The sequence below is a fragment of the Mesorhizobium sp. M4A.F.Ca.ET.022.05.2.1 genome, assembly GCF_003998845.1.
Taxonomy (GTDB): domain Bacteria; phylum Pseudomonadota; class Alphaproteobacteria; order Rhizobiales; family Rhizobiaceae; genus Mesorhizobium.
Genome location: NZ_RZOJ01000008.1, coordinates 1 through 48,765, shown reverse-complemented (window position 1 = coordinate 48,765; position 48,765 = coordinate 1). Strand labels below are relative to the sequence as shown.

39 protein-coding genes and 2 pseudogenes are annotated in these 48,765 nt (G+C 60.8%); 20 read left to right on the top strand and 21 right to left on the bottom strand.

The features are described from left to right. From EN745_RS02285 to argE, 4 genes are all read right to left on the bottom strand, one after another. The coding region (locus tag EN745_RS02285; RefSeq protein WP_145991970.1) for an aldehyde dehydrogenase family protein at positions 1–472 on the bottom strand (472 nt) is incomplete at its 3' end. Positions 473–615: 143 nt separating this feature from the next. Further along, positions 616–969, bottom strand: a complete 354-nt coding sequence (locus EN745_RS02280; protein WP_127420436.1) for a cupin domain-containing protein — start codon at positions 967–969, stop codon at positions 616–618. Positions 970–993: 24 nt separating this feature from the next. Continuing rightward, complete coding sequence (locus EN745_RS02275; RefSeq protein WP_126058844.1) at positions 994–1,917, bottom strand: glyoxylate/hydroxypyruvate reductase A; 924 nt, start codon at positions 1,915–1,917, stop codon at positions 994–996. 12 nt (positions 1,918–1,929) lie between these two features. Then, a complete protein-coding gene (gene argE / locus EN745_RS02270) occupies positions 1,930–3,054 on the bottom strand; it encodes an acetylornithine deacetylase (RefSeq protein WP_127420435.1) in 1,125 nt (374 codons plus the stop codon). A gap of 237 nt (positions 3,055–3,291) precedes the next feature. Here argE and EN745_RS02265 point away from each other — a divergent pair, with 237 nt between their 5' ends. Further along, positions 3,292–4,194 (top strand): GNAT family N-acetyltransferase, encoded by a 903-nt coding sequence (locus tag EN745_RS02265; protein WP_127420437.1) that lies wholly within the window; start codon positions 3,292–3,294, stop codon positions 4,192–4,194. Between the two features lie 852 nt (positions 4,195–5,046). Here EN745_RS02265 and EN745_RS35900 read toward each other — a convergent pair. The 4 genes from EN745_RS35900 to EN745_RS02245 all read right to left on the bottom strand — a co-directional run bounded on the left by EN745_RS35900 (position 5,047) and on the right by EN745_RS02245 (position 7,192). Further along, positions 5,047–5,220, bottom strand: a complete 174-nt coding sequence (locus tag EN745_RS35900; RefSeq protein WP_189347354.1) for a hypothetical protein — start codon at positions 5,218–5,220, stop codon at positions 5,047–5,049. 33 nt (positions 5,221–5,253) lie between these two features. After that, positions 5,254–6,195, bottom strand: coding sequence for a WD40 repeat domain-containing protein (locus EN745_RS02255; protein WP_210213724.1), 942 nt, complete (start codon positions 6,193–6,195; stop codon positions 5,254–5,256). A gap of 200 nt (positions 6,196–6,395) precedes the next feature. Further along, the gene (locus EN745_RS02250; protein WP_127420433.1) at positions 6,396–6,704 is read right to left on the bottom strand and encodes a hypothetical protein; all 309 of its coding nucleotides are present in this window, start codon (positions 6,702–6,704) and stop codon (positions 6,396–6,398) included. 11 nt (positions 6,705–6,715) lie between these two features. After that, positions 6,716–7,192: a hypothetical protein gene (locus tag EN745_RS02245; RefSeq protein WP_127420432.1), complete on the bottom strand. Its 477-nt coding sequence runs from the start codon at positions 7,190–7,192 to the stop codon at positions 6,716–6,718. Between the two features lie 549 nt (positions 7,193–7,741). Here EN745_RS02245 and EN745_RS02235 point away from each other — a divergent pair. The 10 genes and pseudogenes from EN745_RS02235 to EN745_RS02190 all read left to right on the top strand — a co-directional run bounded on the left by EN745_RS02235 (position 7,742) and on the right by EN745_RS02190 (position 17,671). Further along, positions 7,742–9,415, top strand: coding sequence for an aromatic/alkene/methane monooxygenase hydroxylase/oxygenase subunit alpha (locus EN745_RS02235; protein ID WP_210211267.1), 1,674 nt, complete (start codon positions 7,742–7,744; stop codon positions 9,413–9,415). A gap of 50 nt (positions 9,416–9,465) precedes the next feature. Further along, entirely contained in the window at positions 9,466–9,657 is a 192-nt protein-coding gene (locus EN745_RS02230) for a hypothetical protein (protein WP_127420431.1), read from the top strand. Continuing rightward, entirely contained in the window at positions 9,657–10,715 is a 1,059-nt protein-coding gene (locus EN745_RS02225; RefSeq protein ID WP_127420430.1) for a 2Fe-2S iron-sulfur cluster binding domain-containing protein, read from the top strand. Before EN745_RS02230 ends, EN745_RS02225 begins: the two co-directional genes overlap by 1 nt. Positions 10,716–10,767: 52 nt before the next feature. Next, positions 10,768–11,826, top strand: a complete 1,059-nt coding sequence (locus EN745_RS02220) for an aromatic/alkene monooxygenase hydroxylase subunit beta (protein WP_126058853.1) — start codon at positions 10,768–10,770, stop codon at positions 11,824–11,826. 17 nt (positions 11,827–11,843) lie between these two features. Further along, entirely contained in the window at positions 11,844–12,212 is a 369-nt protein-coding gene (locus EN745_RS02215; RefSeq protein WP_040968968.1) for an MmoB/DmpM family protein, read from the top strand. A gap of 85 nt (positions 12,213–12,297) precedes the next feature. After that, positions 12,298–13,320, top strand: a complete 1,023-nt coding sequence (locus tag EN745_RS02210; RefSeq protein WP_126058854.1) for an amidohydrolase family protein — start codon at positions 12,298–12,300, stop codon at positions 13,318–13,320. A gap of 5 nt (positions 13,321–13,325) precedes the next feature. After that, positions 13,326–14,123, top strand: a complete 798-nt coding sequence (locus tag EN745_RS02205; protein ID WP_126058855.1) for an iron-sulfur cluster assembly protein — start codon at positions 13,326–13,328, stop codon at positions 14,121–14,123. Positions 14,124–14,199: 76 nt separating this feature from the next. After that, the gene (locus EN745_RS02200) at positions 14,200–15,831 is read left to right on the top strand and encodes a molecular chaperone GroEL (RefSeq protein WP_127420429.1); all 1,632 of its coding nucleotides are present in this window, start codon (positions 14,200–14,202) and stop codon (positions 15,829–15,831) included. A gap of 38 nt (positions 15,832–15,869) precedes the next feature. Continuing rightward, positions 15,870–16,913 (top strand): NAD(P)-dependent alcohol dehydrogenase, encoded by a 1,044-nt coding sequence (locus EN745_RS02195; RefSeq protein WP_126058857.1) that lies wholly within the window; start codon positions 15,870–15,872, stop codon positions 16,911–16,913. A 70-nt stretch (positions 16,914–16,983) separates the two neighbouring features. Further along, positions 16,984–17,671, top strand: a pseudogene (locus EN745_RS02190) (aquaporin). An 81-nt stretch (positions 17,672–17,752) separates the two neighbouring features. Here EN745_RS02190 and EN745_RS02185 read toward each other — a convergent pair. The 7 genes from EN745_RS02185 to EN745_RS02155 form a co-directional block, all read right to left on the bottom strand. Next, positions 17,753–19,759, bottom strand: a complete 2,007-nt coding sequence (locus EN745_RS02185) for a sigma-54-dependent Fis family transcriptional regulator (RefSeq protein ID WP_245487602.1) — start codon at positions 19,757–19,759, stop codon at positions 17,753–17,755. Positions 19,760–19,903: 144 nt separating this feature from the next. After that, positions 19,904–20,377 (bottom strand): hypothetical protein, encoded by a 474-nt coding sequence (locus tag EN745_RS02180; protein ID WP_127420427.1) that lies wholly within the window; start codon positions 20,375–20,377, stop codon positions 19,904–19,906. A 175-nt stretch (positions 20,378–20,552) separates the two neighbouring features. Then, on the bottom strand, positions 20,553–21,977 hold the full coding sequence (locus EN745_RS02175; RefSeq protein WP_126058861.1) for an O-antigen ligase family protein: 1,425 nt from the start codon (positions 21,975–21,977) through the stop codon (positions 20,553–20,555). 175 nt (positions 21,978–22,152) lie between these two features. Continuing rightward, positions 22,153–24,123 (bottom strand): asparagine synthase (glutamine-hydrolyzing), encoded by a 1,971-nt coding sequence (gene asnB / locus EN745_RS02170; RefSeq protein ID WP_127420426.1) that lies wholly within the window; start codon positions 24,121–24,123, stop codon positions 22,153–22,155. 81 nt (positions 24,124–24,204) lie between these two features. Beyond that, positions 24,205–24,996, bottom strand: coding sequence for a class I SAM-dependent methyltransferase (locus EN745_RS02165; RefSeq protein WP_189362930.1), 792 nt, complete (start codon positions 24,994–24,996; stop codon positions 24,205–24,207). A 46-nt stretch (positions 24,997–25,042) separates the two neighbouring features. After that, positions 25,043–26,062: an NAD-dependent epimerase gene (locus EN745_RS02160; protein ID WP_126058864.1), complete on the bottom strand. Its 1,020-nt coding sequence runs from the start codon at positions 26,060–26,062 to the stop codon at positions 25,043–25,045. A 27-nt stretch (positions 26,063–26,089) separates the two neighbouring features. Further along, positions 26,090–27,370 (bottom strand): nucleotide sugar dehydrogenase, encoded by a 1,281-nt coding sequence (locus EN745_RS02155; RefSeq protein WP_126058865.1) that lies wholly within the window; start codon positions 27,368–27,370, stop codon positions 26,090–26,092. A gap of 245 nt (positions 27,371–27,615) precedes the next feature. Between EN745_RS02155 and EN745_RS02150 the strand changes: the two genes are divergently transcribed. Beyond that, positions 27,616–28,746: a glycosyltransferase family 4 protein gene (locus tag EN745_RS02150; protein ID WP_127420424.1), complete on the top strand. Its 1,131-nt coding sequence runs from the start codon at positions 27,616–27,618 to the stop codon at positions 28,744–28,746. A 141-nt stretch (positions 28,747–28,887) separates the two neighbouring features. On the opposite strand, the gene EN745_RS02145 is transcribed toward EN745_RS02150, so the two are convergent. Then, entirely contained in the window at positions 28,888–30,669 is a 1,782-nt protein-coding gene (locus tag EN745_RS02145; protein WP_245487601.1) for an ABC transporter ATP-binding protein, read from the bottom strand. A 177-nt stretch (positions 30,670–30,846) separates the two neighbouring features. On the opposite strand from EN745_RS02145, the gene EN745_RS02140 reads away from it, so the two are divergent. The 3 genes from EN745_RS02140 to EN745_RS02130 all read left to right on the top strand — a co-directional run bounded on the left by EN745_RS02140 (position 30,847) and on the right by EN745_RS02130 (position 34,690). Further along, entirely contained in the window at positions 30,847–31,713 is an 867-nt protein-coding gene (locus tag EN745_RS02140) for a hypothetical protein (protein ID WP_127405658.1), read from the top strand. A gap of 79 nt (positions 31,714–31,792) precedes the next feature. Further along, on the top strand, positions 31,793–33,019 hold the full coding sequence (locus tag EN745_RS02135) for a glycosyltransferase (protein ID WP_127420423.1): 1,227 nt from the start codon (positions 31,793–31,795) through the stop codon (positions 33,017–33,019). Beyond that, a complete protein-coding gene (locus tag EN745_RS02130; RefSeq protein WP_127420422.1) occupies positions 33,020–34,690 on the top strand; it encodes an O-antigen ligase family protein in 1,671 nt (556 codons plus the stop codon). Here EN745_RS02130 and EN745_RS02125 read toward each other — a convergent pair. Together EN745_RS02125 and EN745_RS02120 are read right to left on the bottom strand one after the other, a co-directional pair. Beyond that, positions 34,648–36,792: an acyltransferase family protein gene (locus tag EN745_RS02125; RefSeq protein ID WP_126058870.1), complete on the bottom strand. Its 2,145-nt coding sequence runs from the start codon at positions 36,790–36,792 to the stop codon at positions 34,648–34,650. The genes EN745_RS02130 and EN745_RS02125 overlap by 43 nt on opposite strands. A 4-nt stretch (positions 36,793–36,796) precedes the next feature. Next, complete coding sequence (locus EN745_RS02120) at positions 36,797–38,809, bottom strand: acyltransferase family protein (RefSeq protein WP_189362929.1); 2,013 nt, start codon at positions 38,807–38,809, stop codon at positions 36,797–36,799. Between the two features lie 412 nt (positions 38,810–39,221). On the opposite strand from EN745_RS02120, the gene EN745_RS02115 reads away from it, so the two are divergent. Together EN745_RS02115 and EN745_RS02110 are read left to right on the top strand one after the other, a co-directional pair. Continuing rightward, positions 39,222–40,235 carry an NAD-dependent epimerase/dehydratase family protein gene (locus EN745_RS02115; protein ID WP_189362928.1) on the top strand — a complete coding sequence of 338 codons (1,014 nt, stop codon included), beginning with the start codon at positions 39,222–39,224 and terminating at the stop codon, positions 40,233–40,235. Positions 40,236–40,405: 170 nt separating this feature from the next. Further along, positions 40,406–41,020, top strand: a complete 615-nt coding sequence (locus tag EN745_RS02110) for an MraY family glycosyltransferase (protein ID WP_245482315.1) — start codon at positions 40,406–40,408, stop codon at positions 41,018–41,020. Positions 41,021–41,354: 334 nt separating this feature from the next. Here EN745_RS02110 and EN745_RS02105 read toward each other — a convergent pair whose 3' ends face one another. From EN745_RS02105 to EN745_RS02095, 3 genes are all read right to left on the bottom strand, one after another. Next, a complete protein-coding gene (locus EN745_RS02105; RefSeq protein ID WP_127420419.1) occupies positions 41,355–42,800 on the bottom strand; it encodes an adenylate/guanylate cyclase domain-containing protein in 1,446 nt (481 codons plus the stop codon). 140 nt (positions 42,801–42,940) lie between these two features. Further along, entirely contained in the window at positions 42,941–45,166 is a 2,226-nt protein-coding gene (locus tag EN745_RS02100) for a mechanosensitive ion channel family protein (RefSeq protein WP_127420418.1), read from the bottom strand. A 525-nt stretch (positions 45,167–45,691) separates the two neighbouring features. Then, positions 45,692–45,877 (bottom strand): hypothetical protein, encoded by a 186-nt coding sequence (locus tag EN745_RS02095; protein WP_126058875.1) that lies wholly within the window; start codon positions 45,875–45,877, stop codon positions 45,692–45,694. A gap of 91 nt (positions 45,878–45,968) precedes the next feature. On the opposite strand from EN745_RS02095, the gene EN745_RS02090 reads away from it, so the two are divergent. From EN745_RS02090 to EN745_RS02080, 3 genes and pseudogenes are all read left to right on the top strand, one after another. Further along, positions 45,969–47,183, top strand: a complete 1,215-nt coding sequence (locus tag EN745_RS02090) for a glycosyltransferase family protein (RefSeq protein WP_126058876.1) — start codon at positions 45,969–45,971, stop codon at positions 47,181–47,183. Between the two features lies 1 nt (position 47,184). Continuing rightward, complete coding sequence (locus EN745_RS02085) at positions 47,185–48,429, top strand: glycosyltransferase (protein ID WP_127420417.1); 1,245 nt, start codon at positions 47,185–47,187, stop codon at positions 48,427–48,429. Next, positions 48,426–48,765: pseudogene (locus EN745_RS02080) on the top strand (glycosyl transferase); the annotation flags it as partial. The gene EN745_RS02085 and the pseudogene EN745_RS02080, both read left to right, overlap by 4 nt.

Below are 48,765 nucleotides of genomic sequence, written 5' to 3'. Positions count from 1 at the left end.
GGGTGATCGCGCCGACCACGCCATAGGGCTCGCTCATGATCATGCCGAGACTGGCGTCGTCGGTCGGCACGAGCTCGCTGCCTTCCTTGTCCGCGAACTCGGCAAAGAAGCGGATCTGCTCGGCCGTCACCGCGATGTCGCCGGCGATGAGCTGACCGACGGGACGGGTGGAGCACAGCGCTTCGATCCTCGCCAGCGTTGCGGCTTCGGCCTCGATCAGGTCGGCCCAGGCCTGGAGCGCCCTGGTACGCTCGCGCGGCCGGACGCCGCCCCAGTTGCTGGCCTTCAGCGCCGCCTTGGCGCTCTCCACCGCACGGTCGATCATGTCGGCGCCGGCCACGGGGCAGGCGGCATATTCCTTGCCGTCCGACGGCCGGCGCATCTCGATCGCGCCCTCGGCCGCGATCATTTCCCCGCCGACAAAATGGCCGACGGGAAGGGGAACCGTGTTCGGATCGAAGCTCAGGCTCATGGGCAACCACCTAGCGTTGGCCGCAGCCTAGCGCGGGCGGGCAAGCAGCATGCATCGTTCGGCGAACCGCTGCGGACGATTGTTGCGTGCCGGCCGCACGCGACGGCAAAATCTGTCGCTGCCCTTGAAACTGCGCCGACCGTTCAGCCGACCGTCACGTAGATCTTGCGCACCGTTTCGATCGTCTTCCAGACCCCGGTGAAGCCCGGCTTCATCACGAAGCTGTCGCCAGCCCGGTAGGTCACCGCCTGGCCGGCATCGGGGGTGATTTCGACGACGCCGGAGAGGATGTGGCAGAACTCGAATGTCTCGCCCTTGATCGAGCGCGTCTCGCCCGGTGTCGCCTCCCAGACGCCGGTATGGACCAAGTCGTCCTTCGCGGCATCCTGCGCCCAGGTCTTGAAGGCAGGGTCGCCGGCAATCAGCCGCTCCGGCAATGCCTTGGATTCGCGTGGCGAAAAGTTCGGATTGGTGTCGACGGATTTGAGCAGGGACAAAGCATGGCCTTTCGGTTTTGGACTTCAATAGCCGCGCGACCGCTCGACGAGCCCGATGGGATCGAGACCGGCGCGGTGGCGTCTGATGTTTTCGATGACGGCGCGGGCGGCGGTCGCCGGCTGGGTGACGCTGGCGATGTGCGGGGTCAGGATGATCTTCGGATGCGCCCAGAACGGATGGCCGGAGGGCAGTGGTTCGGGATCGGTGACGTCGATCATCGCCGCCGACAGATGGCCGCTGTCGAGCGCCGCGACAAGCGCTTCGTGGTCGAGCTGCGGCCCGCGGCCGGTGTGGACGAGCGCCGCGCCCTCGGGCAGTTTCGCGAACAAGTCGGCATTGAGGAAGCCACGTGTCTCCTCGGTCAGCGGCAGCAGGCCGACCAGAATGTCGCTGGCCGCAAGCATCTCCTGCAGCCCGGGCCGGCCATGATGGCAGGTCACGCCCTCGATCCGCTGCGGCGAGCGGCTCCAGCCAGCGAGCGGGAAGCCGAAAGGTTTTAGGCGATCAAGGACGGCCTGGCCGAGCTGCCCGAGGCCGAGCACGCCGATCCGGCGCAAGGCGGCCTGAAGCTGCGGTATGTCGCGCCATTCGCCAGCGCGTTGCTGTGCCAGATATCCAGGGAGGTTGCGGTGGAGCGCAAGCACGGCAAGCGTCACATATTCCTGCATCATGCGCACGATGCCTTCCTCGATCGTACGCACGATCTTCACCTGTTCCGGCACGGTATCGAGGCGGAACTGGTCGACGCCGGCGCCGATGGAAAACAGGATCTCCAGGTTCCTGTAGCGCGCGAGGTCTTCCGGCGCAGTCCAGGTGATGAGATAGCGTACGGCGTCGGGATCGACTGTTGCTGCATTCGTCGTGAAGGGGATGTCCGGCAGTTCCTCGGCGAAGGCCTCTGCGAAGACCGCGCCGCGGCGCGCATCGGAATTGAACAGGAAGGTCATCCCCGTTCCCCTTCAAGCCGCGCAGTGGGCGCCCAGCGCCTCGATCAATCGCTGGCAGGCGGCGAGCTCGCTGGCGAGGATGTATTCGTCGGGCTTGTGGGCGCGACCTATGTCGCCCGGGCCGCAGATGATCGCATCGAAGCCGGCGGCCTGGTAGAGTCCGGCCTCCGTGCCGTAGCTGACGGCGGCGAGCGGCGCTTCGCCGGTCAGCTCGGCCAACAGTGCCGCCAGGCTCGAGTCCTGCGGCAGCGACAGCGCCGGATAGGCGCTCATCGGCGTCCACTCGATCCGAAAGCCGTCGACCGCAAGGGCTTCGGCTCGCGCCCTGACCGGCGCGAGCAGGCTGGCCGGGTCGACGCCGGGTATGGCGCGGGCCTCCAGGTCCAGCGTGCAGGTGTCTGGAATGATGTTGACCGACTGCCCACCCGTCACCACGCCCGCCTGCAGCGAGGAATAGGGCGGCTCGAAGGCGGGGTCGAACGGACCGCACGTCAGCCGCTCGGCTTCGCTGACGGCCGCGCCCAGCGCAGCGGCCATGGCATGGATGGCGTTGAGCCCCAGATCAGGCCGCGATGAATGGCCGGACCGCCCGTTGACCGTCACCCGAGCCGCCGCCTTGCCCTTGTGGCCGCGCACGGCGCGCATGCCGCTCGGCTCGCCGACGATGACGCCGAGCGGTTTCGCGCAAAGTTCGGGAAGGCGCGCGATCAAATGCGGCACGCCGCGGCATCCGACCTCCTCGTCATAGGAAAAGGCGAGATGAATCGGTCTGGCCAGGCGCAGTTTCGTCAGTGCAGGCACAGCCGCGAGCACCGCTGCCAGAAACCCCTTCATGTCCGTGGTGCCGCGTCCATAGAACCGTTCGCCTTCTCGGCGCAGCGTGAAAGGAGCCGAGCTCCAATGTGGCTCGCCGGCGGGGACGACGTCCATGTGGCCGGACAGGATGAAGCCCGGCACATCGGCGGGGCCGATCGTTGCGAACAGGTTGAAACGATCGCCCTCAGGCCCTTGGAGCAGGCTGACTTGCGTTCCGTGCTGCGCGAGATGGGCCTCGATCCAGCCGGCGATGTCGCCATTCGGCTCGCCGGCGACCGATGGAAAGGCGACGAGACGGTCGAGGATGTCGAAGACGTCCATTCCAGCCCTTAAGACATTTCGGGTCGCCGGATCGGTGTGGGCGACCGTAAGCTGCTAGATTTCGGGAGAAGATGTGCGCGTTCTTTCGCGATTGCGTGCCGAAAGCGGAAGTGTTTCAGTTGAATCTAGCGTTGGCGCGCGGCTTTCGAGCAAATCCTACCGGTCTGCTTGTTTAGCGTTGGCGGAGAGAGGGTGACCATCGACGCGTCATCTCTAGTGCGGCAATCTTTCAGGGGCATGGCATTGAAGCCGTCCGGAAGCTTGAAAATCGATACCTTCTCGATGCGCATCGGCGACATCGAGGGCATCGAGCTCGATCGGTTGCACGGGCACTCCCTGTCCGTCGGATGGCCGCACCGGGCCGAAGACTGGCAGTTCCTGCGCGAATCGGGGCGCGGCTTCGTGGCGCTCGATGAGATCGGCCGCGTTCTCGGTTCGGCCATGTGGTTCGCGCACGGCACCGATTTCGCCACCGTGGGCATGGTCATCACCTCGCCGCGACTGCAGACGCTCGGCGCGGGACAATGGCTGATGAAGCGGGTCTTCGAAAAGGTCGCCGGGCGCGATCTGCGCCTCAATGCAACACGAGCGGCAAGACGGCTCTATCTTTCGCTCGATTTCCAGCCGGAGAAGACCGTCTACCAATGCCAGGGCATCGCCCGTGCGGAGACGATGGGTAGACTGGCGGAGACAAGGGGCGATATCCGGACTTTGGGCGAAGGCGACATTGCCGCGGCGATCACGCTCGATGCGGCGGGATTTGGCGTCAGGCGCGCGGCGCTGATCGCAAAGCTCTTCGCGCACTCGGCCGGCTATGGTCTTTTCAAGGGCGGCAGACTGAAAGCCTTCGCGCTATGTCGCCCGTTCGGGCGGGGCCATGTCGTGGGACCGGTCGTGGCGGAAAGCGACGTCGACGCCGTGGCCGTCGTCCGGCCGCACGTGGTCGACCATTCAGGATCTTTCCTCAGGATCGATACGCATATGGACAATGGCGACTTCGCTGCCTTCCTGTCGCACAGCGGCATGCCGGTCTTCGACACGGTGCTGACCATGTCGCTGGGCAAACGGCTCGCCGATTTTGCCGTCGCAGGCGCGGCTATGCCGAAGACCTATGCTCTGGCGAGCCAAACTCTCGGATAGTTCGGTGTTTTCGTCGGCAAAAAGGCGCCGGCCAGCATTCAACCATTGCAAGGTGCGATCTGAACGTTCCGAGCAACTGGTACAGCGACACTCCAGTTGGCGATGCGATTCTTCCCATCGTTTTCAACACATCCTCGCTCAGTAAGAGTCTCCCGGGGCTTTCATCCTGACATAAATGCGCCAACCGCCATGTTAGAGTCCCACGATCGAGGACAGCTGCTACGTGCTGTTCTGAAATGAGAGGAGCGTTTCCTACGTCCAGGATCAGCCGTCGCACCGTGCTCTTCCAGTCGGGCACCACCGTTGTCGCCTTGACCGCATCAGCCACGGCACTCGCCACCGAGGCACCGCGTCGAGAAGGAGAACCGTCGAACGAACTGCGAGCGTTGATCAACGCGCATAAGACGGCATACGAGCGTTCAACAAAGCCGTCCATGAAACGGGTAGCAACAGCCGCGACTACGATGAGGCCAGCCGAGAAGAGGAGAGGGCGCTGATCTCCATCTGCGCCTTTCCCGTGGCCACGCAAGGCGATCGCTTTGCCAAGGCACGATATCTTCTCGAGATCGAGGCGCGCGGCGAACTAGATTTGCCGGAGCACATGCAAGCTCTGCTCCACTCCACGATGTGGACGGTATGAGATCGCGGCATTATGGCGAGTGGTTCTCCATCTGATCGGCGGCATGGATGCGCAATGCTCTCTGACCTCTTGGGCAGCTTCGCGCCGCATGCCGGGACACTCAAGCAGCCGTGTTTCGTCTACCAAATGCGAACCTCTTTGGCTCCGAGTCCCAGGCGATTTGCACCTAGATGCGGTCGTTCAAGGCACGACGAGCGGACAGTCTCGTTGGTCTAGTTGGTCTTCAATTGACCAACACGGTTCTCGGCAATCCATCGGGCGGCGAGCACAAGGGCTCCCATGCTGAAGTCCTTGCCGTGCTTTGCCACCATTTCTTCCGACAAATTGGCGAGCCGTTCAAAGAATTCATCCTTGCTCCTGTCTTCGGGGGTGAGTTCGGTTTGCATTCTCTTCTCCTGTTGTTAGCGGCCTGCATTGGCCTATTTGAACATCTGCGCGGGAAAGGTGACGATCGCGACGGTACCATCGACGGCACCCACCGCCAGGTGGCGTCCGTCACCGGACCAGTCGAGCGCGGTTACTGCGCTGCCCATTGGCCTGACGAGGAGTTCGTCCCGCGCGCCGATCTGGGCGATGGTGATCCGGCCGTTGGCATAGCCGGCCGCAACCAGTCTCTTCTGCGGATGCGCGGCCATTGTCTCGACCGGCACCAGCCCGGCGCGACCTGTCTCCAGCGCGCCAGAGGTGTCTCCTTCAAGCGGCGGCGCAGTCATCGACCAACCGGCGATCCGGAAGGCGCCCGATGCAAACAGAGCGTTCTCTGGCAGGCTCCAGCACACTGTACGGACCGGCGTTGGAAATCCCGAGACGATCTCAGCCCGGCCATCAGTCATGCTGACCAGGGCAAAGCCTCCGGTTTCGAGCCCGCAGGCCAGCCAGGTGCCGTCGCCACTCCATCGGATCGATACCGGGCGCGACGAAAAGGCGAAATCACGTATCGCGGTGGCCTCGCTTTCGACCATCCAGATCGATAGCCGGTTGTCCAAGCTGCAGGCAAGGCGCCTTCCGCCTGGCGAAAAGGCCAGCGCATCGGCGGGCGGGGTCGCACCGTGGTGCAGCTTTGTTGCGGCGCTTCCGCCGCGCGACAGGAAGATGTCCTGCCCATTGCTGACAGCTGTCATGGCCGTCCGAGGGCTGTAATCGAAGGCGACGGCCGGTCCGTCAATCTTGACCAGCGTCTCCATCACAGTGCCGTCCGCTGCCAGATGCACCACTTTGCCGGCCGCCGTTCCGACCATGAAGCCGGACCCAAGGTAGCTTGCGAGCGGGACATCGCCTTCTCCCAGCGCGGCGGTAGTTATCAATGGTGCCGGTGCTCTTTCCCTGGGGCGGATCGTCGTTTGGCCAAGGTCGCCGCTCACCCTGATCCGCGATTCCGGCGGCTCCTGGTCCGCGACCGCAGCTATGGCAACCGTCCCATCAAGGCCGGTGAAGGCGACAGCCGAGGCATCGGCGCTGAAGCGCAGGTCGGCGACCGCCGACGGGCGGCGCCAGCTTCTGGCCAGCAGGTCGAACAAGGTCAGGTTCTGTATCGCGTGCTGGTTCATGGTCCTTCCCTTCGTCAGTTTCCGGTCTCCGCCAGGCAGCGGTCGACGTCGTCGATGTCGCCTTCGGTGGCGGCGATGCGCTCCTCGCACGTCGTGCATGCGTGTCTGAGTGCCGCGGCGCTCTCCTCGGCTTCATGCAAGTCTCGCACCAGTTGCACGTTTGGACCGCTTCGGCCGATCTCGAGCTCCAGGCGCAGCACGTCCATCTCGATACCGGAGAGTTTCTGGTTGAGCCGCTGCGCCTCCGAGGTCAGCGCCGAGACCGTGGCGACAAGATCGAGGCGGCGGGCGAGCAACGTGTCGCGTCTTTCGGTTTGGCCCATCGGATGCTCCTTCATTTTTCGTTTCCGCGCATCGGTCCTGGCGGTTGCTCGAACGCCGCCAGCAATCCGGGCAGTGTGCCGGCCTGCGACCGGAACTGCTTTTCGGCGGTCTCGATGTGGCTCTTCAGCTGATCCCAGATGTCGACGCTCATCACCGATGTTGTGTCGCCGGTGAGGCGCTCTATCTCCTCGACACGGAACTGGCGCGAGAGCGAAACGCCGGAAAACACGAAGTCGCGCAGCAGGATCGCGTGGTTCTCGATGAACAGATGGATCATCGGATGGGTTACCGCGGTGACGCCGCCGGCAGCAAGCTCGGCCCGGATGAAATCCTGAAAGTGGCTCTGGAGGCGAAATTGGCTCTCGCCCAGGAAGCGCATGACGAAGACCAGATCGCGAGGCATCAGCCTGACAAGATCGCCGGCGATGTCGTCTGGCTGTCGGGATATTGGCGATGGCAGGCCTTGGCTGTCCTTTTCATCAGGCATGGGCTCTCTCCAATGCTGAGCCGCATGGGCCGCCTCTTCAAAATAATAGAGACAGGATAGAATTGAATAGATGAAATCTGTTTTATGAATGCTGCGAGAGCTAAGTAAGCATTTCGCAAATGCGAATTGAGTATAAATATTACAGGCGTAATTTACATCTGTAAAATAACGTTACAGTTGGCTGCCGCGTTTCGCGGCGAAGTGAACGGCGATTGGTTTCGAACGGCCGGCGTTGGGCTTTTTTCAAAACTGGCACGGCGCTTGCTTTGTCATTTGCATAAGAAGCCCATCGCACTTTGCGGTGCCAAAAGAACGAAGGAACGGAGGAAGCAGGTCAGGTCCGCTTCGGTACGCCCATCGCAGCAGCGGTTGGCACCGGGCGCTGCCGATACCTCGGAAACCTTTGCCGCGATCCACTCGAACAGCCCGACGATGAGTCGCGCCTGAATGCGCAACCCTTTGTCGTGCCGTTCGCACTCTCACTGGCGGCGTTGTGTGCCGTCTCACGCCCGGATCAAGGGATCCGCGGCTCAAACCTGGTGGAGGCTTATGACGATGTCGTCTCTGACGCTCAACAAGATCACCTCGCAACGCGGCATTTCCGTAGGCGAGGCGACGAAGAAGATTTCCGACCTCGGTTGGAACCCGACCTATGTCCAGGAAGCGATGACGTTTCCGACCGACTACAAGATCGCCAAGGCGCCGCGCGATCCGATGAAGCAGGTGCTGCGCTCTTATTTCCCGATGCAGGAGGAGAAGGACAACCGCGTCTACGGCGCGCTCGACGCTGCCCTTCGCGGTGACATGTTCCGCAATGTCGAGCCGCGCTGGGTGGAATGGATGAAGCTCTTCCTCGCCATCATTCCCTTCCCGGAAATCTCCGCCGCCCGCTCGATGGCGATGGTGGCGCGGCTGGCGCCGGGCGAGGACCTCAGAACCGGCTTCACCATGCAGATGGTCGATGAGTTCCGTCACTCCACCATCCAGATGAATCTGAAGAAGTGGTACATGGAGAATTACATCGACCCGGCAGGCTTCGACATCACCGAAGAAGCCTTCGGCAAGTGTTACGCAACCACCATCGGCCGCCAGTTCGGCGAGGGCTTCATCACTGGCGACACGATGACGGCCGCCTGCATGTACCTGACCGTCGTGGCCGAGACGGCGTTTACCAACACCCTCTTCGTCGCGATGCCTTCCGAGGCCGCCCGCAACGGCGACTATGCGCTGCCGACCGTTTTCCTGTCGGTGCAGTCCGACGAGAGCCGGCACATCGGCAACGGCCATTCGCTGCTGATGGCCGCGCTGAAGGAGCCGGAGAACCATCTGCTGCTCGAGCGCGACCTGCGCTACGCCTTCTGGCAGAACCACGCCATCGTCGACGCCGCCATCGGCACCTTCATCGAATATGGCACAACCAACCGCGACAAGAACAAGGAGTCTTACGCGGAGATGTGGCATCGCTGGATCTATGAGGACTACTACCGCACCTACATGCTGCCGCTCGAGAAGTACGGCATCAAGGTCCACCACGACGACGTCCAGGCCGCCTGGGAGCGCATCACCAAGAAGAACTACGTCCACAAGGTCGGTCAGTTCTTCGCGGTCGGCTGGCCGGTCAACTTCTGGCGCATCGAGGCCCAGACCGACAAGGACTTCGAGTGGTTCGAGCACAAGTATCCGGGCTGGTATGCCGAGTTCGGCGACTTCTGGAAGTGGTACGCCAAGCTCAGCCGCAAGGGCGAAAAGGTGCTGCTGTTCAACAGCGACGTCGGCTACGTCTATCCGCACCGCTGCTGGTCGTGCCTGGTGCCTTGCCTCATCCGCGAGGACATCGTGGTCGACGAGATCGACGGGCAGCTGCACACCTTCGCCCACGAGCTCGACCGCTGGACTGCCGTCGAGGCCTTCGCCGACGAGTACCAGGGCCGTCCAACGCCCGCGATGGGCCGCTTCAGCGGCAAGCGCGAGTGGGAGACGCTCTATGACGGCTGGGATCTCGCCGACGCCATCAAGGACCTCAACTTCGTCCGCTCCGACGGCAAGACGCTGATCCCGCAGCCGCATCTGCGCTTCGAGGCCGACCAGCAGTGGACGCTCGACGACGTGCGCGGAAACGTCCTCGGCTCGCCGCTCAAGGCGCTTCGCGGCATGTCTGCGGCCGATCGGGAGAAGCACCTCGCCGAGTATCGGGCCGGCTTCACCATCACGCCGTTCAATTGACGGTCAGGCGGGCCGGTTGCCGCCGGCCCGCCCACCGCTTGGTGGTCAACATGACACGCGCCCGCTTCGCCCTGCCCATCGCCATCGCGGCCTGGGCTGCAATCGCCGCAACCGTCTTCACTGTCACCGGGACGCGTCCGCCCGCCGACGACTGGAGGAAGGTGACGGCTGGCTACAAGGGCTCGCTCGGCCAGAAACCAAGAGCACCAGTGAAGATACTCGCTATCGGGAGTCCAATCTAATGACTGACGCTCACACAGTGCGCCTGGAGCCGGTCGGCGTCGAATTCGAGGTCGAAAACGGCGAAACGATCCTGAACGCGGCATTCCGCCAGGGCATCGCGCTGCCGCATGGCTGCAAGGAAGGGCAATGCTCGGCCTGCAAATGCGTACTGCTCGAAGGCGAAGTCGACATGCTGAAATACTCGACCTTTGCCCTCAACGACATGGAGAAGGATAGCGGACACATCCTGTTGTGTCGGTCGATTGCCTATTCCGACATGCAGGTCGAGCTCCTCAACTACGACGAGGAGGTTCTGGCGAAATCAATCGCTGTGAAGACGTTCAAGGGCCGGATCTCGAAGTTCGAGCATCTGACCCACGACATCCGGGGCATCGAGATCGAACTCGGCTCGCCGATGAAATTCTGGGCTGGGCAATATGTCGACATCACGGTCACCACGCAAAAAGGGGAGACGATTACGCGCTCGTTCTCCATGGCAAATACGCCGGACCAAACCCAAAAACTCTCCTTCATCATCAAGAAATACCCCGAAGGAAAGTTTTCCGGGGAACTCGATTCCGGAGGCATCCGTGTCGGAGCCGAGGTCACCGTCGTCGGACCCTATGGAACCTGCTTCCGGCGGGAAGAACGGCAAGGTCCCCTGATCCTTGTCGGCGCCGGCTCCGGCATGTCGCCGGTCTGGTCGATCCTCAACGATCACCTGAAGAGCGGCGAGAAGCGGGACGTCTACTTCTTCTACGGCGCGCGCACGCCAAGCGACCTGTTCTATCTCGACAGGATCACCGAGCTCGCCGGAAGCCACCCGGAGCTGAATTTCATCCCGGTGCTCTCGCACGTCAACGGCGAGGCGTGGGACGGCGAGCGCGGCTTCGTGCACCAGAGCGTCGATGCCAAGCTCAAACAGCTGGCGGTCGACGGGCAGGGCGACGTCTACGCCTGCGGTCCGCCGCCCATGATCGATGCGCTGCAGCCGGTCCTGTTCATGAACGGGTTCGAGACCGAACGCATCTTCTTCGACCGGTTCACCACGTCGTCCAGCGCCACCCCGGCCCATTGAGGTGGGCCGGAGCCAGCGACACCAAAGCAACTGCAACAAGGGAGTGAAGACAATGGTAGCAACGTCGAGTTCAGTCGGATCGGGAGCCGCGGGAGCCGCGATCTTCGCCGATTCGGACAGCCGGAAATATCGGTACTTCGAGCCGAAGGGCCAGCGCGCCACCCATTACGAGGATGTCACGGTCGACGTGCAGCCCGACCCCGAGCGCTACCTGATCCAGGACTGGATCATCTCCTTCTCGAACGGCAAGGGCGCCTACGTCAAGGACAACACGGCTGCCAGGAGCTCGAACTGGCATGCCTTCCGGGCTCCCGATCAGGAGTGGGAGCGTACGCACTACCAGCGCCAGTCGAAGATCGAGACGATGGTGCAGAGCGTCATCACCAACGCCCGCCGCGCCGGCGCGCCGAAGACCTTCGACAAGGTCTGGTCGAAGCTGCTGCAGGCGCATCTCGGAGCCTGGAAGCATGCCGAGTTCGGCCTGGGCACATCGCTCATGCAGGCGCAGCGCTACGGCTACACGCAGATGATCAACAATGCGACGCTCACCAATTCCTCCTACAAGCTCCGGCTGGCCCAGGACATCACGCTCTATCTCGCCGAGATCGGCATGGACATCGCCGGATGGGACGACGAGCTCGGCAAGAAGCACTGGCTCGAGGACGGCGTGTGGCAGGGCACCCGCGAAGCGGTCGAGACCATCATGGGCATGGCCGACTATCTGGAGCAGTACTTCGCCATCAACATCGTCTTCGAGCCGCTGGTTGGCGAACTGTTCCGCTCCGGCTTCCTGATGCAGGCGGCGGCGGCCAACCACGACTTCATCACGCCGCCGGTGATCTCGGCGGCCGAAGCCGACTACGAGCGCAACCTCGCCAACACCATCGACCTGATCTACCTGCTCGCCAACGACGAGACGCACGGCGCGGCCAACAGGAAGCTGTTCCAGGGCTGGGTCAAGAAGCACGGCGCGCTCGCCGACAAGGCAGCCGCCGGCCTGCAGCCGATCTGGTCGATGCCGCATTCCAAGCCGGTTTCGTTCACCGACGTTCGCGCCCAGTCCGAGGAACGGATTGGCCGGATCCTCGGCGAACTCGGCCTCAAGCGCTGAATAGGGGAGAACACATCATGTCAGTAGCAGCACGCGACGCTTCGCAGTCTAACATCTTCAAATCGATGAAGGACATTACCTTCGAGCAGACGATCTCGCACCAGTGCGGCGTCACCATGAACGACTCGGTCGAGGCGCGCGCCATCGCCGAATTCATGGGCAAAAAGCCGGGAGTCATCGTTACCTACCAGCCAGCCATGATCCGCATCGACGGCAACGGCAAGCTGATCTTCAAGATGGACGAGATCAGCGAATATCTGGGTCGCGAGATGACCGCCGAAATCTTCGAGGTCAACACCTCCACCCACTACGGCCGCATGGTGCGCATCGACGACAACACGGTGATCCTGTTCGGGAACATGGACGAGGTCTTCGAATACATCTGAGCAACGATCCGGCGCGCCGCCCGGACGCGGCGCGCCGAAACCTTCAACACAACGCCCCACCAACACGACGACTGCGGAGGCAAGAATGTACAGGACACCTGAAGGCAAGGACATCTTCGTGGTCGATGGCCACACTCATTTTTGGGACGGCAGCCCGGAGAACCAGAGGAACATCCACGGCAAGCAGTTCATCGACTGCTTTTATGCCTATCACACAAACCTGAGCCCGAGGGAGCAACTTTGGCCGAAGGGCAAATTTGAGAAATACAGCGCCGACGATCTTTATCGCGACCTGTTCATCGACGGTCCGGATGACGTTGCGATCGTCCAGTCCACCTACCTGAAGGACTTCTACAAGAACGGTTTCAACACGATCGAGCGCAACGCCGAGGTCGCCAAGCGCTACCCGGACCGCTTCATCGTCAACGGCTCCTTCGATCCGCGCGATGGCGAGAAGGCGCTGGAATACATCCACTTCATGAAGGAGACCTACGACGTCAAGGGTGTGAAGATGTACACGGCCGAGTGGAACGGCGCCTCCAAGGGCTGGAAGCTCACCGATCCCGATGCCTACAAGTGCTTCGAGCTCTGCGAAAAGCTCGGCATCAAAAACATTCATGTCCACAAGGGCCCGACGATCATCCCGCTCAGCAAGGACGCGTTCGACGTTCACGACGTCGACCACGCGGCGACGGATTTCCAGGGCCTCAACTGGATCATCGAGCATTGCGGCCTGCCGCGCCTCGACGATTTCTGCTGGATCGCGACGCAGGAAACCAATGTCTATGGCGGCCTGGCGGTAGCGCTTCCCTTCATCCACTTGCGCCCGCGCTATTTCGGCGAGGTCATCGCCGAACTGCTGTTCTGGCTCGGGCCGGAGAAGCTCCTGTTCGGTTCCGACTACGCGATCTGGACGCCGCGCTGGCTGATCGAGAAACTCTGGGCCTACCAGATCCCGCAGGACATCGCTGCAGAACGCGGTGTACAACTGACCGACGAGATCAAGGAGAAGATCCTCGGCCTCAATGCCGCGCGCCTCTACAACATCGACATTGATGCGAAGAAGAAGGCGCTCGCAAGCTCGCCCTTCAGCATCGCGGCGGAGTAGGGGCCATGGCAACCGCCAGCGTTTCCGGCAGCCGCGAGGAGGAAGTCTGGCGGCGCCTTGGCGAGGTCAACGACCCGGAACTCGACGAAGCCATCACCGAGATGGGCTTCGTCGAGCGGGCCGAGATAACCAGTGACGGCACTGTGGAGGTCGACTTCCGCCTGCCGACCTACTGGTGCTCGCCCAATTTCGCCTTCCTCATGCTCGACGGTGTCCGCAAGGCGCTCGACCGGCTCTCCTGGTCGCCTGCCTATCGCGTGAAACTGCACGACCACATGTTCGCCGAAGAGGTCAACCGCGGCATCGAGGCGGGCAGGACTTTCGGCGACATCTTCGCCGAGCTTGCCGGGGACCAGGATATCGACGCCTTGCGCGAAACCTTCAGCATGAAGGCCTTCAAGCGGCGCCAGGAGGCGGTCTTGCGCGGTCTGCGGGAGCACGGCCTGACGGATCGCGAAATCCTCGGCATGGATCTGGCGGCATATGATGCCGCCAGCTTCGAGCCGGGCGAGGCGGCCGCGCAGAAGCCACGGTACCGGGCGGCTCTGCTCCAGCGGTTTGCTGACCGCTGTCCAGGCGATCCGGTCTTCGTGACGTGGGAGGGGCGACAAATCCCGCCCGTAGCGCTCAGCGCCCACCTCGCCGAGCTGCGCGGCGTGCGCGTCAACATGGAGTTCAACGGCGCGCTTTGCCGTGGACTGAAGCAGACAAGATACAAAGAACTGAGTGTGGTCGACGGCGAGCCGACGCTGGTCGACTTCATCATGGACCGCGTGCCGGCGCGAAGCGCGCCGGCCGTCTAGGCAACGTCGAAAGCAACGGCCTCCCTCGCACGAGGCCCCCAACCAACAAGCCGCCCGTAAGGCGGAAGGAGGAGTCATGCCTAAAATAATGCTTCACAATTCGCAGGCCCGCCGGGCCCTTGCCCGCGGCGTCTATAGGCTGGCGGCGGCCGTCGAACCTACGCTTGGCCCCAAAGGCATGAACGCCATGATCGACCGGCCGATCGGGACGCCGATGGTGACCCGCGACGGCGTCAGCATCGCCTCCGAGATCGAACTGCATGACCGTTTCGAGAACATGGGCGCGCAGGTCGTTCGTGAAGTGTCGATGCAGACCAACGAGGTCGCCGGCGACGGCACCACGACCGCCATCGTGCTCGCCAACGCGCTCATCCAGGGTGGCATCGAGGCGAATGAACGCGGCGCCAAATCGGTCGATCTCTGCAAGGGCATCGACCGCGCGGTGGCGGCGGTGGTTACTGCCCTCAAGGCCTCGGCCAAGCCCGCCAAGGGCAACGGCATCCTCGCCTCGGTCGCAAACATCGCCGCGACCGACGCCAGGCTTGGCGCGCTGGTGGCGGAAGCGCACGAGCGCGTCGGGGCGGAAGGCGTCATCACCACCGACTTCAGCGTGACCACCGAGACCACGCTTGACGTGGTCGAGGGCATGTCCTTCGACCGCGGCTACCTCTCGCATCACATGGTCACCGACCAGGAGAAGATGGAGGCCGTGCTCGAGCGGCCTCTGATCCTGATGACCGACCTCAAGATCAAGGACCCCAAGGCGCTCGAGACTGCCCGCCGCATCGCCGACGAGGCCGGGCGGCCGCTGCTGATCGTGTCGGAGGAAGTGTCGCCGGAGGTGGTGGTGACGCTGCTCGGCAAGCAGGGGTCCGGGAAATACCTCATCGTCCATCCGCCGGAATACGGCCATTGGCGCAAGGCGATGATGGAGGATCTGGCGATCATCACCGGCGGCAAGGTGATCGCGCGCGATCTCGGCGGCCGGCTGGAGGACATCACAGCCGAGGATCTCGGAACGGCCGAGCGGGTGAGGACCAGCGCGTCCTATACCTCGATCATTCGCGGCGGCGGCGACCATGCTGCGATCGCGTCGCGCCGCGCCCAGGTGCAGCGGCAGTACGAGGCCGCGCCGCCGAACATCGAGCAGGACAAGCTGCGCGAGCGCCTGGCCAAGCTTTCCGGCGGCACGGCCATCCTCTACGCCGGTGGCGTCACGCCCGTCGAGCAGAAGCGGACGATCCAGCTGATCGAGGATTCTCTCAATGCCGTGCGCGCCGCCTCCGAGGAGGGTGTCGTCGCCGGCGGCGGCTCGGCGCTGGCCCAGATCGCGCCCCTGCTCGACAAGGTGGCGGCCGAGGCGGAAGGCGACATCGCCGAAGGCGTGCACCTGGTGCGCTCGGTGTTGTCGCGTCCGCTGTGGCGCATTGCCGCCAATGCCGGCGCCGATCCCGAAACGGTGGTGGCCGAGGTCACCCGCGTCAATGGCGGTTATGGCTACAACGCATCGGCCGGCAGCTACCAGAACATGTTCGAGGCCGGGATTATCGATCCGGTGCGCGTCACCTACACCGCGCTCGCCAACGCCGCCTCCGTGGCGACGCTGATCCTCACCACCGAAACACTGATCGGCGATCTCGCCGAGGACGAGGACCCGACCGCCGGCCCGGCACGTGGCGGCGGTTCGGAAAAGCTTGGCCGCGCCTGACGCGCATTCCAACGGAACGATTTGGAAAGGACACGATGATGAAAGCCGCGAGACTCTACGAATACGACCCGCACATGAACGTGAAGCTCAAGATCGAGGACGTCGTCGCGCCGACGATCACGGCCCCTGACGAGGTGATCGTGCGGGTCGGTGCCGCCGGACTGTGCCGCACCGACCTCCACATCATCGAAGGGGTGTGGAAACCGACCATGGATCCTGACGGCAGCCTGCTGCCTTACATCATGGGCCATGAGAATGCCGGCTGGGTCGAGGAGGTCGGCAGCGGCGTCCGATCGGTCAAGCGCGGCGACGCCGTGATCTGCCATCCGTTCCGCTCCTGCGGCATCTGCCTCAACTGCCGGCATGGCGAAGACATGTATTGCGACAATGGGCAGTTCCCCGGCCTCGGCATGAATGGCGGCTTCGCCGAATATTTCATCACCAGCGAGCGCTCACTCATCAAACTCAACGCCAATGTCACGCCGATCGAGGTGGCGCCGCTGGCCGACGCCGGCATCACCGCCTACCGCGCCGCCAAACGGGCGGCGAAGCTGTTGCGGCCAGGAAGCTACTGTGTGCTGCTCGGCATCGGCGGGCTCGGCCACATCGCGTTACAGTCGCTGCACGCGATTTCGGGCTGCCGCATCATCGCCGTCGACCGCGAGCCGGCGGCGCGTGTGCTGGCCAAGGATCTTGGCGCCGACTTCGTCCTCGACGGCGGGCCGAACGTTGTCGAGGAGGTAAAGGCGATCACCGGCGGCGGCGCCCATGTCGTCATCGATTTCGTCGGTGAACTCGGCGTCGAGAACATCTGCTGGAAGATGGTGCGCAAGGGCGGCCAGCTCTTCGTCGTCGGCTACGGCGGCGCGGTCAACGTTCCGACCGCGCATCTGGTCATCGAGGAGATCAACATCGGCGGCAGCCTGGTCGGCAATTTCACCGAGCTCGTCGAACTGATGGAGCTCAACGCCGACGGCAAGGTGAAGATGCACTACACCGAGTACAACCTCGCCAGCATCAACACCGCGCTCGACGACTTCAAGAACCGGCGCTTCACCGGCCGCGGCGTCATCGTTCCCTGAACCACCTGGACCGGATCCACGCCAAACGACCGCGTCGGTTCCGATCCGTCATCTGCAAGGAGAGGAATTAATGAACAAGTGCGTCTGTGAATTCGTCGGCACCTTCGCGTTGGTCTTCGTCGGCTGCGCGACGGTTCTTCATGCGCTCCGAGGTCGGCCTGCTCGGAGTCGCCCTGGCATTCGGCCTGTCGGTGGTGGCGATGGCCTATTCGATCGGGCCGATTTCAGGCGCGCATCTCAATCCGGCGGTGAGCCTCGGCGTCTTCGTTTCCGGCCGGATGAAATCCAATGACCTTGTCGGCTATGTCGTCGCGCAATGTCTGGGAGCGATCGTCGCGTCGGCCGTGCTCTACGTGATCGTCCAGGGCAAGGGTGGCGGCTATGACGTCGCCGCGAATGGTTTTGCCCAGAACGGCTGGTCGGCCTATTCGGCGACTTCGGCGTTCCTGTTCGAAGCAGTCGCAACATTCCTGTTTGTGCTCGTCATTCTGCGTGCCACAGCCGAAGGCGGCGCGGGCGCTCTGGCAGGCCTGGCGATCGGACTGACGCTGGTCGTGATCCACCTCGCCGGCATTGCTGTGTCAGGATCCTCGGTCAATCCGGCCCGCTCGCTCGGGCCTGCTTTGTTCGCCGGTGGAACCGCGCTGTCGCAGCTCTGGCTCTATATTGTGGCCCCTTGTCTTGGCGCCGCCGCAGCCGGGCTGGCGGAGCGCGCTGGTGTGATCGGAGCCGGCGAAACGGTGTCGCAGCCGGCCTGACCGACTGCCGCCTGCGGCTCCCTTTTGGCTGAAATCCTCCCAAACCATGGCATGAATGGCATGGGTTCCCTTTTCCCCTCGTCAAACGAACTCGCGCCGGATGCCGTATTGCTCGAGCTTGCGATAGAGTGTTGGCCGCGAGATGCCGAGCCGCTGCGCGACCCGGCTAAGATTGCCATTCTCCACGGCAAGCGCATTTTTCAACGCCTGCCGTTCCGCCTCGGCGAGCGTGCCTTCAGGCACCTCCGGCGAGATGACCGCAGTGTCGCTCGACTTCGCGCTCTGTCCGGATGCGGGGGCCGTGATCTCCGCGGGCAGATCGTGAAGTCCAATATCTCGGCCGCGCGCCAGGACATGCAGACGTCCGACAAGGTTCTTCAGCTCGCGCACATTGCCCGGCCAACGATAGGCGAGCAGCGCGGCAAGCGCTTCGTGCGAGAATTCCAGCGGCTCCTCGCCTGAGGCTGCGGCGATCCTGCGGTTGAAATGCTCGACCAGCAGAAGCACATCCTCGCCGCGCTCACGCAGCGGCGGCACCGTGATCGAGACCGCGCCAATTCGGTAATAGAGATCACTGCGGAAGCGGCCCGCGGCGACTTCCTGCTTGAGATCGCGGTTGGTCGAGGCGACCAGCCGGACGTCCACAGGCCGGCCTCGGCTGTCGCCGATGCGGTTGACCACCCGCTCTTCCAGAACGCGCAGCAGGAATGGCTGGATCTCGAGCGGCATTTCGCCGATTTCGTCGAGGCTGAGCACGCCACCATTGGCAAGCTCGAAAACGCCGGGCTTGCCGTCGCGCGAGGCGCCGGTGAAGGCGCCGCCGACATGGCCGAACAGCTCGCTGCCGAACAATTCCTTTGTGATGGCGCCGCAATTCATCGCAATGAAAGGATCGTTTGCCGTGCGCCGGCTGCCGGCATGGACAAGCCGCGCAAACAGCTCCTTGCCAACGCCAGTCTCCCCTTCGACCAGCAGCGAGGCGACGCTGTTCGAGCGGGCAACGCGACAGGCGACATCGACGGCAGCAAGCAGCGCCTCGCTTTCGCCGACGATCATGGCGGCCGCGTCCTGAAGGTGCTTGTCCGCCTCCCGGTGGGTCACGCTGGAGACTGCAGGCGCCGACGGGAACACGAGCGCCGCGCCGCGCAGGTCGCCGTCGAGCTTGAGCGGCGTGATGTGGCAGGAACGCAGATGGGCCGGCAGCGCCCTGGCGATATCGGCCTCCGAGCCGGACGAAGGAAGGTTCATCAGCCAGCGCCCACGCCCAGCCTCCATCCGACCGTCCGTCATTTCAGTGGCTTCGCCATCGGGCACGTTGTTGCGGAAGATGGCGCGGCCACGATGATCGAGGATCACCAGCCCGTCTTTCCGGCGGTAGCTGGAAGCCGAGGAGATGAAAGCCTCGAGCAGGCGCGTTCGTTGCTCCGCCTGCTGCTCGGCCAATGCCTTTTCGATCTGCCGGGCCGTTGCGGCGACCAGAGCGGTGTTATGCGGCCGGAAGATCGGCGAATAGCCCGACAGGTCGACGACACCGATGATCTTGCCGTCCAGTGGATCGCGGATCGGCGCACCGGCGCAGGTCCAGGACTTGATGCCGGCGCAGAAATGCTCGGCAGCATGGACGAAAGTCGGCTCCCCGGTCCACAGTGCCGTACCTATGCCATTGGTTCCGACAGCGTCCTCGTTCCATTTGCCGCCGATGGCAAGGTGGATATCCATGCCGTTATGCAGTGTCTTCTTGTCGCCGATAGCGTCGATCAACACCCCGTCGCTGTCGGCAAGAACCAGCATAGCGCCTGTTCCCTCCAGCAACTGGCCGATGGAGGCGAAGGACCGACGCGCCGCCGCGAGCAGTTCGGCATTGGCCCGGGTCAGAAATTCGATCTCGTCGCGATCGCTGTTGAGCGGGGCTTCATGCCCTTGCGCATTGATGCCGCCGGTTGCGCTGCGATACCAGGAGTCGTGAATGAGCGAGCGGACGTGGCTTGGCTTGATTGGATCGCGGGCACATTTGGGTTCGTCGGCCAGAAAATCTTCCCAGGCGCGCATGGTGGCGCGCTCGTCATAATCGATGTTGCTCAGAACCATTTGCCTGCCGGCTGACGGCGCACGCGCCGGAAGAGCATCGATCTTCATCTGACTGGGACCCGGATCACGTTTCATTCAGTCATCACGGAACCTTTGAGACCATCGCTATGTGTTCTCGGCGATCCGGACGTCGCGTCCAATTGGTTAGCCGATGCCGAGCTTGGCGCCGATTTCGGCGGCAAGCTGTTCTTCGGAGTAAGCGCCGGTGAGGCGCCTCCCATCCATGTCGGCAAGCTTGGCAGCTACGGTTTCGTCGACCGGCGCGAAGTAGCCATTCTGTTTCGTCGCCAGCACGAAAATCTGTTCCCGGTCGCGATCGCGTACGTCGCCGATGTGATGGAGCTGGCGGCCCGTGTTTTGATCCTTCGAGACCACGCGACCGTTGATGCTGATATGGACAGACGGCCTGGCTTCCGACGCCGACACCGGGGCACCACCAACGTGGATGATAAGGCCCTCGACCTTTGGCAACTGGCGTGGCTTTTTGGAAGCTGAATAACCGCCGGCGCTGAGCTGGTCGGCAAGGCGGACGATGGTGGAGCGATTTTGCTCGATCAGTCGTTTGATCTGTACGTCCTCGCGCCGCGGGCCATCCCGCTTGGAGATGATCTCGACCATGAATCCTCCCAGATTCGTTGGCAGTGCTGTTAGGGCAATTCTTCTCCTTTGCAGCGAACCTTACACTGCCACAGTCGGGTTCGCCATTCATATTAGTTAGCGCCGAAATAGGTGTCGTTGGTGGCAGGTGGCTGCTACAAAGGGCTGGTACTCGTACGTCTGAGTAATGCCCGCGTCAGGCTGCCTTGGCTTGCCCGTTACCAGCCATACGACCCGGTCCAAATCCCTGCATAGCCAAACGCACCTGCGACGCTTCCAGGGAATCGAGCTCGGCATGGTCGAGGTCGTCGTGGCCGAGAACGTCCATTATCCGCCTGGTGGTCGGACCGGGGATGGCAATAGGAGCTTTTTTTATCGGTGGCACCGTGCGTCCGCTAGCCAGGTATGTTCCGGAAACCAGGAACACCATCAGCGTCGAATCGAGAATGTCATGGCCGACAAGGGTGCCGGTCAGGCCGCCAATGACATAGACGATGACGGTGACGACGATCATTGTCGCACCGAACCGCTCGACTGGATCGGCACTGAGGCGCAGGACCCTTGCTGCGTTCCAGACCGCCGCGCCGAAGATTGTCGCGAGAGCCAGAGCTCCAAGCAACCCGGCTTCGACAAGAGCGGTCAAAAAGCCGTTGTGAAAGTGGTTGAAACCTTGGTTCGTCCCAAATCGCTCCTTGAATCCCTCCTGGGTAAGCGTGCGACTGGCGGAAATGCCGTGGCCGAAAAATGGGGCTTCACGAAATGCATCGAGGCCTATGTCCCAGAGTCCAACCCGCAATCCGAGTGGAGTGGAATGATCGCCTCTGGTGGTGAGGGCCTGCCAGTCATCGAAGAGGAAATGAGTGCGATCCACGATGATCGGAAATGTAATTGCCGCCGTTAACAAGCTGGAAGCGCCTGCTACCACCAGCAACCGCCTCATATTCGCTCGAGTGAACCTCCGGCGATTGACCACAAGGATGGCGACAACGGCAACCAATAAGGCCACCCAAACCATACGCGAGCCCGAGTAGACAGTCGCCACGACCCCGGCGAGTGCGGCGACAGAGAGTGGCTTCCAGGCTTTCTCCATTCCCGACAGAGCGCCCGAAAGGCACATCATCACGGCGAGACAGGTGACAGTCGCAAAAACGATCGGATTTCCAGCCCCCCCTTCTGCCCTGAGCATCCCGATCCAGTAATATTGGACGATGGCGAGGACCAACGCACCGCTACAGGCCGCAGCGCTCGCAAGCACAGCAATGCGCGCAAGGCTGGCCTTGTCGATGATGCTCCAGGTCGAATAGGAGATCGGGAAGAACAGCAAGGTGACCAGCGGCAGGAAATACGCGACGTCAGCCCGCAGCGTACCGTTGACGATCGAGGCCAGAACCATAGCCGCGCAGTAGGCATAGATCGCAATGGTCATGGCAAGCATCGGCCGGTCGACATTGAAGCGCCGCCGTTTGGCTGCCAGCAGCAGCACCGACCAGAGTGCGCCGCCATGAAAGACGAAGCTCACCGCCGATCCCAGCACAGGTGGCGAAAAGAAACAGGCGATGGAGAAGTAGATGATGACCTGCGCGGGTGTGAGATGCCGCCGGAGCGATATGAACGGGTTCAATGCCTTGCTTCGCAATCTTCCAGATTGTGCACGGATCGTTCGAAGGTCCCCGCCATCCCTTTTCCCGAGCCGGTATAGCCGCTGGCTCCGGTATCCGATAGTGCAATACCGCCGCGCCCCGCAACCGGCTGTGAGGGCGGGCAGTCCTGACTGAAATTGTCGGCCACGCGCCACCTCAAGCCGCGACAGCCGTTGAGGCTCCCTGGTGTGCTTCCCGCCATGATTGGAACATCAGTACGTCCCAGAGCGGATACTGGTGGTTGCGCTGTCCAGAAAGGTGTTCGGACCAAGCGCGCCGAATCGCCTCCGGCCGGAAGAAGCCATCTTCGCGCAGCCGGCGCTCGTCGAGCAGCGCCTCGGCCCAATGGCGCAGCGCACCGCGCAGCCAGGTGTCGATCGGTACGCCAAAGCCCATCTTTGGGCGTTCGATGAGCCCGCGAGGGATATGCCTGTACAGGAGTTGCCTGAGTGGCCACTTCGTCTTGTTCTCGGCCCGCAGGATGGAGAGCGGCAACGAGAGCGCGAAGCCTACCAGGCGATGGTCGAGCAGCGGCACGCGGGTCTCGAGGCCGACAGCCATTGCCGCGCGGTCGACTTTCACCAGAATGTCGTCCGGCAGATAGCTCATCATGTCGAGATACATCATCCGCTCGACGCTGCCCGGTAAGGTCGGAAGTGCTTCCAATCCGGTCAGCATCGTGGGTGGCTCGACCGCATCGGGAATGATCTCGGACGGCTCCCAGTGCGAGCAGAGACGACGATAGACGTCGTTCATGGTTCGAAGCGAAAGAACCGACGCCGCCTTGTGGATCTTGTCGCCTACCCGCTCGCGCCGAAGGCGTCGCGGCAAGAGCGGCATGATCCCGTCTGCGACATTGTCATACAGTTCGGGGGACGGCAGTGTTGCCAGGCTGGCCGACACGCGACGCAGGCCGATCGGGATGCGGGAAAGCTTGTTCCAGAGCGCGTCAGCGAGCGCGTAGCGCGTGTAACCGGAAAACAACTCATCTCCGCCGTCGCCCGACAGCGCAACGGTGACACTGCCACGCGCCAGTCTGGAGACGAGGAAAGTCGGGATTTGCGACGAGTCCGAAAACGGCTCGCAATAGATGCCCGGCAGTTGCGGCACGACGTCGAGGGCGTCCCGGTCGCTCAAATATAGTTCCGTATGGTCTGTGCCGAGATGGCGCGCCACATGTTCGGCATGATCGGCTTCGTTATAGCCGGCTTCGGCGAATCCGATCGTGAACGTTCGCACAGGCCGCGAACTGATCGACTGCATGACCGCCACGATTGCGGAAGAATCTATGCCGCCGGAGAGGAAGGCGCCGAGCGGTACATCGGCTATCATCTGCCCTTCGAGTGCGCGGCGAAGATGGCGCTCGACTTCGTCGACCGCTTCCTGTGGGCTTCCTTGAAAAGGTTCACGGCGACCCTGTTCCGCGACCTCCCTCGCGTTCCAATAGCTCTCTACGCGTGGCTCGCGCACAGGATCGGAAAGAACGAGAAGGTGGCCAGGTCTTAATTTGCGGATGCCCTCATAGATGCTGTACGGCGCGGGAATGTAGTTGTGGCGCATCAATAGCGCCAGCGCATTCCGGTCGATCGCTGGGCGCCAGTCGGGAAGCAGATGAAACGCCTTGGGCTCGGAGGCGAAGGCAAACGCCTTACCAACACGGCCATAATACAGGGGCTTCTCCCCCAGGCGATCGCGCCCGAGAAGAAGGGTTCTCTCTTTCCGGTCCCACAGGCCGAACGCGAACATGCCTGTGGCCAACTCAAGAGCTTGTTTTAGCCCCAGTTCCTCGATCGCAGCCAGAAGGACCTCGGTATCGGAATGCCCGCGCCAGGCACGATCGCCATGTTCCCGATCGAGAAGCGTGCGCATCTCACCGTGATTGTAGAGTTCGCCGTTGAAGACGATGACGTAACGGCCGCCGTGCGAAGTCATGGGCTGGGCGCCAGCCGATGACAGATCTATGATTGCCAGCCGTCGTTGACTAAGCGCGACACCCGCCTCAGCATCAGTCCAGACGCCGTCGCCGTCCGGCCCTCGGTGCCGGATCATGTCGGCCATGCGACGTACAGTGGAGGCGCCGCTGCTCGTCGCGGCCACGCCACCCACAATGCCGACAATACCGCACATCCGGCGTCGTTGCTCCCATGATGGCCTGTCCCCCAGTCCTGTTCTCTATGCAAAATCAGAGAGAGGAAAATCGGGCGGCTATTAATCCGTTCGCACGAAACACCATTGACCGCAGCCGGTTCCGAAAAGGCCGATTCCTGGAGTGACGTTCAGGCGCTGCTTCGTGCGAAACCCAAGCTTTTCCACGGCCGTCTCCAGCTCGACAGCCGAGGTGGATTGATAGGGATACCCGCCAAGCCAGTCGTCGACATCCGCCAAGAACTCCATGCCCCGGCGTTGGCGATAGTTCTTTACGAAAGAGATCGCGTCCCGGTGCCGCAGCGTTCTTGCCAACATATAGGCGCAGACAAAAAGCGCCCTTACCGGAGGTCGCAGCCACTGATGGGAGGAGTAGAGCCTCTTTTCGACCGTCCACAGCCCGCACAGCGGCGTCTTCAGGTAGATCGCAATTCCCAATCGCCCCCCGCGACCAACGAGATCGGTCGCATTGCGGATCGCTGCCCACATATCGCCCGTATGGTGCAGGACACCCCACGAGTAGACAATGTCGAACGTCCCGGACGGGAGCGACACTTTATCGAGGATGTCGGCTCGCTCCACACTCCATTCCGCTCCCGACGCAAACCGGGAAAGAACGGCTTTGGTTGTTTCGACGCAGCGGACGTCGTAGTCGAGCGCCCGGACCTTCGCCGCGCCTAGCCGAAGGGCGGCCGCCGAATGCAGGCCCGATCCGCAGCCGATGTCCAGAAATGTCTTCCCGTCCAAATCGCCCACCAGACGGCGAAGATCCTCGCAAGCCCGGTCCAGGTGTTCGTCCTCGAAGCGCGCGGCGAGCTCGGACCAGTTGCGGCCGAAATCATAGCGCGCGTTCATTGGCTTCCCATCCGTCGTCCTTTTCTCAAAGACCAAGGGAATCGGATCATACTCGATAGAATTCCCGATACCATTCCACGAAACGCGGAACCCCGATTTCGACCGGAATCTTCGGCTTGAAGCCGGTCGCCTCTTCAAGTGAGCTGACATCTGCGAAAGTTGCCGGGACGTCACCCGGCTGGAGCGCCATGAGGTTGCGGTTTGCCTTCCGCCCGAGTGCGTCTTCCAGCACCTCGATCAAGCGGTTCAGCTGAACGGGCGAATTCCCGCCGATATTATGGATCCTGAAAGGCGCGCTGCTTGTCGCGGGGTCGGGGGCCGAACTTTTCCATTGCGGATTTGCTGTTGCGGGCTGCTGCATCACGCGGTCAATGCCCTCGACAATGTCGTCGATATAGGTGAAATCTCGCTGCATGTTGCCATAGTTGAAGACGTCGATCGGTTCGCCAGCGAGAATGGCCTTGGTGAAGATGAACAGGGCCATGTCTGGCCGTCCCCAGGGACCATAGACAGTGAAGAAGCGCAATCCTGTCGTCGGCAGGCCGAAAAGATGGCTGTAGGTATGCGCCATCAGTTCGTTGGCCTTCTTGCTTGCGGCATAAAGGCTCAGCGGATGGTCCGCTGGATCGTGAACGGAGAACGGCATCCGTGTGCTGCCGCCATAGATCGAACTGGAAGACGCATAAACCAGATGGCCGACCGAGGCACGTCGGCATCCCTCCAGGATGTTAAGGAAGCCGGTGAGATTGCTTTCCGCATAGGCGTGCGGATTGGTAAGCGAATAGCGAACGCCGGCTTGGGCTGCGAGATTGACCACGATCTCCGGAGTGACCGAGAGAAGAAGCGCAGAAATGCGATCTCGGTCGGTGAGGTCGATTTGATCGAAACGAAAATTCGGAAATTCTTTCAAGCGAGCGAGCCGGGCACGCTTCAGGTTGATGTCGTAATATTCATTCATGGAATCGAGGCCGACAACCTGCCGGCCATCAGCGAGAAGCCTCTGGCAGAGGTGGAATCCTATGAAGCCAGCCGCGCCGGTGATCAGAATCGGCCTGGTCGATGTCAATGTGTACTCCTAGGTTGCAGGCCGAGCTCACAGGCTCCAGTATTTTATCACTCCAGGAACTTCATTCGGCTTGATGGCCGACTTGACGTCGAACAGCGTTCCACCTGGCCTGATCATTTGGAAAATACGGGATTTCTCCCTCGATAGATAATGCTTGTGAGGAACCGCCAGAACAAGCGCCTGCAAATCGTTTATCTCGTCGAGTGGCAGGATTGTTTCACCATATTCGCGTCGAGCGGTTTCGGCATCGGCAAGAGGATCGTGGACCTTGGGGGCAATGCCGAACTGCCTCAGTTCCCTGACCATGTCGAAAACACGGCTGTTGCGCAAATCCGGAACATCCTCCTTGAAGGTCAGTCCGAGAATGCCAACGGAAGCTCCCTTCACGGGCATATCTGAACGGATCAGCTGTTTGACCACTTGTTGAGCAACGAAGGCTCCCATGCCGTCATTGATGCGGCGGCCGGCGAGGATGATCTGCGGATGGTAGCCCTCAGCCTCCGCCTTGGCGGTCAGATAGTACGGGTCGACACTTATGCAGTGGCCACCCACGAAGCCCGGCTTGAACGGAAGAAAGTTCCATTTCGTTGACGCGGCATCAAGGACGTCCTGCGTCCGAATATCAAGCCGCTCGAAGATCATTGCGAGTTCATTCATCAGCGCGATGTTGAGATCGCGCTGCGTATTTTCAATTACTTTCGCGGCCTCGGCCACCTTGATCGACGGGGCGCTGTAGACACCGGCATCGATGATCCGGCTGTAGACGCCCGCCACACGCTCCAGCGCTTCGGTATTCTCGCCAGAGACGACTTTGACGATTCGTCGCAGCGAGTGTTCGCGATCGCCGGGGTTGGCTCGTTCAGGTGAATAGCCCAGCGCGAAGTCGTGAGGATGCCGCAGACCGGAAATCTGCTCGATGATGGGTCCACAAAAATCTTCGGTAACGCCGGGATAGACCGTCGATTCGAAGACGACGACCGCGCCTTTGCTCACCACTTCCCCGACGAGTTCGGATGCCAGCTTCAGAGGAGCGAGATCGGGGGCACGATTGATGTCGATAGGGGTGGGCACGGCAACCACGAAGAAAGTAGCGCCTTTCAACATCTTCCGGTCGGTCGTAAATACGATCGACGATTCCTTGAGCTCCGTGGCGTCAACCTCTCCCGTACGATCGACGCCGTCGCGCAGCTCGTTGATTCGGCGCTCGCTGATATCGAAGGCGATCGTTGCCGGGAAAATCTTTCCAAACGCGACGGCTACTGGAAGGCCGACATAGCCTAGGCCGATTACAGCAATGCGTTCGGTCATCCGTGGATTTCCTCAGGTCGCTTATGACTCGAGGCGCTTGTATGGCAGGCGGTGGGTTAATTCAACGATGCGTCGTTGCGAAGGCGGAAGTCTCCACTCAAAAGAAGTCCGCCGCCGATGCCTGTACCACTCAACAACTCAGACCGACCGATACTGTGGATAACATGCCGCAGGGTTGGGTTTCGGGACCCGAGACCTTACAAGAGGCGGCTGGCCTGCTGCAATCAGCCTAAGATGTTGAACGCATGAACCGTATCGTCGTCATTGTGAGCGAGCCAAAGTCCCTTGCAACCACTCGAGGACATTTTCTCCTTGCGCTGCGTGTGGCCGGATACGAAGTTCATGCCGCGGCGCCGTTCGATGAGATGACCGTGCGATGGCTGACCGAAAACGGCATTCGTTTTCATCATCTGCCGATGGCGCGCGCGGCAGTCGGCCCGATCGGCGATGCGATTTTGGCGCTCCGTCTCTACAGAAAAATACGGGAACTCAGACCTCAGGTCGTGTTGACCTGCGCAATCAAGCCAATCGTTTATGGCATACCCGTAGCGTTGATTGCACGCGTCCCGCGTCGGCACGCGCTTATCACTGGCCTCGGCTATGCGTTCACGGACCGCCATAAATCGCTGCGCTGGAGGGTCATCAACGCCGCGGCTCGACTTCTTTATGCAGCAAGCCTGCGCGGCGCCACGACGGTGACGTTCCAGAACGAGGACGATCGAGATGATTTCCGTCGCCTGGGGCTCCTCGGGCGGACCCCAGCCAGTGTCGTCAACGGTTCAGGGGTCGACCTGGATCGTTTCAGGGTTGCGCCACTGCCGGAGGAGCCGCGATTTCTTATGATCGCCCGCCTGCTTCGCGACAAAGGCCTTGCCGAATACCTGGGTGCCGCGAAGCTGGTGAAGGCGGTCCGGCCGGAGGCTCGCTTCGACCTGGTCGGTGATACGGATCCAAATCCCGCGGGATTTCCGGTCTCGGAGGTTGAGGCAGCCGTCGCGGACGGAACGATCCGCTATCACAGGGGTGTCGAAGATGTCCGTAGGGTGATCGCCGACTCGCGCATTTACGTGCTTCCCTCCTATCGCGAGGGCACATCGCGCTCAGTTCTGGAAGCAATGGCAATGGGTCGTCCGGTGATAACGACGGATGCGCCCGGCTGTCGCGCGCCGATCGTCCCCGGGGTAAACGGCCTGTTGGTGCCGGTCGGTGCCACGACCTCCCTGGCCGAGGCCATGATCCGTCTGATCGACCACCCAGATGAGGCCAGATGCATGGCCAGGAACAGTCGGTCGATTGCCGAACAGCGCTATGATATTCAGAAAGTTACTGCTCATATGATGGAAATCATCGAAGCCGGGCAATGGGCCGCAGGATGACATCTGCAGAAATGCCAGCGTCGAACCGATATGACTTCGGAGCCTATTGGGCTTCATTCATCGACAAGTCCTACTCCGCGGAACGCCGCCAGGCGGCGGCCGGCAAGCTCCTGTCCTTCCTGGGCAAAGACCGAACGGAGACTAGGCGATATGCGGCTGGCCGTCTTCGATCGTTACGATCTCGTCGCAATTTTCGACCGTCGTGAGGCGATGCGCGATGATGAGGACTGTCAGATCAGCGGGCAAATCACCGATTGCCTCCATGACAGCTGCTTCGGTCTCATTGTCGAGCGCGCTTGTTGCTTCGTCAAAAACGAGCAAACTCGCCTGTTTATAGAATGCCCGCGCTATGCCTATTCGTTGGCGCTGGCCGCCGGACAATCGCACACCGCGTTCGCCGACCCGGGTTTCATAGCCCTTGGGCAAGTTTTCGATGAAGCCCGCCAAAGCTGCCTGCTGCGCTGCGTTGCGAACACGTTCAAGATCGATACCGGCGGGGTCGATGCCAAACGCTATATTCTCGGCGATCGAAGCGTCCGAAAGGAAGATACTCTGGGGGACATGGGCAATCTGCCTCTGCCAGGCACGTCTAGTGCCTCCATCAAGGGGCTTCCCGTCGATCTCGATAACTCCACTTGTCGGCTCGAGTAGGCCCATCACGAGATCGACTGTCGTGCTCTTCCCGCTCCCTGTCTTGCCTACAAATCCGATCTTTGCGCCCTTCACGATGGTGAGATTGAACCGTTCGATAACCGGCGGCTGATCGGGCGCGTAGCAGAACGATAAATCCTTCAGCACAATTGCCTGATTGAATGGCAAGCGGCTCGGCGGAGGTGCCTGTGCTTCTGCTGGGAGTGGCGCTTCGATCGTCTTAAGAACCGCTTCGACGCCGGCGATATTGCCTAGCACGAGCGCCCAGTTTGCATAGATCAATTGCATCAGGGGCACTAGACGCTGCGCGCCAAGGGCAAACGTTCCCAGCATAGGCAGTACCTGCCCGGCGTTGTTTGTCCTTGTGATCAGGAAGTAAGCAAGTGCGGCGATGATCACCATCCCAGTGGCTTCGATCGCGAATCGAGGAGTAGCGGCCGCGAGAGCGTTCCCCGAGTAAGCGCGCTGTAAATGCCTGTCGAGTTCTTCGAAACGGGAAAGGAAATAGGGCTGAGTGTCATTGATGATGACATCGCGAATGCCACCCAAGCCCTCTTGCACGGACCGAATGTCTTCCGCCTGCATTCGCTCTATCGTGCGGGCATTCGTCTTGAGATGTTTGCGAATGAAGAGCGACATGGCGAGATAGGCCACACCCAATCCGGCAAAGATCGCAAATGTGATGAATGAGCTCAACGCGAACATCGCCGCAACGACGAACACGCTGATGATCGCTCCCCCGACCGCTTGGAGGATCGGGAGGAGAACGTTCATGTTGATGATGTGGACTTGGCGGAGTGTCGCCAGCACCGAGCTGGAGCTATTCGATAAGTGATAGCTGTAGGGTTGGTAAAGTGCGCGCTTGTAAACTCTCACGGCGATCTCGTGCCCAAGCGAAAAGACAAAAGCATGAGTCGCTCGCGAGAGCAGGATCCGCACCACCCCAGCGATCACTACCACTACCGAAAATAGCGACAGCAAGGGCAGAAGGCTGTCGCTCGAACTGGCCGAACCGAAACCCTGCAATTGGCGTCCGATCCATGACTGACCTATTGAATCGGGATCGGTGATCTTGGCCAGAAACGGCAAGAGGGCACCGAGCGTCGCGGCCTCAGCGATAGCGCCGAAGAACATTAGAACCAGAAGACCGAAAAACTGGCGGCGCCGGCGCCTCGATAGCTGCGCCCACAAGCGCCGAAGCGCGTCGGTCGTGCTGTCTAGGGTCTGGGTTCCGCTCAATGCCAAGGTATCGCCCGCATTCTCGACCTTCATTGCGCATGGGCGCCACAAGGAAACAAGTCGCATGTGGCGCCAATTGACAATTTCTGATCTCGGATCGTCAAAAGCCATCCACAAGCTGGACCATTCAGGGCAGCTTCGAACGTGCAATTGTGATATCTCTGTACTACTAGCAGCGAGGAAAAGGCGATTCTAAGTAGGAGCCGTCAGTTGGGCGCCGATCGGTTCTGGCAGTCCTTGGGTCTCTGCCTGACTGGGCTAGGGGCGGCGTTTCTGCTCTTTGTCGCTGCTTATCCCCTCGGCCTCGTCCAGGCCTATCCGACACCCCCCGCGGAGGCTATTGAGGGACCGCTTGGGTTTGAGAAGAAGATAGAGGATTTGAACGGCCTTTATCGCGAAGCGAATGAGCCCAAGCAGGTCTATCTTGAGCGCCTGACAAAGGCTGTCGCGGGTGGCGTGGTGCATTACTGGACGGAAGGGGACCGTTGGACGGCCACTGACGCGCGCTATACGAAGATCAGCGTTTTCGACAACTACGTCATCTGGCTGCTCGGTCGGCTTCCTGCATACCACGACAGCTTTCAAAATTACGAGTTTTTGACACCCCGAAAGGCCTTAGATCGCGGTTACGGCTTTTGCTCCCAGGCCTCAAAGATTGTCTATTCAATCCTTACGGAACAAGGCATTCCAGCGACTATATATAGCGCGGAGCAGCACACGATCGTCGAGGTCGATGGTAATGTTCTCGATTCCGATTATGGCGTCCTAGTACCCCATCCTCTGGCTCTTGTAGAAAGGGATCCGTCGATAGTCGATTCCTACTATTCGGACTACGAAGATATGCTGCCTCTTTTGCATGGAGCCTACAGTCAACCTTGGCATCAGCTTGGAACGCCAGAAGGCTTTCAGAGTGCCCGTTCTTACGAGACAATTTTCGACCGGCTGAAGTGGCTTCCGCCAGTCATGCTGCTGCTCATCGGCGTGTTGTTGGCAACTAGCGGGCTGCTTCGGCGCCGACCGTTCGTTTCTGCCCCGAAAATCTTTGCCTTCGGTCGTTCGTCCAATCGTGGAGCTTAGGGAGTGCTTTGCGCTTGCTTGAGGTCTATGCCTATGGCATGCGACGGCTAAATCGGAAGTCGGCGGCGATAGAGTCTCGATGAATTATGCTCCAGCAAAGACATCCGCTGTCGTTCCTTCGACGGCCATCGCCAAGAGCCGCCGTAAGGGCGTACTTTTTGTGATCGGATCGCTAAACCTTGGCGGCACGGAGAGCCAACTCGTACTGCTCGCCAAGGAACTGGCGTGCCGAGGATGGAGGGTCGAGGTTTTTGCGCTTACGCCGGTAGGCGACGTACTGGCCGAGCCTCTGACCCGAGCCGGCATACCAATTTTCTATGGCCGCCACCGACCGAATTCCCTCGCCGCCGGTTCAAAGACGTCGCCGGGTTTGAAGGAGTTGATAGTCCTACTGGCTGCGGCCACTTGGATTTTCAGGCGGGTGGCTTGGACACGACCGGACGTGGTCCATGCTTTTCTGCCGCTGACAAATTTCCTCGGCGCCCTGGCCGGACGGTTAGCGTTGGCACCGCTTATCGTCACATCTCGACGCGGCCTCGGCAGCCATCAGGAACGCTGGCCTTGGCTAAAATGGATGGATCGGTTCGCTAACCGTTTTTCCGATTTCGTGGTTGCGAACTCTCTCGCTGTCGCGGCAGACACGGCGGCGCGGGACAACTACAGCATCAACCGCATCAAAATTGTCGCAAACGCCCTCGATTTAAGCCGGTTCGACAATATCGGCGATCGTCGCAATGGGACCCGGGCTCGACTTGGTCTCGCCCCAGATGACGTGGGCATCATCATTGTCGCCAATTTGATACCGTATAAAGGTCATGACGATCTAATCGAGGCGATTGCGCTTGCGAGCAAAGTGCACCCGAACATCAAGCTCTTTATGGCAGGGCAGGACCGGGGAATCGGATCGGCTCTGGCGCAGAAGGCTGAAAGCCTCGGCATCGGGCGCAAAGTGCAAGCTCTCGGAGTTCAGAGCGATATCCCTGGTTTACTCGCTGGTATGGATGTTGGCGTGATCGCGTCCCATGAGGAGGGCTTTTGCAATGCCTTGATGGAGAAGCTGGCGGCCGGCCTCCCGGTAGTCGTCACAGACGTAGGCGGAAATCCGGAGGCAGTCTCAGGCCTGCCAGGATGTGTTTTGGTACAACCTCATGCTCCCACTGATCTCGCTCGAGGTTTGCTGGAAATAGTAGACCGTCTGCCAGAGCGCAAAACGGACCAGGAGTTTCGCCAACGGACAATGCGCCAGCGCTATTCGATTGAGGCTATGGCCGACGCCTATGAAACCCTCTACCTCACGGGGAAATGAATGAGCGGCGGGGTTGCTGATGTGGATCGCTCACTAGGCCCAGCATCGTCGCTGCAAACGAACCTGGTGAACCTTTCTGCCGGCTTCTGCGCTTTCACAGTCGTTGTATATCAGGCCTGGTTCATGCCTTTCTCCCTGCCCTTGTTCACCGGGCGAGATGGCTATCTCAGGTTGGCCTTGTACGCCCTCTATGGCGTTGTACTCATCGTCTCTTTCGCAGTGGTAGTGACGCGGCGTGACGTGCGCAAAGCTATTTCACCGCTGGCAATCGGCGCCGTGGTGGCGGTCGTACCAATCGCTCTGCATCCTCTTGGGATCGTCAACAGGAGCTATTTGACAACTCTTGCTCTTGGTGGCTCTGCACTCACTCTGATGCTTACGTTTGCGCCACCGATTGTGCTGCGGCTGTCCGCTTCGGTTACGGCCCTCAATGCTATCGTTTGCTTCTTGGATGTGCTCTTCACCCATGGCTTTACCACTACAGTTGGCCGCGCGGCGGGGTTAGCAGTCAACCCGAATGTGGCCGCTGCGGGACTCTTGCTCGGCGGCGCGGCGAGCTATCGCGCCGTACCTAAGGAATGGCGCCCAGGTTTTCTGGTCCTGGTTGGGGGGGCGCTTTCAATCACCTTGTCCCGCTCCACTATTCTTGCCGCCGTCGCCACCGTCTTCCTTCCAAGTGCTGCTGGCATCTGGCAATACTATAGAGCTGGCCGAAGATTGCGGATCGACACCGCTGCTTGGACGCGGGCTCTCGCCGTGGCTCTTGTGCTGCTATCGGCAACTTTCGTCGCACTGACCACTAACCGCTACTTTCGAGCTGCCATTAGCCAGTCTTTCGCAGGAGTGTTGGCCGTAAACACGGACCTTAGTGAGGCAGGCGAAGCTGTCGACACGTCGCTTGCCCGGCCAGCGGTTCCGATAGGACATCCTCCCCAAACAGATGACGCGAGACCGCTTTCGGTCGAGCCGCCCCGATTGGCGCCATCTAGAAACGTCCCTGCTCTACCCGAGGAAAGCTTGCCAGGAGATGTCGCCACTCCCCCCAAAGCGATTCCGTCTGCAGCAGGCGCGGCCAGGATCCAGGCCCTCAGCGAACGGCTGAGAGGTGAAGGTAAGAAGAATTCTATCTCGGCCCGAGCTCTGTTCTTGGAACGCGGCCTACTTGCATACCAGACAGGCGGTTTCTTTGGTCGTGGGCTGGAAGAGGCTCATGTCTTTGTTCCTCACAACACGTTTGTCCTTTTTGCTATCGCTTTCGGCCATATCGGCTGGCTAGTGCCACTCGGCTTCCTCGTCTCCGCCTTCTGGTTCGTTCGTGACGCTGAAGATCTGCCACTCGGAGTCGCCCTCTTAGGCGTTATGCTGACTTCGCATGATGTCTTACTGACGCCGAGTTTGTTCATACCCGTGGCTATCGGCATAGGCAGCATGCTCGCCGCAAAGACCAATCCCAGCCGAAGCAGGGAAGCATATTCGAGCTTTGCCTTTGGAATAGGCGGAGGCGTCGGGTTATTCGCTGCCGCTTCCATTGTCCTGTTGATTTCGCCGCCGATCGGTGTCGATCTCCGGGCTAATCCGCTCTACTTCATGCTTTTGGGGACCGTCATCGCCTGGGCTGTTGCGACGCTTTATTTGTTTTGTCGCTCTCGTCGAAGCGGCCCCGGCGCGTAGGCGAGTCGCTTGGCGATTATCCGGCCTGCCGAAGGTCGATCGACCGGGACGGTCAGATCATCTCGGAGCATCTCGATGATTTTCGGAACAATAAGCATTGCGCCGAAGATGGAGAGGTGGTGATCGTCGACGTAGAGGCTGTGCCCCGCGCTGTTTGTCATTCGGCATTCCGCGGCGGGGCAGATCGCGTCCAGCGGATCAACGAATTGAAACTGGGAATGGTGCCGCGCGAAGGCCGTGAAGGCCGCTTTGAATGCGCCGTGCTCTACCCGCGAGGACACTGGGCATGGAAGGGAGAAATAGTTCGGCCTGAGAGCACAGATCAGGTTCGTGTTTGGAGCGTGTCCGACCAAGATGACCGGTCCGCGAAACCCGGCGTACAGCTTGGAGATGTCTTCAAGCATTGTCGGAAACAGCTTTGCCAGATCAGGGATATCGACAGGCGCTCCATCAGCCTTCTTTTCGAGAATGTTGCGGTATCCTGGCCAGCGCTGAGCTTGGACGATGGCTGCGATCCCCCCGGCGTTCAACCAACGGGCTGCTTGATCTGTTGCGGCTCGACAATGTTGCGTGACCGCGCCTCTAGGCCGGCTCTGAAGATCCGCTCCGAAATGGCAGCTGCCGGCTTGCGCTAGCAGGAAGTGAAATTCCTTTCCGCCAAGCTCTTCGAGGGCGCGGGTGTAGTGGTCAACGTGCGAGTCTCCGACAATGAGGATCTTCGTTGGGCTTTGAAGATTTCCGAATTCGCAGAAATCCTCACAGCCACGAGAGCCCTTGATCGATTCCAGGGTCGCGCGATCGGCCAGTTCACCTCCCGCGATAGCCGATGGCGACCGCCAAGGCATACCGCCCCACATGGAGTAGCTGACCAGCGAGAAAGCAAGCAGACCTGCCAACGCAAGCCCTGTGGGTCCGACGAAGCCGCGGCCAGCACGATACGGCTGTTCAACGAAGTGAAACATCATGACTGCCAAGGCGAGAGAAAGGAACCCGACGAGAACGGCCTCTCTCGGCAGCAGCGGCCGCAGAAGGCCATATTCACAGAATACGATCAGGGGCCAGTGCACCAGGTAAAGTGAATAGCTGATGCGCCCGATATAGGCTGCAGGGCCATTGCGTAGAACAAGCCCCACACGTCGTGAGCGATCCGCGTACAGCACCATCGCAGCTCCGACCGTAGGCACTAGCACATTGAGGGCGGGTGCGTGTGCCGTGTCATCTAGAAAGAAGACGGCGCCGCCTATGAGCACCAATCCAAGCAAGGCGAGGAACTCGTGGATAGCCAAGGCTCGCGGCTGTGGAAGCCAGACCAATGCCGCGCCACAAGCAAATTCGAAGACACGGAAAGGCGTATTGTAAAAGACGGTCGCTCTGCCGTCCGAAAGCCATTCGGCAGTCCGCGTTCCGGCAAGCAGCCAAAATGAGCCGTCCTGGAATGCGAAGATGAGCCAGAAGCCCAAAACCGTGATCGCCAGGATTGGCCAAACCATCCGACGTCGGAATAGGGCGAGCAAACCTGAAAGCAGGAGCGGCCACACGCAATAGAACTGCCACTCAACACTCAGGGACCAAGTGTGTAGCAGTGGCTTCATACGCGCGGCCAGGTCAAAGTAGCCGGATTCTCGCCAGAAGAGGACGTTCGAAACCCCGAGAGTGGCGGCCAAAAGCGACTCTGCGAAGTTCTCCAAATGCGGTGGAGCGAATAGAAGAGCCGCAGCAATGCACGACAGGGCCAGTGTCGCAAACAGAGCCGGCAGCAGCCGGCGGGCGCGGCGCCGATAGAACTGCGCTAGACTGAAACGCCCCCGGTCGATATCGGCTGCAACAATTTTCGTGATCAGAAAACCGCTGATTACGAAAAAAACATCGACACCGACGAAGCCACCGGAAAATCCGAAAACCCTCAAATGAAAGCAGAGCACTGCCAAAACAGCGAGCGCTCTAAGGCCATCTATCTCTGTCCGATGACGGTTCAGCCTGTCCCGTGTTGCGAATGACGCGGCCGAGGTGGAACCGGCTTGCTCCTCAACGGGTCGGGCAACGCTGCTTTCCCGCCAAGCCGCGCCAGCCGTAGTTGAAGAAAGGGCTTGGCGGCTTCGCATGCACCTAGTTGCTCTTGCGGGTTGTCGGAGGCCGTGGAACGTTCATGACCGATACCCGAGTCTGTCTGTCATCAGCGGCGAGAGCCTGGTAGAGGCCCATCATCCGAGCGAGTAAGTCGTCGGTCTCCGGCTTCAAGTTTCTGCGCAGATGTGATGCGTCGCGGTAAATGAACTCACCATTGATGTAGGTGGCGCACTGCCGGTTCGGGCACATCCCTTTGAGCGGATCGACAAAGAACACCCCATCATGCTCAGTGAGCGACGCCAGCGCGACGACCGTCGGTGACCACACCCTCAGGATCCGGTCGCTATCTATATCGGTCGAGCAACGCCTCAATATCCTTTCGCGCATCGCCGCGCATGAGGTCAAATCCAGGCCGGGCCCCGGCACCTGACCAATGATTCCAATGCGCCGTTCGGGAGCGGTGATTTCTTCAACGAGGCTTCGCAGACCGTCGCGCATCAGCAGGACTTTGTCCGCTTGCCTGCCGTCGTCAGCAACGACATTGGTGTAGGCAAGGCTTGTCCAGGCAGAGGACAGCACCACGAGGTCGACGTCCGTGCGCTGTATCAGCATGCTGACCACGGCCTTTCGGGACGATGCGCAGCTTTCCCGGTAGTTAGGCTGCTCCGGAAAGTCGCGATGGACACCTTCTCCGAATGCTGCCGGGCAGGCATGATAAAGAAAGAAGGCCGTATTCTCCCTTTGGCCAACCGCATCCAATAGTGGGGCGAGATGCTCCGCATGGCTGTCGCCCCACAGCATGGCATGGCGTGCCGCCTTGTCCCAAGGTGCTCCGAATGCGCAAAACGTGCCGTCCAGTTCGCTTATCTCGACCATCTGCGGACATGGCCAATCCCACATCACATCGAGGCTGCGCATCGCCTCGACCTCCTTCGGGATCCTGCTGGCGATACCCCCGGCTTGGAAGATTGAATTGCCGCCCAGACCAACGATCAACGCGGTGGTCGCGCCGGCGATGACGGTTCTCAACGGAGGCTGCCGCAGTCGGCGAACGGGTTCTTCGACGAATCGCCAGGACAAATAAGCCGTCACCCAGGCTGCCGCGATGAGGATCAGCGCTTCGCCCGCTGTCGGCATCGCACCGCCGGCATAGTGACGGAAAAAGACCAGAATCGGCCAGTGCCAGAGGTACAGGCTGTATGAAATTTTGCCTGTGAAGCGGAGAGGCGCGCTTGAAAGGACCGCCGTAGCGATAGACGGGGAACAAGGCCAGACGAGCAAGACAGCCCCAGCCACTGGGGCGAGTGCATTCAGTCCCGGAAATGGCTGGCTCGAGGATAGCCAGATGGCGCTAGCGGCTATCAGGCAAAGGCCAAACAGTCCGAATGCCTCGGAGGTGCCCCGGCGGCCGATCGGTGGAACAAAAACCAGCAGGCCGCCTAGCGCCAGTTCCCAACCCCGGCTGAAGGGAGCATAGAACGCTTGCTTGGGATCGACTGCCACCAGGTAAAGGGCAATCGAAAAGCTGGTCAGCGCGACAAGGCAGATCGCCGCGACGATCGGTGACTGATGGCCCCGCCACAATCGGCTGGCGATGAACAAGAGGGCTGGCCACACGAGATAGAACTGCTCTTCGACGCCGAGGGACCAAAGATGCAGGAACGGCAGAAGCGTCGCCTCGCGGTCGAAATAGCCCGTATTCCAGAGGAAATAGTAGTTCCCAAGGCCGGCAGCGGAGAAGGCCGCACTGCGCCCAAGGCCGGCATAGTCACCCGGGAGCAGGAGAAACCAACCCGCCGCGAGCGACAGCCCCATCATCACCAGCATTGCTGGCAGGATACGACGCGCGCGCCGACCGTAGAATTCGGCGAGCGACAGTTCGCCGCCCTCCGCAACCAAAAGGCCTGTGATCAAGTAGCCCGAAATGACGAAGAAGATATCAACGCCGACGAATCCCCCGGGGAAACCGGGAACGTCGAAATGGAAAAGGATGACGGTGATGACCGCGATAGCGCGCAAGCCGTCGACGTCTGCCCGATAATCGAACTTCAAAGGTTCCCCCGAGCTATCTGTCGAAACGTCATGGCGTGATTGCAATCCGTGAGTCGATGGCGCGACAAGGCGCGGCCGGCGACGTTGCGATTCCAATAGTCTCACCGATACATTCGAATACTACCGTTTCCTTGCAATGCTAAACTGCGAGAAACATGGGGATACCGTGACAATTCATTTCACGCTAGAACGACAAAAACCTACACAGGTGTACCGGAATCAGTTCTGCCCTGTTGGGCTAGGGCGTCCTGGCTCCCGGTGACATGTCGGACGCTTGTTCGTTGGAGATATCGAGGACCGTCGAAAAACTCGGTCGACTTGTAGAAAACGAGTTGTTCAACGTGTCCTTGACTGTATAGAAAGGCTATCCCGTGAGAGGCGAGGGCCACGGGTCGTTCTGGAGGCGGCAACTTTGGACAACCATAGCCCGGACGTGGTTGAATTCGGCCCGCGGACACATGTCCTGGTTACAGGTGGCGCGGGCTTTCTTGGATCGGCACTGGTCGATCTGTTACTTGACCGCAATTGCAGCGTAACCGTCATCGATGATCTCTCGAACGGCTCGCTTCGCAACCTTCCGGTCGACAATCCCCGCCTGACGATCCGTACCTTCAGGGTCGGCGGCCCGGCCTTCAATGCGGCGGTCCATGACGAGGTTGGCCTGGCCGACGCCGTATTCCATCTGGCGAGCCCGATCGGGGTTCAGCTTGCCCACACGGAACGCTTTGCTGTCACCAGTGGCATTCTTGAATCAGGTTGCGCAATCGTCGAGGCGTGCCGGCTGCACCGGCGTCCGCTTCTTTATACATCGAGTTCGGAAGTTTACGGCTCCGGGCGCGACCGTCCGATTACCGAGTCTGATCCTGTGGTGACGGATCTCCGACCGCGATGGGGATATGCTGCCGCCAAGGCAGCGGTTGAGCATCTGATCGCCGGACTGTTTTTCGATTTTGGCATTCCTGCCTGGATTGTCCGGCCGTTCAATATGGCTGGGCCGCGGCAGCGCTCGGCGACCGGCCTTGTGCTGCCGGTATTTGTGAACTCGGCCTTACGGGGCGAACCGCTTGTCGTTCACGACGACGGCGAGCAAAGGCGGGCATTCCTGCATGTTGCCGATGCCGCCGAAGGGCTGCTCCTGGTCATGCAGTGCCGATCCTTGCAAGGACGGCCGGTCAATCTGGGCGGCAGCGAGGCGGTGCAGATCGGAAATCTCGCAAGGATGGTGGTTGAGGCGACCAAGACGAACGCGCCGATCGTCATGAGGTCTTCCAACGCGGTCTATGGCGAGAGGTTCGCCGTAACGCATGATCGCGTACCGGACACGAGTCTTCTGAGTACCATGACAGGTTGGCGCCCGCTGCGAAGCACAAGGCAGACGATTGTCGACTGCATCGAGCATATGCGTACCGAACGAGTGATGGCTTGACGCCTGGCCTATTGGTCCCGGTCATCGGGGCCCTGCTCATCGCGGTTCCTTGCGTCTGGCTGTTCGCTCGCCTTGCTAGGCGCATTGGAGCCGTCTCCAAGGTCAAGAGCGACCGATGGCACACATCGGGCGAAGTCCCTCGACTTGCAGGGCCCGCCCTACTGATTGCGATGTCCCCATGGCTTCCGGTTGGCCATATCCTGTTGCTGGCTCTTTTCTGCCTTGTCGGCGCGCTCGACGATGTCCGATCCCTTTCCGCCGGCGCCAAGGCAGCAGCGTTGGCCGCGGCAGCGATACTTGCCGGGATCATCACTGGTTTTTGGTGGGTACCGATCGTCATTTGGATCGCCTGCAACGCGGTCAACATGCTTGATCATGCCGATGGTCTTGCCGCGAGCACAATCGCAGCCGCCTCCCTCGGCCTTGGCGGTGATGCCGGGCTGGCCTGCGCCGGGGCGTGCGTCGGGTTCCTTTGCTTCAACTATCCGCCCGCCCGCGTCTTCATGGGCGATAGCGGCAGTCTTCTGCTCGGCGCGGCGGTCGTGCTTCACGCTTCTGAAAGGGGTTTCGGCTCCTCATTAGCGTGGCTTGCCGTCCCGCTGATCGACGCAATATTCGTTATCATCCGCCGTCTGCGGCACGGACGGCAGCCTTGGATTGGCGGCACGGACCACCTTGGCCACACTTTGCTGCGTCTGGGCGTAGGCGGTAAGACCTTGCCGGCTCTCTATGGGGTGACGGCACTCGCGATCGGCCTCGCATTCACTGCTTGGCAAAGTTCATAGAACCAAATGGATATCATCGTCCCAGGCCGCCATCCGAAATCGCAGCCTGGCACGCTGCGAAATAATATTCCCTAATTGTGGAGCGCCGCAAAGATGGCTTTGCCGATGGCGGGTGCGACGACGCTCTGCCAGGCTCGCCGAGGCCGGATCAGCCCTGCCTTTGGAGAAAAGACGCGCGCGCCGACCCCACTCTTAGTCCATCTTTCGTGTGCTTGCGATGACCATTCGCCATGCCGATGACCGAATTCGCGTAGCAGGCCTCGCCGGCACGTCGAGTGAACTCGGAAAGATCGATGCTGCGATCTCCTGAAAAGGAGTTGGCACGTAATCGGGCCTATCCGCGCTGGATGCGATAGACAGTTGCGTCACCTTCCACACCTCGAAGCGGCGCGTCAAAAGCCACGACACGGTGGCCGGCAAGCATTTCGCTGACCCCGGGCGCGGAATGGAGCGCCTCGGAAATGCAGATCTGTCCGGCCTCTGCCAGGGACTGCACGCGCGCGGCGACATTCACGGTCTGGCCGAAATAATCGAGGTTGTCGTTGAGCGTCACGGCGATCGACGGTCCACAGTGGGCACCGATCTTGAGGATGATCCCCGGCCCGTCATGGTCGCCGTTGAAGCGATCGATTTCTTCAAAGATGTGGAGTGCAGCCGAAATCGCATCCGACGGTTGCGAGAATACGGCCATCACCGCATCCCCAATCGTCTTGACCACCGCTCCGGAATGTTGCTGGACCGCAGCGTTGACCAGAGCGAAATGCTCGCGGACCAAAGCATAGGCGTTGAGATCGCCAAGGCGCTCATACATGGCGGTCGAACCCTTGAGGTCCGTGAACAGGAAGGTGATCTGCCGGATGCCCAGCCCCTCCTTTTCGTCGACACGTTCGGACCGGAAGAGCTGGCGGAAGGTTCCCCGCGCAAGCAGCGCTCCACCGGAAACATAAGGGTCGAAATCGAGTGCCGGCTTGGTGGTCAGCGCGACAAGCTCGGGCGGCCAGTTGATGACAAGCAACGAACCTCGCACCGGCCCCCTGTTCGCTACCTCAATGGCAATCGGACCAGGCGGCACAGCGGGCAACGCCGGCAAGAAGCGTTTGCCGTCGTAATCGACCTTCAGGAGTGTCGGCGCTGATACCGGGTCGCCCGATATTGGCACAGCGAATGCGGCCTGCGTCTGCACGTTAACGCCTGCAAGGGCGCCCGGTCCCAGGTCGGCGCGGAGCACTGTGGTGGTGCCGGGCGGTAGAAACGTCATGCCCCGAACGAAGCCACGCAGAACGTCAAGAAAGCGAACGTCTTGCCCCGGCAGCCGCCCGTCATGTCCGAAGTGGAGTTTCCAGTGAAAATCCTCGACAGGGAGCGTCTCGGGATTGTGGTAGGGAAGGTGCCGTAACTTCGGCGATACCGAAAAGGTGACCTCGATGAAGTCGTCGAGGTCGGTGTCGCCCGATACGTCGCACAGGCCACAGACGTAGTGGGTCCTCAGTGTGCGCAGGGCGCCGAAACTATCGAGCACCATCCCGGACTGGGGACAGAGCACATCCCAGCTCATGTCGAACAAGCCACAGCGGGCGGCATGAAGGAAGAGGTCGATTGCTTCAGGCTCGGCGATTGCGCGGTCGCGAGCAAAGGCTAGCGGATTAACGCGATAGAGTGAGTGGTCGTCGGCGCTCCTGATCAGCGCCTCGAATTTCGAGATGACGCGTGGGCTCCAGGCTCGCGCCTGCTCCACCTTGGTCATCTTGCTTTCGAGAAGACGATCGTTGACTTCCGTCACACCGGATCCTCAACCTAGCCTCGCGACAGCCTACTAAAAAAGCCAGCAGGATGCGAATGGATTGGATTCCTTTGTTGTACGACAGTCTGTCTAGGAGGATCGGACGGCACGCTGTGCACCAGAGCAGGTGTCACGGTTTCCTACTCCGTTGTGCTGGCTTTTTTTCTGCGCCGATTGGTGTGCGACTGCGCGACTGCCATTTTTAGCTCGGGTTTGGCCTCCACAGGTGCATTCTCTGCCCCATGTGAGTTCTGTAGCCCCTCGACGTGGACGGTCGGAAATGGGAGTTCGATGCCCTGCTCCTTGAAGACCTGGCGGAGGCGTACATAGAATTTGCGTTTCATACTGAAGGCGCCTCCCGGTCTTGTTGTGACCTTGACCCTCAATACGATGCCGTACTCGCCGAACTCCTGCACGCCCTGCATCTTGATCGGTGAGAGCACCCAGTGTTTGAATTCGGGATCTTCCGCCAGTTCGAGACCTATTCGCTTGATCAGCTTGCGAGCGAAGTCGATGTCAGTGTTATAGCCAACGGTGATGTTGAATTTGTCGGTGACCCAGTCACGGCTCTGGTTCTGGACTGCACCGAGTTCACCGAAAGGTATTGTGAACAGCGGGCCACGATGATGGCGCAGCTTCACCGAGCGCAGCGAAAAGCTTTCCACCGTTCCCACATAGCGGCCCGATGTAATGTATTCGCCAACACGAAACGCATCATCGAGCAGAAAAAACACGCCTGAAATGACGTCCTTGACTATGGTTTGTGCGCCAAATCCCACAGCGACACCAACGACGCCAGCGCCGGCGATCAGCGGGCCGATCTCGATACCCATTGAAGCGAGCATCATCAGCACCGCCATCACGACGATCACGGCGAGCAGAATGTTCTGGATGATCGGCAAAAGTGTGCGCAGCCGCGCCTGTTGCGGATCGAGGGTCGGGACCTCCTCGTCGTCGATCACCGCGTGCGGCGTTTCGATGCCCAGCTTTCGCTCGATCAAGGCTTTGATGATCGACCAGCCGAAGTCGGCTGCAAGCGCAATGACCATGACATTAATCAAGCCGCGCAATATGAGGTTGGTCGTCGTATCGCCGTCCCGCATGGACTGCATGTTCAGACCCCAGACACGCGCGAGAAAGTAAGCCGCCGCCAGGATCAAGATCATCCGGACTCCGCGATCGATGACAGCGATCGTCACCGCCGGAATCGTGGGCCGGCCGGCGTCGTCCGAACCCGGCCGCAGCACGAAATTGACGCCGCGCTGCGTCAGCACGATTGCCAAGGGCAGGAAGAATGCGGCGAAGGTAAACCAGAACAATATATTAAGACCGGCGATGCGCTGCAGGAACAGAACGACGAAATAAGCTGTCAACAACCATGTCGTTGCCGTATGACTGCTTTGGTGCGCACCATCTCGCTGTGTTCTTGGCCGGCGCCAAACGGCAACCAGCAAAAGCAATAGCAGCACGAAATCGGCGCCCGTTGACAGGACCAGCATTCCATCCTGATCGATGCCGAGACCCGGCAAGAGGATAAACGCGGCGGCGAAGAAGGCGAAGACGCCGACGATCCGGGGCAGCCAATAGAACCAATGGTCAGCCGTTTCGTTGGTGACCGGCAAGGCACGAACCTCGACGGCGTTCTCGACGTTCATGAAGGAAGGGACGAGCATGGCTGCCAGATACATGCGCACAGCCGCTGTACCGACTGCAGCCAGCAGAAATGTCAGCACGATCTCGCGGATAAGCATTGGCCAGTCGAACAACATGAACGCGCCGGCGCTGCCCAGCGCGAACGAGACGATCAGCAGGCTGGAATAAAGCGTGCGACCACCAATCTTCTTGGCTCGCCCAATGGGCGTATCCTTCGGCTGCGCGATGATCCAAAGACGAAACGGACGGGTCAGCCTGTACGTTGCCCAGGCGAGCGCCACGCCGGCAGCGATGAACATCGCAATCAGCAGAAATACGCCGGGAGGCCCCTTTCTGGACATATCCTGCATGGTCTCTGCCCGAGCGCGCTCAAACTGGTCTGGCAGCAACGGCAAAGTTCGCACGATTCTTTCGATATGATGCTTGATCCGATCGAGCGTCGACGATGCCATCGTATTCATCTGGCTCGGGGCGACGCCAGCGTCGGACGATGCGCCGGCCGGTGAAGCTCCTGCCGCGGCAGGCGCTGCCGTTGACCCGGCGTCCTGATTTCGTTGTTCGGCCATCCAGGCCTTCACCGACGGATCGTCGAGTAGCTCGAATAGCTGTTTGACCTTTTCAGGCGGGACGGTCGCCGGCGCCTGCGCCTGTGCCGAACCAGCAAACAAGAGGGCGATCCCGAAGACCAGCGGCCCGGCAACCCGGACAAGCATGGCAGTCAGATCTCCGAGAGTTCGTCTCGGACGCGCCAGACTCCCAACTCCCAATCGTCGAACCAAGAGTGGCATCGTGCTGTAACCTTCCCCTCAAATCGGCAAGCAACGACATCTATGTCCGTCGTTGCGCCTACCTTGAAGAAACCGATGTTGTGGTGCAAGACATCCTTCCGGGCTAGACCGTTGCGCCGGGGTACCTAACAGTGTTTATTTTCCCGCCGGGGCAGGGCATTCCGGCCTCGGCCTGGCGTCCCTGACGAACTAAAGTGCTTTGAAAGCAGCATCTGCGGCGACCACGCTGGAGGTCGTGGTTGCGCCTCCAAGCTGGCGGCACCGAATGACAGCACAATGTCGTCGCGCTGTGCATTTGGCAAAAGCGCGTGGATTCGATCCCCTCCATCGGTATGCGCTCGAAACACTAGGCAATGTGTCTGGGTGTATGGCCGCCGCTTGGGACCCTTCAGATGAAGGACATTTGATGGTGTCAGCGAGGACAGGTGCGAGCGCTTTGTGCGAATGTGGCTACATGGAGGGCTTCGGATTCTTGGCGTCCGTGTACACCTCGAGGTACGAGTTTGGGGTGACGAGCGCCATCTGGCCTTTCGCATCGCGCCGGTCGGCGAAGTGTGCATAGGGGTCGACGAGCTCGCGGATGGCGAGGCGATCTGCGCCTTCTTGGGTAATACAAATTGAAAATTGCGCCTTCATGTTTCAAAACAGGTCGGTTGACCCAGGATGGTTTCGAAGCCAGCGGGTCGCTGACGGTCCTCAAGGCGAGAATTCGAAAAGACGTTCAACCATGACCCAACACGCAGAAAACGCCCGAATTCTCATGTACAGCCACGACACGTTCGGGCTCGGCCACCTGCAGCGCTGCCGCACTATCGCGCATTCGCTTGTCGAGAATTTCCACGGACTTCAGGTGCTTATCATTTCGGGTGCAACGATCGCTGGCGCATTCGACTACCGCGCCCGTGTCGACTTCGTGAAGATCCCCAGCGTCATCAAGTTGCGCAATGGCGAATACACCTCGCTGGAAAAGGATATCGATCTGCATGAGACGCTAAGGATGCGCCAGTCGATTATCCGCCACACGGCCGAGACATTCCGGCCGGATATCTTCATCGTCGACAAGGAACCGCTCGGCCTGCGTGGAGAGATTGAGGACACGCTGTCCTACCTCAAGACGCGGGGCACCACGCTCGTTCTCGGCCTGCGCGAGGTGATGGATGCGCCGCATCTGCTCGAAGCGGAGTGGGCACGCAACGATGTGATGCGCAAGATAGGCCTATTCTACGACAAGGTCTGGGCCTATGGTCCGCCGGATTTCTACGATCCGTTGACGGGCTTGGATGTGCCGCCGGCAGTCAGGGCAAAGATGAGGTTCGTCGGTTTCCTGCAACGGAGCCTGCCGCGGAATGAGTTGCCCGGCCACAGGCCCGAGGGCGACTATATCCTCGTTACCACCGGTGGCGGCGGTGACGGCGCCGAACTGATCCACGACGTCATCGATGCCTATCAGCAGGATCCACGATTGCAGCACAGGGCGCTGATCGTGCTTGGGCCTTACATGCCAGCGCGCAAGCGCAACAAGCTGCTCAGGAAGGGGGCCAAGATCCCCTACATCAAGATCATCGAGTTCGACAACCGCATGGAAGACCTGATTGCCGGCGCCAAGGCGGTCGTGGCAATGGGCGGTTACAACACCTATTGCGAGATATTGTCTTTCGACAAGCCGGCGCTGATCGTGCCGCGCGTCGAGCCTCGGGAGGAACAACTGATCCGCGCTCGGCGCGCAGCCGAACTCGGCCTCATCGAGATGCTTTTGCCGGAAGAAGCCAAGGATTCCCAGCGGTTTGCCGATGCACTGGTGATGCTGCCAGACAGGCCCCGCCCATCACAGAGCAATCCGCATCTGACGCTGGAAGGGCTGCCTCATATCTCCGAAATCGTTGCGGAACTGCTCGACCGGCGGGCCGGCCATCACCTTTCGGTCATCGAAGGACTGAACTGAGTTGCAACGTCGCAAGATCGTCGTGGTTCTGAAGGGCTATCCGCGGCTGTCGGAAACCTTCATCGCGCAGGAACTGCTTGGTCTCGAGCGTGCGGGATTCGACCTAGTGATCGTCGCGCTCAGGCGGCCGACCGATGCAAAACGCCACCCCGTGCATGATGAGATCAAAGCGCCCGTCCATTATTTGCCCGAATATCTGCATGACGAGCCGCTGCGCGTCGTTCGCGCGCTGATTGCTTGTCTGCCGCGGCCGGGCTTCTGGCGCGCACTTAGATCACTGGCTAGCGATATCCCCCGCGACTTTACGCGCAATCGCGTGCGCCGCTTCGGGCAGGCACTCGTGCTGGCGGCCGAATGGCCGCAAGACGCGGGATGGTTGCATGCACATTTCGTGCACACGCCGGCGTCGGTGACGCGCTATGCCAGCCTGCTTCGTGGCCTGCCCTGGAGTTGCTCGGCCCATGCCAAGGACATCTGGACTTCGGCGGACTGGGATCTGGCCGGCAAGCTTTCCTCGGCGCGTTGGACGGTAACCTGCACGAAAACCGGCTTCGACCGCCTGAAGGAGCTCGCCAACGGCAACTCGTCCGTGCATCTGAGCTATCATGGGCTCGACCTTGATCGCTTCGGCAGCTTTGGCGAGGCGCGAAAACAGCATGACGGCTCAGCGCCGGGCGAACCGGTCGTCGTTCTGAGTGTCGGGCGCGCAGTCGAAAAGAAAGGTTACGATACCTTGCTGGAGGCCCTTGCCCTTCTGCCCGCGGATTTGGCGTGGCGTTTCGAGCATATCGGCGGCGGCGAGGAACTGGAACGGCTCAAGGCGCTGGCGCGAAAGCTCGGCCTGGATGGTCGCGTCTCCTGGAAAGGCGCGCTTGCGCAGAAGGAGGTGCTGGAACACTACCGAAGCGCCGACATTTTCGCCCTGGCCTGCAGGATTACTGCAAATGGTGACCGGGACGGTCTGCCGAATGTTCTGGTGGAGGCGGCCAGCCAGCGGCTTGCCTGCGTGTCGACCGATATTTCCGGCGTGCCGGAGCTTATATCGCCGGACGAAACCGGTCTGCTGGTGCCGACGGAAAACCCTATTGCCTTGGCACGGGCGCTGGAGCGTCTGATTCGTGATCCCTTGCTGCGCGCCCGCCTCGGCGAGGCCGCTGAGGGGCGCGTGCGAAGCAATTTCGATCATATGGCAAGCATCGGACAGCTCAAGCAACTGTTCCAGCAGGAGTGGCAGGCTGCCGAATGAAGCGGCTGCGCGCCTTCTTCTATGTCCAGCACCTGCTCGGCATCGGCCATCTCGCGCGCGCCAGCCGCATCGCGGCGGCTTTGGCCGATGATGGGTTTGACGTAACCGTCGTGACCGGCGGCGCGCCGATCGCGGGGTTTCCGGGACCGGGGTTAAGATCTGTGCCCCTGCCACCTGTCACCTCCGGTGATGAAGGATTTTCAGGGTTGGTCGACCTGCAGGGCAAACCCATCGACGATGATTTCAAGAAGTGGCGCTCAGAGATGCTGCTGCAGGCATTCCGGGATTGCAGGCCTGATATCGTCATTATCGAGGCGTTTCCATTTGGACGCCGGC

Excerpts from the sequence above, each read along its gene's own strand:
- EN745_RS02275 (WP_126058844.1), bottom strand. The coding sequence starts at position 1,917 with ATGACCTTCCTGTTCAATTCCGATGCGCGCCGCGGCGCGGTCTTCGCA.
- argE (WP_127420435.1), bottom strand. The coding sequence starts at position 3,054 with ATGGACGTCTTCGACATCCTCGACCGTCTCGTCGCCTTTCCATCGGTC.
- EN745_RS02265 (WP_127420437.1), top strand. The coding sequence starts at position 3,292 with ATGGCATTGAAGCCGTCCGGAAGCTTGAAAATCGATACCTTCTCGATG.
- EN745_RS35900 (WP_189347354.1), bottom strand. The coding sequence starts at position 5,220 with ATGCAAACCGAACTCACCCCCGAAGACAGGAGCAAGGATGAATTCTTT.
- EN745_RS02250 (WP_127420433.1), bottom strand. The coding sequence starts at position 6,704 with ATGGGCCAAACCGAAAGACGCGACACGTTGCTCGCCCGCCGCCTCGAT.
- EN745_RS02245 (WP_127420432.1), bottom strand. The coding sequence starts at position 7,192 with ATGCCTGATGAAAAGGACAGCCAAGGCCTGCCATCGCCAATATCCCGA.
- EN745_RS02235 (WP_210211267.1), top strand. The coding sequence starts at position 7,742 with ATGACGATGTCGTCTCTGACGCTCAACAAGATCACCTCGCAACGCGGC.
- EN745_RS02230 (WP_127420431.1), top strand. The coding sequence starts at position 9,466 with ATGACACGCGCCCGCTTCGCCCTGCCCATCGCCATCGCGGCCTGGGCT.
- EN745_RS02225 (WP_127420430.1), top strand. The coding sequence starts at position 9,657 with ATGACTGACGCTCACACAGTGCGCCTGGAGCCGGTCGGCGTCGAATTC.
- EN745_RS02220 (WP_126058853.1), top strand. The coding sequence starts at position 10,768 with ATGGTAGCAACGTCGAGTTCAGTCGGATCGGGAGCCGCGGGAGCCGCG.
- EN745_RS02215 (WP_040968968.1), top strand. The coding sequence starts at position 11,844 with ATGTCAGTAGCAGCACGCGACGCTTCGCAGTCTAACATCTTCAAATCG.
- EN745_RS02210 (WP_126058854.1), top strand. The coding sequence starts at position 12,298 with ATGTACAGGACACCTGAAGGCAAGGACATCTTCGTGGTCGATGGCCAC.
- EN745_RS02205 (WP_126058855.1), top strand. The coding sequence starts at position 13,326 with ATGGCAACCGCCAGCGTTTCCGGCAGCCGCGAGGAGGAAGTCTGGCGG.
- EN745_RS02200 (WP_127420429.1), top strand. The coding sequence starts at position 14,200 with ATGCCTAAAATAATGCTTCACAATTCGCAGGCCCGCCGGGCCCTTGCC.
- EN745_RS02195 (WP_126058857.1), top strand. The coding sequence starts at position 15,870 with ATGAAAGCCGCGAGACTCTACGAATACGACCCGCACATGAACGTGAAG.
- EN745_RS02185 (WP_245487602.1), bottom strand. The coding sequence starts at position 19,759 with ATGGTTCTGAGCAACATCGATTATGACGAGCGCGCCACCATGCGCGCC.
- EN745_RS02180 (WP_127420427.1), bottom strand. The coding sequence starts at position 20,377 with ATGGTCGAGATCATCTCCAAGCGGGATGGCCCGCGGCGCGAGGACGTA.
- asnB (WP_127420426.1), bottom strand. The coding sequence starts at position 24,123 with ATGTGCGGTATTGTCGGCATTGTGGGTGGCGTGGCCGCGACGAGCAGC.
- EN745_RS02165 (WP_189362930.1), bottom strand. The coding sequence starts at position 24,996 with ATGAACGCGCGCTATGATTTCGGCCGCAACTGGTCCGAGCTCGCCGCG.
- EN745_RS02155 (WP_126058865.1), bottom strand. The coding sequence starts at position 27,370 with ATGACCGAACGCATTGCTGTAATCGGCCTAGGCTATGTCGGCCTTCCA.
- EN745_RS02150 (WP_127420424.1), top strand. The coding sequence starts at position 27,616 with ATGAACCGTATCGTCGTCATTGTGAGCGAGCCAAAGTCCCTTGCAACC.
- EN745_RS02145 (WP_245487601.1), bottom strand. The coding sequence starts at position 30,669 with ATGAAGGTCGAGAATGCGGGCGATACCTTGGCATTGAGCGGAACCCAG.
- EN745_RS02135 (WP_127420423.1), top strand. The coding sequence starts at position 31,793 with ATGAATTATGCTCCAGCAAAGACATCCGCTGTCGTTCCTTCGACGGCC.
- EN745_RS02130 (WP_127420422.1), top strand. The coding sequence starts at position 33,020 with ATGAGCGGCGGGGTTGCTGATGTGGATCGCTCACTAGGCCCAGCATCG.
- EN745_RS02125 (WP_126058870.1), bottom strand. The coding sequence starts at position 36,792 with ATGCGAAGCCGCCAAGCCCTTTCTTCAACTACGGCTGGCGCGGCTTGG.
- EN745_RS02110 (WP_245482315.1), top strand. The coding sequence starts at position 40,406 with ATGTCCCCATGGCTTCCGGTTGGCCATATCCTGTTGCTGGCTCTTTTC.
- EN745_RS02100 (WP_127420418.1), bottom strand. The coding sequence starts at position 45,166 with ATGCTTGTCCGGGTTGCCGGGCCGCTGGTCTTCGGGATCGCCCTCTTG.
- EN745_RS02095 (WP_126058875.1), bottom strand. The coding sequence starts at position 45,877 with ATGAAGGCGCAATTTTCAATTTGTATTACCCAAGAAGGCGCAGATCGC.
- EN745_RS02090 (WP_126058876.1), top strand. The coding sequence starts at position 45,969 with ATGACCCAACACGCAGAAAACGCCCGAATTCTCATGTACAGCCACGAC.